Source organism: Streptomyces sp. NPDC048507 (genome assembly GCF_043199995.1).
Taxonomy (GTDB): Bacteria; Actinomycetota; Actinomycetes; order Streptomycetales; family Streptomycetaceae; genus Streptomyces.
Window position 1 is genome coordinate 57,253 of the sequence record NZ_JBICWZ010000020.1, and the last position, 52,776, is coordinate 110,028.

Sequence of the window (52,776 nt, forward strand, 5' to 3'; positions counted from 1 at the left end):
CCAACCGCAGCTGCCAGCGACGCGCTCGCCTGCGCGGCCGCGAACCCGAACCCTCGGGAGAAGGCACCTTCCCGCTGTCCCCACCGCGTTCCCCGCGCCCCGGTGCCCGACCAGTCCCGATCATGTGAACCCGCCCCGGGTTCAGGCACAGGGTCCCGTCCGCGACCAACGGGGCGGATGCCGGACTGCTGCGCTTGGGCCCGCGGATGCGGGGCAGGCTCGGCAGGATCCGATGGGTACGGAGCGGCGGGCGTGTGCGGGAGGACTTGATGAGGCAGTGGGAGGTCGTCTTCACCGATGGCGGGGACGAGCCGGTGTCGGTGTGGATGAGGGCGGATGAGAAGCCAAGTGAGGAAGAGGCCGCGGGCGCGATCCGGGCCCAGCTCTTTCCCATCGTGGACGATCTCCACCTCGATGATCCGCAGGCCGCCGATTGCGCGTCTACGGCACGGTGGCTCCGGGAGCAGGCCGGTGTGACGATCACATGGATCGGCGAGGCGGCGTAGCGACCCGTACCAGGGAAGCCGTCGCCGTCCACCGGGCTCCGCGCGCACGCGCCCCGGCAGGACCGGGAGCCGGGCCGGGACGCGGCCTGACCGTCCGTGCGGGCTTCACCCCGCCCGCGCACTCGTATCGTGTGTCCTCCGGTGCGGGGAGCGTGGATGGCGGACGAGGCCAAGCGCGAGATGACCAGAACCTGTGGCGGGCGGTCCACACGACTGCCGGCGGCTGGAGCGAGGGAGTCATGTTCGAGGAGCATCACCGTGCCGCCGCCCCGCCCCTGGCCGCGTCCGGCGGGACCTGTTCTGTGTGCACCGCGGCGCGCGGCAGCAGTACCGCAAGGTGCTGCCGATCCGGTGGACCCTGCCCTGACGGACGCCGGGGCGAGGGCTACCCGGCGGCCGTCCGCACATCAGCGGATCAACGGGTACAGGGCGACCTGCCCCGGGCGAGGACGCCCGCGGTCGGTGTACGGAGCGACGGCGGCGAGCACCAGGCGCGGGAACCGGCCGGGCCGGAGGGCTTCGGGTTCAGGGGGCGCCGTATCGGGTGGCGTCCACGACGCTGCCGGCTCCCCCTCCCGATACGGCGGGGCTCAGCAGCGGGAGCACCAGCCACGGCATGCCGATTGCCGCGAAGGTGGCGGTGACGGCCAGTACCCCGCGGCGGCCGCGGGCCCAGCGGGCCCGGAAGCGGACCGGATCCTCCACCAGTAGCTTCGACAGGACGACGGCCGTCACGGATGCGGCGGTCAGCCACAGGACGCGCATCCAGCCCCCGAGGTGGGGGCCGGTGTGAGGAGAGGCCGGCGGCCGTCGTACGGCGTGGCCGGCGCGTGTCAGGGGCGGCGGGCGAGCCAGGTGGTACGGGTGGTGCGCACGCTCAGGTCGCCTCGGTGCGCGGTGCTCTGCGGCCCCGTCTCATCCAGCAGGGCGTCCAGCGCCGCCAGGTCGTCCGCTGCCAGGACGTCGGTGGCATGGGAGCGCAACTTGACCAGGCAAAGGCGGGCGTAGGCGTTCAGAGCCGGACCCGCCTGGGCGCCGTCGAGACGGATCTCGAAGGGGCGGCGCTCCTCGACGACGAACCCGGCGTCGGTCAGGGCGCCGGTCCACTCGTGCTGGGGCCTGGTGTTGGTGGCCTGGTGCAGGCGGGCTTCCAGGCCCGGCCGGCCCACGCCGGTGTCCTCGGGCAGGAAGCGGGGGAAGAAGTCCATCTCGGTGACGGCGATGAGCCCGCCCGGCCGCAGCTGTCCGAAGGCGCGGGTGAAGGTACGGGCCGGGTCGCTCACGTGGTGGATGAAGGACGCGGCCCAGATCAGGTCGTAGGGGCCGTTCTCGGCGATCTTCGTCCAGGGTTCGTCGACGTTCGCCTGCACCGTGCTGACGCGGTCGGCGACGCCGCGGGCGGCCGCCTGCTCGCGCAGTCGGTGCAGCAGTGGCGGGGAGATGTCCACCGCCGTCACCTGCGCGGCGGGGAACTGCCGGGCAAGGGCCAGGCTGCCGGTGCCCGGGCCGCTGCCGAGATCCAGGATCCGGGCCGCATCAAGACCGACGCGCTGGGCGAGCAACCCGGTCAGGTGGGCGAGGTGGGGAGCCAGAACCTCGGCATCCAGTTCCAGCAACCGGGTCATCGCCCCGTCTGCTTCCCCGGTCCGCTCGTGCCCTGTGTGCCCATGGGTGTCGTGGTGTGTGCTCATGCCTCCGACGGTAGGACGGTCTCCGCCGCCGGGGCATGGGGTCTTGCCGGTGGAGCAAGAATCGACATCGGACACGACCGTCCGGATGCGCATCCGCTCCCTGCGCAAGGCGCGCGGCTGGTCACTGGACCGCCCCGCCGAACGCGCGGGCATCAGCCCCTCCCGGCTCAGCCGCATCGGGACGGGTCACCGGCGCCTGAGCCTGGACCAGCTCACCGCCATCGCCACCGCCCTGGGCAAAACCCTCGACGACGTCGTCATCCGCCCGGAGCGGGACGAGCGGCGCGGCCTGACCACCTGACTGCTCACCAAGGACGACGGACCGCAGGGCCTCACCGTCGGCGGCGATCGCCTGGACCGTGTCCCGGGTGGGCACGTGCCGGCCCGCCCCGGCCCGCAGGCCGCGCAGCGCTTCGGCGCGCGACCGCTCCGCGGACGGCGGGGTCCGAGATGAGCCCCGGTCGTGCGGAACCGGGCGCCCGAGTCCGTACGTCCCCCGTACATGCTGATAGTCCTGGGGATACTCTTCGCCGTCGCGCCCGTCCTCGTCTGGGCTGCGATCGCCCGCACCCGCCCCGTCGGCTTCGCGATCGGCGGGATGCTGCTCGCCGGAGCCGGTCTGCTGATCAGCGTCCAGCAGGGCCGGATCGACGCCCCCGGGCCCGACGCCCACCTCGCGTTCACGGTCCTGGCGCCCGTGCTCATCGCCTGCGGTGCGGGGCTGGAAGGCCGGCACGAGAACTCCCCTCCCCCGCAATGGATTCCCCGCCGCAACAGCGCGATCGGCTTCCTGGGGATGCAGTTCGCCCTCACCCTCGTGGCCGGCGTCCTGTACGCGCTGATGATCAGCGAAGGCTCGGAGGCCCCGCCGTCCAAGGCCCTCCCCTCATGGCCCGCAGGCATCAGCGTGGTCGACGAAGGCACCAGCTGTGGTTCCGGGGGCTGCTGGCGCGTGGCGACGGTCACCAGCGGCGACGGCTCGTCCCGGCCGGACATCATCCGCGCACTGGGACTCCAGAAGGAGAGCTGCCGCTCCAGTGGCTGGCTGCTCGACTGGCGTGATGTGTGCGTCGGGGCCCGGGACAACGGCGAGAACGTCACCGTCTACGCCGGCTGGGGATACTGAAAGGCTGCCTCCGGTAGCGCAGGACGTGGCCTGCGTGCGGGTGCGGGAGCGTCGACGGCACCGAGACGCAGGTGCCCTCGGGGTGGAGCCGGGCTTCACTGAGGCGCGACCGTCGAATCCATCAGTGCGGACGCTGCCGGTTCTGGCGGTGCCGTTGGCTCCCGCCTCGGCCTTGCTGACGGCGGCTGCCGTCGGCGCAGGACCTGGCCGGCCTGGGTCGACGAGACCACCCCGAAGCGCTGCGCGGACCGCGTACGAGTGCGCAGTCCGCGCTACCGGCCCACGCTTTTGCGGAGGATGAGCGCGCGCCGCGGAGTCAGCATCCGGGGCCGATCGGCGGAGACGACGTCAGGGCGAGGGCGGCGTTCCGCAACTGGGCGGCCCACGTCCGCCGGTCAAGCCCCAAGGTGTACTCGATACAGCAGTCGCACGGCGGGATCAGCGCCACGAAGGCTCGCTCCGCCGCGGTCTCGGTCTGCGTCTCCCACCAGTCGTCCCTCTCCAGGTCAGCGGGAGTCGTCTCGCCGTCGATGAGCCTCGCCGCCATCCGGCGCAGGGCGTGCCGCCGTGCCAGGGCCCGGTCCGGCAGCCCGATCCCGGACTCGGCGAGTGCTTGCTCGAACGCGTCGCGAATGTCGCGGGCATCCGCGTTGCGAGGCCAACCGGCGAGCTCGCACAGTGTCGGGGTGTCCAGTCCGGCTGCGAGCGCTTCAGCAGCGATCATCGGCAGGTCCTCCGGGCGGATCTCATCCGCTTGGTACCGGCACGCCACCTCGCCCAGAGATCTGAGCTCCCGCCGCACGGAGGTCCCCCGGTTCTCGTGTCGTTCCTTCTGCTCTCATAAATCCTACGGTGGCAGGACCGTTGCCCGCGACGGCGCCCGGGAGCGGGTCCGCTCGGCCCCCGTCCCGCGTGTTCGCCGGCAGCTCGTACGGGCTTCGAGCTGCCGGAACGGGCCGACCGGTCCACGGAAGCGACACCTCGGACGACGGCGGGACACGGCGCGGACGGGGCCTGCCGACCCGTCAACGGGGTCCTGTACCGGAACCGGACTGGGGCGCGCGCCCCGGCAGCACCGCCCCGACGAGGGACTCGGACGCTTCCGGGGCGGCCTCACCTGCAAGATTCAGCTCGTCGGAGAAGGCGGGCGTCGCCCTTTGGCCTTGCTGATCACCCCGGGCCAGTGGGGCGACGCTCCTCAGCTCATCCCCGTCATGGAACGCCTCCGTGTCGGCCGACTGGGCGGCGGACGTCCCCGCACCCGACCGGACCACCTCGGCGGCGACAAGGCCTATTCCTCCCGGCGCATCACTGCCCAGGCTCATCTGCCGCCTGCCGCCTGCCGCCTGCCGCGGGCAGTGGTCCGCCGGACAGGCCCCAGGACGTGTATCGGAGGTGGTTTGAGAGGCTGTTGGTTCGTCAGTCCCGCGCCGGGGCAGCGAGCCAGCGGGCGTCCTGGAACTCGGCTGGCACTTCGTCCTCTCCCGGATCGATCCCACGGCGTTCCAGTTCGTCGAACCATCGATCCCGCTGTGAATCGGGGAGGCGTCGTCCGCACCAGGGGCAGAAGTCGATGGTGATACTCGATGTGCCGCCGTCGTGGATGATCAGCCCGTACTCCTGGAACTTGGCGCTGAACTTGATCAGCACGTCGGGACAGGCGAACGGGTCGTTGTGCTGGTCGCAGGGTACGTTCACGCGGCGGCTCATCGCCTCGCAGCAGTGGTTGGTCATGACCTTGGTTTCTCGTTCATCGGTACTGTGCCCAGAAGTAGATCACGGTCTGTGATGATCACCCGGTGGCGCGTGGAGATCTGACGGACATGCAGTGGACCCGACTGGAGCTGTTGTTGCCCAGGGGCAAGAAGCCGGGACGTCCGCCGCTATGGACCAGGCGGCAGCTGGTCGACGGCATACGGTTTCGTATCCGCACCGGTGTCCCATGGCGGGACGGCACGTGGCAGCGGATCTTCGCCGCTTTGCAGGCCCAGGCCGACGCCAAGGGGCTCATCACTTGGGACCTCAACATCGACTCCACCGTATGCCGGGCCCACCGGCACGCCGCCGGGGCGCGGGAAAAGGGGATCTGCAGGTCGAGCCGCCCGGCGGGGGCACCATCGAGCCGGACGACCCACGGCCTCAGACGCTCGCGCGGCGGCCTGACCACCAAGCTGCACCTGGCCGTCGAGCAGGGGCAGAAACCCATGTCGATCGTGATCACCGCCGGGCAGCGCGACAACTCCCCGCAGTTCGAGCCGGTGCTGAAGGAGGAGGCGGGCCGACCCGTCCGGTCCCCAGTGGAGGGTGTAGCGTCCCCGGGCGCGGGCCCGGTAGGAGGCGGGGAACTGTCCGGTCAGCGGGTTGCGGGTCCCGGGTGACGACCGGCGGGTCGTTCTCGACGTGCACCCCGCCGGGCTCCGGGCGGTACGCCGAGACGTGCGGCCGCAGGATTCCCGCCAGGCGTCCGCAGGCGTACCGGACCCGCCCCGGCCTGTCGTACCCGGCTTCGTCCCGGCGGCTGCTGCTCATCGGACCGGCTCCCGTACCCCGAATCCATGAACCGACGCTCATGAGCACAACGGCAAGCGGCCGGGCCGGGGGCTTCCTCAGGCGGCAAGGAGGCCTTCGCGGAGCTGCTTCAGGGTGCGGGTGAGGAGCCGGGAGACCTGCATCTGGGAGATGCCGAGGCGCTCGCCGATCTGAGCCTGGGTCATCTCCTGGCCGAAGCGCATCTGCAGGATGAGCCTGTCGCGTCCCGCGAGGGCGTCCAGGAGCGGGGCGAGGGCGTGGAGGTCCTCGAAGAGCTCCATGGCCGGGTCCTCGGATCCGAGGACCTCCGCGAGCGGCCGGGGAGCGGATTCGGCGGTGTCGTCCTGGCCGGCGTCGAGCGAATGGCTGTTGTAGCCGTTGGAGGCGACCAGCCCCTCGATCACCTGCTCCTCGCTGATGTCGAGGTGCTCGGCCAGTTCGCGCACGGTCGGGGAGCGGTCCAGGAGCACGGAGAGGGATTCCTTGGCCCTGGCCAGTTCGACGCGCAGCTCCTGCAGGCGCCGCGGGACGTGGACGGCCCAGCTGGTGTCGCGGAAGTGCCGCTTGATCTCGCCGGTGATGTAGGGGAGGGCGAGGGTGGAGAACTCGTTGCCCTGGGCGGGGTCGAAGCGGTCGATGGCCTTGATCAGGCCGATCGTGCCGACCTGGATCAGGTCGTCCAGGTCGGTGCCGTCCGCACGGTTGCGGAAGCGGCGTACGGCGAACTGGACCAGGGACAGGTTCATCTCGATCAGGGTGTTGCGGACGTACTGGTGCTCGCGCGTGCCCTCTTCGGTGTGCTGCAGGCGCTCGAAGAAGACCTTCGACAGGGCGCGGGCGTCCGCGGGCGTCACCTCGCGGGCATCGTCGATGTGCGGCAGGGGCGAGGGGGTCCGGGCCGTACTCGTGAGGTCACTTCCGGCCGGAGCGGTGCTGGGCTGCGTGGCAAGGGCGTTCATTCCCGGCTCCTCCAGGGTGTGACCGGCGGCGTGGGTGCCGCACACGGCTTCGGAGTGAGCATCGGCCTTGACCGGCACACCTGTCAAGAAATGCGTGAAATCTATTTCACGTATCTGCCGTCTGGAGTGCGATATGTCCGTCTCGTGGAGAAAAGTGAAGGAGTCGTGGGGGACGGACGGACCTGCGCGCGTCGAGGCCGGGCCGCCGGGGCGCGGTGCGGCCGGTCAGCAGGAGCCGCTGCCCTTCAGCAGGCACTTCTCCGCCCACTGACCCAGCTCCGTGAGGGCGGGCTTGAGCGCGGCGCCCGATTCCGTCAGCCGGTACGCCACCCGCAACGGCGGGCCCTCGTCCACCTCGCGCAGGACGAGGCCGGCCGCTCCGAGCTCGACCAGCCGGTCCGAGAGCATGCGCTCGCTGATGCCGTTGATGGACCTGCGCAGGTCGGCGAAGTGGACCGGGCCTTCCATCAGCGAGGCCACGATCACGCCCGTCCAGCGCTTTCCGAGCAGCCCGAAGACCTGGGTGATGCCGTCGCTCACCCGGCTGCACGCCTCCGTGTCCCGGTGCTTCGACCTGTCCGCCTTCTCCGCCATGGCCCCAGAGTACTACCCTCGACTTAGGGGGTGAAAAAAAGTAAGTGACTGTGTTAAAAATAGTGACGTATGAAAAAGTTCTCCTTGGAGGTTCCCGTGGCCACCCTTCTGCACCTCGACTCGTCCCTCAGCCCCGCCGCCGCTTCCGCCTCGCGTGCGGCGACGGCCGCGTTCCGCACGGCCTGGGAGGAGCAGCACCCCGAGGGCACCGTCATCTACCGCGACCTGTCCGCGGAGCCCGTTGCGCACCTGGACGCCCTCGCCGCCCACGCGGCCTTCACCGACCCCTCCACCCACAGCCCCGAGCAGGCCGCGGCCTTCGCGGAGCGGCTCGCGCTGGTGGCGGAGCTGGAAGCGGCGGACGCCGTGCTGATCGGCGCCCCGATGTACAACTTCTCGATCCCCTCGACCCTGAAGGCCTGGCTGGACCAGGTCATCGTGATGGGGCGCACCGCGGGGCCCGAGTCCCCCCTCAAGGGCCTGCCGGTCACCGTCGTCGCCAGCCGTGGCGGCTCCTACGCGCCCGGCACCCCGCGCGAGGGTCTGGAGTACGTGACGAACTACCTGGACGGGCTCCTGACCGCCATGTTCGGCGCCGAGGTCGACTTCATCGTCCCCGAGCTGACCCTGGCCGCGTCCAACCCCTCGATGGCCGACCTCGTCCCGCTCGCGGAGGCCAGCCGCGAGAACGCGCTCGCGGACGCGACGTCCAGGGGCAAGGCGCTGGCAGCGCGGATCACCGCGGCCGCCTGAGCCGGAGCGCCCGTGCCCGTCCGTCAGACGCCGGGGGCCGCGGCCTCGGCGACGAGCTCCTCCAGTACGTCCTCCGTGGTGACGAACCCGACGACCTCCCCATCGGTCCCGGTGACGGCGGCCAGGTGCGTGCCGGCCGTGCGCACGGCGGTCATGGTGTCGTCGAGGGGCGTGTCCCGGGTCACCTCGGTGACGGTGTGGAGGGCGTCGTGCGGGAACGGGGCGGTGCGGTCGGTGGCGGCGAGGGCGTCCTTGATGTGGAGGAAGCCGAGGATCCCGCCGCCGGCGCCGGTCACGACCAGGCGCGAGAAGCCGTGCTCGGCCGCGGTCCGCTCCAGTTCCCGCGGGGTGATCCCTTCGGTGACGCCGACGAACCGCTCGCGCGGGATCATGATCTCGCCGACCGTGCGGGTGCCGAGTTCGAGGGCGTCCTGGAGGCGTTCGCCGTCCGCGGGGCCGATCAGGCCCGCGTCCCGGGAGTCCTTGATCAGCCGGGCGAGTTCGTCGTCGGTGAAGACGGAGGAGACCTCGTCCTTCGGTTCGACCTTCATCAGCCGCAGCAAGGTGCTGGCGAAGGCGTTGATGCCGAAGACCAGCGGGCGCAGGGCGCCGGCGAGGGCGACGAGCGGCGGGCCGAGGAGCAGTGCGGTCGGTGCGGGCGCGGCGAGCGCGATGTTCTTGGGGACCATCTCGCCGATCAGCATGTGGAGGTAGGTGACCAGGGTCAGCGCGCCGATCAGCAGCTGGATCGCGGTCATCGCTCCTCCGCCTCCTCGGTCACGTCGGTCGGCGCCGGTGCGGTCAGGGCCACGCGGTCGGCCCGGTGGTGGTCCGTGTCGAGCACGGTCACTTCCCAGCCGGAGACGGTGACGGTGTCGCCCGCGGCCGGGATCCGCTCCAGGCGGGTGGCCAGCAGGCCAGCGAGGGTTTCGTACGGGCCCTCGGGCGCCGTCAGGCCGATCTCCGCGAGCTGGTCCAGGCGGACGAAGCCGTCGGCTTCGAAGGCACGGCGGCCACTCTCCTCGGGGGCTTCGATGAGGTCGGGGACCTCCACGGGGTCGTGCTCGTCGCGGACCGCGCCGACGACCTCCTCGACGATGTCCTCCACCGTGGCGACGCCGGCGGTGCCACCGTACTCGTCGATGACCACCGCCATGGTGCGTGCCGTGCGCAGGCGGCCCAGCAGGGTGTCCACGGGCAGGGGGGTGGGGGACGAGCAGGGGTGCGGTCATCAGGGAGGTGACGGGGGTGTGGGCGCGGCGGTCCTCCTCCAGTGCCAGTACGTCGCGCACGTGCAGGGTGCCGATCACCTCGTCCAGGGTGTCGCGGTAGACGGGGAAGCGGGACAGGCCGGTGGCCAGCGTCAGGCGGGCCGCGTCCAGGGCCGTGGCGTGCGCTTCGAGGGCGCTTACGTCCATGCGCGGGGTCATCACGTTCTCCGCGGTCAGCTCGCCCAGGTGCAGGGTGCGGACGAACAGCTCGGCCGAGTCCGCCTCGATGGCGCCCTCGCGGGCCGAGTGCCGTGCCAGGGCGACCAGTTCCTCCGGGGGTGCGGGCGGAGGCGAGTTCCTCGGCCGGCTCCAGGCCGAAGCGGCGCACCAGCCGGTTGGCGGTGTTGTTCAGGTGCCGGATCAGCGGCGCGAACGCGGCGGTGAAGGTGCGCTGGGGCCCGGCCACGACCTTGACGACGCCCAGGGGGTGGGAGATCGCCCAGTTCTTCGGGACGAGTTCGCCGACCACCATCAGCACGATCGTGGACAGCGCCACTCCCAGCAGGGTCGCGGTGGTCGCCACCGCGCCGGCGGGCGGGCCGAGGGCTTCCAGAGGGCCGCGCAGCAGGGCCGACACCGAGGGCTGGGCGAGCATGCCGATGACCAGCGAGGTCACGGTGATCCCCAGCTGGGCGCCCGAAAGCTGGAACGTGAGCCGTCTGGCGGCCTTCAGGGCGCTCGCGGCGCCGCGTTCCCCGGCGGCGGCCGCCCGTTCCAGCTCGCTGCGCTCGACGGTCGTCAGGGAGAATTCGGCGGCGACGAACACCGCGCACGCCAGGGTGAGGGCGAGCGCGAGGAGCAGCAGCAGGATCTCGGTCACCGTGCCACCCCCGCTCCCGACTTGAGGTACTTCGAACGGGGCGTGGCGGCACGGCAGGGACGGGGAGGTTCACCCATCGCGGGTCTGCTGCTCCGTTTCCTTCTCGGCGGGCCTCGTGGGCCCGGACAGGTGTGTGGTGACGGACGGCATCTGGCGGGGCGGCGGGGGCGGTTCGAGGGAATCGGACCCCCGGCGCGGCCGGTTCTGGCGACGGCGCCGTGCGGCGGCTCGATCGGCGTCGGCGGACCGGCCGTGGACACGGTCCTCGACCTCGCCGGCGTCACCCCCGGCGCCACCCTGTCCGGCGAGGTCCGCCTGACGGGCGGACGCGCGGACTTCGACATCGAGCACGTCACGCTGGAGCTGGTCGCCCGTGTCGAGGCCGAGACCGAGGACGGCGAGCACGACGGCGCCGTCGTCTTCGAACGGTTCACCGTCGGGGGCGGATTCCGCCTCCGCGAGGGCGAGCACCGCACCGTGCCCTTCGCGGTCACCCTGCCATGGGAGACCCCGGTCATCGAGCTGTACGGGCAGCCGCTGGGCATCGCGCTCGGCGTGCGGACCGAGCTCGGCGTGGCCGGCGCCAAGGACACGGGCGACCTCGACGCGCTGACCGTCCGCCCGCTCCCCGGTACGCGGACCGCGCGAGCGAGATCGAGATCACCTTCCTCGCGCACCCCACGGGGGTGGACGTCGCCGTCGAGGCGGACAAGCGCGGGGGCCCCTTCTCCGGCGGCCACGACGCCATCGCCCGTCACACCGTCGAGCACGGTCAGGCCGCCGGCACCGACTGGAACGCCAAAGTCGGCTCCTGGGTCGACCGCCTGCTCTCCTCTCGCGCCGCGGCCGGTGCCCACGGCCACGACGCGTACGGGCACGCCCACAAGGACGGCCACGGTCACGACGGCGGTCACCACGCGGGCCACCGCGCCGGACCGGGGGCGGGCGCCGTCGCCGCCGCCGGCGCGGCTCCGGGCGGAGGCACGGTCGGCCAGTCGGTCAGTCGGTCAGTCGGCCTGGTAACTTCTACAGAGTTGTAGAAATTCGGGTGGGCAGGGCCGGATGACCCGTCAGGCCTGCGCCCGCCCCTGACGATCACGGAGTTCTCATGGCCCTGTGGGACCGCATCAAGGAGTCCGCATCGACGATGCAGACCCAGCTGACCGCCAAGAAGAACGACTTGAAGTCCGGCGCGTTCCGCGACGCCTCCATGGCCATGTGCGCCCTCGTCGCCGCGGCCGACGGCTCGATCGACCCCGCCGAGCGGCGCCGGGTCGCCCAGCTGATCGCCACCAACGAGGTCCTGCAGAACTTCGACGCCACCGACCTGCAGCGGCGCTTCGACGACAACCTGAACAAGCTCACGGCCGACTTCGACTTCGGCAAGGTCAGCGTCCTGCAGGAGATCGCCAAGGCGAAGAAGAAGCCCGCCGAGGCCCGCGCCGTCATCCAGATCGGCATCGTCATCGGAGGCGCCGACGGCGACTTCGACAAGACCGAACAGGCCATCGTCCGCGAAGCCTGCTACTCCCTCGACCTGCCGCCCCACGAGTTCGACCTGTAGGGCTGGGCGGGGCGGGTGCGGTCCGCGCCAGCGGCCCTCACCCGCCCCGCGACCAGGCTCCGCGGTCAGGCGGCTACGCGGCTACGCGTCGAGGGCGGCGTGCAGGATGAAGAACAGCGTCACCGCCGAGTTGGCCGAGGACAGGGCCGACACGGTCACCCCGGCGGCGGCGGTCCACATCGCCGGGCCCAGCGTCGTGAACACCGACGGCCAGTTCCTGGCGACGGGAGGGGGGCCCAGCAGGGCCGCCACCCGGCGGGGCACCGGTCCGGCCGCGAAATGCGCCAGGGCGGCGCCGTGGGGTCCCCGGGAGACCAGGGCGGACTTTCCCACCGCCAGGGCGACGGTGCGGCGGCTGCCGGTCCGGGCCGCCGCCTCTTCGTCCGCCCACCGCTCCGCCGTGAACGCCACCGACGTCCGCAGCGGCCGCAGGAACGGGTTCGCCCGCGCCGCGAGCTGCACGGCCAGCAGGAACCGGTGATGGCGCCCCGTCAGATGGGCCCGCTCATGGGCGAACAGCGCCCGCCTCTCCCCCGGCGTGAGTCCGGACAGCATGCCGGTGCTCACCACGACCTGCCCGCCGCCGGCTCGCCGACCGGGCAACGCGTACGCGTACGGAACCCGGTCGCGCAGCACCGCCACCGACCGGCCGGCCAGCCCCGCGACGGCGCGCGCGGCCCGCTTGCGCACCCGGCGGTGCCGCCACTCCGCCGCCAGGCAGGACACCAGTACGGACAGCAGGGCGGGGATCGCCGCCCGTCCGGCGACCTCGTCGTAGGGGACGGCCTCGCGGACCTCCGGATCCGACCAACCGTCCGGCAGGGGGTTGCCCGGCAGCTGCGCCGTACCCACGACCATCAGCAAAGCCAGGCACAGCGTGCTGCACACCGCCAGGAGCAGGGCCGTCCACGTCAGCAGCCGGGTGGCCGTCCGGGGGTGGAGCCGGTGCTCGGCCAGCCGGGCGATCGGCCAGGCGGTCAACGGCAGCACCAGCGGCAGGAAGACGAAGACCCCCATGCCGTCAGTCTTCGCCTTCCGACGCCTGGGCCAGCAGCTCCCGCAGCAGCTGCTCGTCCCCCGGAGACAGGGCCGTCACGAAGCTCGCCAGCACCGCCTGCCGATCCGACTCCCCGTCCAGCACCTTGCGCATTCGCAGCGCGGCCAGCCCCGACTCGTCGGCGAGCGCCGTCCACTCGAACGAGCGCCCCACCCGCTCCCGTACCACCGCGCCCTTGACGTGCAGCCGCGTCAGGATCGTCATCACCGTCGTGTAGGCGATCCCGCCACCGATGCGCTCCTGCACCCAGCCGGCGGTGACCGGTCCGGACCCCTGCACCAGGGCGGCCAGCACCTGAGCCTCCAGCTCACCCTGGCCCCGGCGGCGGGACGCCTGCGCGGCGCCGTTCGCGTCGTCTCTCACCGTCGTCTGCCTCCCGTCCGCGGCGAGCTCATCGTACTGACGTCGAGCACCACCGGCGCGCGCCGACGAGAGGCACCGCGACGCCTACGCCCACGCCCAGGCCTACGCCCACGCGTACGTCCACGAGACCGGCGCCTCGGCCCGTCATCGGGAAACGGAGCCCGGGCCGACGGTCTCGTCGCCGTTCCGGGGTGGGGACGGACTGGCCCTGGCCGTCATCCGGTTGGGAGCCGTCTCACGACCAGACGAGTCGGCCGTCGGTGATCCGGCAGACCGGTGAGCTTCCATCGGCGATCTTCGTCAGCGTCTCCGCCATGGAGTCGAAATACTGGGCCATCGATTCATACTGGCCCGTGACCGTGGGTTCACCCACGAACCACCTGCCGACGCGCCCGTCCCGCACGTCGATGAACTTTCCCGTCCAGCCGTCCTGGTCCGACAGGAACGGGATCCACTCGTTGCGCCAGAACGGGTGGTCCGGCTGGTCCGGAGGGTCGAATCCGCAGGACGTGGAGCGGTTCGCGTGGAGCCTCTCCATCGCCCGGATGCCCAGAAAGAAGCTTCCCTCGTCGGGAAACCCGTCGAAGCCGCAGCACATCACGTCGTCGTCGAAATCTTCCGCCGGCAGATCCAGATTGTTCTGCAACAGCCACGTCCGCAGGTCCCCGTGCAGGGAGATCCCCATCCGTTCCTCGGCTGCCGCGAGCATCTGCTCCGTGGCGGGCCCGGGCAGATCTGCGTGATCGGCCGGCGCGTGCTCCCGAAGAAGACTCATCACGCGCGACCAACTCTCCGTCACACTCATCGCCCTCTGCCCTCCGCCCTCTCCACAGGACCTTGCAGGGATGGTACTTCGAGCGTGTGTTCCATCCCTCCCCACGATCATCTTCCCGCCCCGAAGCCGCACTGGAGACGCCGCTCGGGTCCACGGCGAAGACAGAACCTGCCTGAGCAGTGCGCACCCCGCCCCGCCCGTGGGCTCCGTGGGGTTCGTGCGTTGCCATCCGGCCAGACCGGAGTCCGTACCGGTCAGCTGTGCCTCACCGCCCGAAGCGGTACGGCTCCTCACATGCCCGAGGGCCCGCTGGGAGTGGATGACCGTTCGGGCCACGCATCATGCTCCGTCACACCCGCTGCGGCTGAACACCGCGGGTGGCCCCCGGACAACTTCGCTGGGTAGGGATTCCGCGTCCTCCGGCGCCGGTACGCCCGCTGCCGGCAGGCAGCCGCGGCCGTCAGGATCACCCTGGCCCTCGGTCGGTAGGCGACCACGCCCACCCTCCCCGTCCGCTGGACCGGCCGCCAGTAACCCTCACGTCGAGCCGTCCCGCCAAAGCCGGCCCGGCCCCGAGCCCGCCGTTGAGGGGTGGTCCCGGCGGCCGGGGCGGTGCAGTGGGGCCGGCAGAGGCCTCATTCACGGGCGGCGGCCACGTCCAGGGCGCGGGCGCGCAGCGCGATCCGGGCGGGCACCAGGCTGGAGGCCAGTGCGAGCGCGAGCGCGACGGTCGCGGCGGCGCCGATCGCGGTCCAGGGCAGGGTCAGGGGAAGCCCGGGACCGGACTCCAGGATCCGGTTCCCGATCAGCATCAGGGTGGCTGCCTGGGTGCCGGTGGTGACCAGCAGTGCCAGGGCGGCGGCGGTCGCGGCCGTCAACAGCGCCTCGACGCCCACCATGGAGAGCACCTGGCGGTCGTTGGCGCCGGTGAGCCGCAGGACGGCGAAGTCCCGCAGCCGGTCGCCGGTGGACATCAGCATCGTGTTGACGATCGCGATCAGGGCGTACAGCAGGGCCGGCCCCAGGACGGCGGTCATCGCGATCGTGTCGGAACGGGACCGGGCGTCGTCGCGCCCGCCCCACGCGGTCGCTGCGGTGATCACGGCCCCCGGCACCGCGGTCGGCGCCGGGTTTCCGGCCGTGGTGGTGAGGAAGGCGGCAGTGGGATCCGGGCCGGCACCGAGGTGGCCGGACACCGCCTCGTACGGCAGGAGCACCTCGGCCAGGCTCAGCGGCGTCCTGACCAGGGCGACCACCTCGACCGTGAAGGGGGAGCCGTCGTCCAGGGCGGCGTGCAACCGGTCGCCGACCTGCCAGCCGTTGGCCCGGGCCAGCGAACCCGACACGGCGACGGAGGAACCCCGCAGAGCTTCCAGCGAGCCTGCTTCGACGGGGAGTTCCCAGGTGGCGCGGGCGTTCCCGTCGACCACCGTCGCCGCGATCGCGCCCGGGGCCCCCGCCCCGGAATCCGAACCGGCGGTGAGTGCGTTCAGCCAGGTCGTACGGGTCGTGGTCGTGCTCACCCCCGGCAGGGCGCGCAGCCGCTCCACGGTGTCCGGGGTCAGGACGGGGCCGCCATCGGGTGCGACGACGTACCCGGCCCGCAGCGCCTCTCGCGACTGGACGGTCCGTGCGTCCCCGAAGGTCAGCGTGGAGCCGACCACCGTGCCGGTCAGGCCGATCACCAGGAACATCGGGGTAGCGGTGGAGATCGTGCGCCGCAGGGCTGTCAGGGCGTTCTGCCGGGCCAGCAGGCCCACCGCGCCCGGGGCGGGGAGCAGCGGAAGCGTCAGCACCCGTGCCAGCGCGGGGACCAGCACCGGCGCGAACAGGGCCACCGCCATGACGGCCATGACGTCGATCAGCAAGGCCCAGACGGGCAGGTTCTGCGGATCGCGGAGCTGCGGGTCCCGGTCCGTGCCGGTCGGCACCGTCGTGAGCAGCACCAGTACGGTCGAGAGCACCAGCAGGTGGCCGACGGCCCACAGCCAGCGGCCGGTCGTCATCACCCGCCGGTCGACCGCCGCGTCGCCGAGCGCCTCCATCGGCCGCACCCGGCCGGCCCGACGGGCCGCAGCGTAGGAGCCGACCACGGCCACCGCCACCTCGACGGCGACGGCGACGAGCACCGGGCCCGCGCTGATCCGGACCGAGAAGTCCTCGGGCACCACGCCCAGCGCAACCAGCGAGCGGGCGAACCGCGGGGCCACGGCCAGGCCCAGCGGCGCCCCGCAGAGCGACGCGGCCAGGGCGACGACGACCGCCTCGCCGAGCACGAGCATCCGGATCTGGCGCGGGGTCGCACCGACCGTCCGCAGCAGGGCCGTCTCCCGGCGTCGCCCCGCGGCCGCGAACGCGAACGTCGAGGCGACGACGAACACCGACACGAACCCGGACATGCCGGCCATGAGGGTGAGCAGCTTCTTCAGCGACGGCGCCGACGGGTCGTCGTTCTGCAGCCCCGCCGAGGTGCTGACGAGCAGCCCCGTAGCGGCGATCAGGGCGACGCCGAGGGTGAGCGGGACGAAGGAACCCGCGAAGGCGGGCCACCGCTTGCGCAAGGTTGCCGCAGCCACGGGCAGCAGGAGGGTGATGCCCATCAGTGGCCGCCCTGGGTCCGGGCGGGCCCCGCGGCTGGCCACTGACCGGGTTCCGTAGCGTCGTACGGACCGGCTTCCCGGCCGGTGTCCGGACCGGCCGCCAGACGGGCCGTGTGTTCGGCCACCCGACGGGCCGTCGGGCGGTGCGCCTCGTCGGTGACGCGGCCGTCGACGAGGAAGACGGCGCGGTCCGTGATCAGGGCGCGTGCAATGGCGACGCGTTGCTGCCGGCCGCCCGACAGCCGGGAGGGCTGTGCCGCCGATCCGGCCGCGTAGCAGCGGCTGGCCTGTTCGAGCCTGATCAGCTGACGGTCGGGCATCCTTCACAAACCTCTCGACTGATCTTGAACGGGACCGGCGGACCGGCCGCTCGGGGGTTATTCGTGGTGGATCAGGCGGCGGGCGTCTTGTCGAGGAAGCCGTAGACGCCCGTGATCCGGCCGGCGCCGTCGGTGACGAGGACGTCGAATCCGATGGCGATGGGCTCGGTGCCGGGGGCGGTCACCAGGGCCCACTGGAAGCGGGCGATGTGGTGGTGGGTGTCGACCGTCCCGTGGAGCTCGAAGGTGAGGCCCTGGAACTGCTCGCGGGCGCCGGTGAGGAGGGCCGCGATGCCCTCGTGGCCCTCGACCGAGGCGAAGGGGTCGGTGTAGGGGGCCCCGGGGGCGAACAGGCCGGCTATGCCGGCGGCGCGGCGGTCGGCGTCGGCCTCGTTCCAGAGGGCGAGGTACTGGGTGACGGTGTTGGTCAGGTCGCTCATGAGTCGGTTCCTCGTTTCGGCAGTGGGTGAAAACGCCGCCGGGAGCGGCGCGGGACCGGAGGGGCGAGAGCCCTCGCTCGATGTCTTCGCGGGCACCCGCCGGACTCGTCTCGCGCCGGTGCCGGCGGGGACGGGCTCAGGCGCGGGTGAAGGCGCGCAGGTCGTCGTTGAACCGGTCGGCGTGGGTGGCGAACAGCCCGTGGCCCGCGTACTCGTACACGTGCAGCTCCGCTCCCGGGATCAGCTCGGCCGCGCGGCGGCCGGTGAGGGCCAGCGGGGCGGAGGCGTCGTCCGATCCGTGGATGACGAGGACCGGGCAGTCGATCTTCGGCAGCTCCGGAGCGAGGTTCAGGGTGGGCAGGAGGTCCCCCAGGGCGTTGGCGGCGCGCGCCGTCGCCCCGTGGCAGCGGTGCACCATGTGCGCCACGTAGGCGTCCGACACCTGCGGGCCGGGCAGGTGGCGGGCGAAGAACGCGTCGGCGCCCTCGGCGAAGAACCTCGCCCGGTCCTGCCTGAAGGTGTCGTTGAGTCCGCGGATCACCTCCGGGTCCAGCCCCTCCGGGTGGTCCGCGGAGCGGGCCGGCCCCGGAGCCATCGCGCCGACGAGGGCGACGCGCGCCACCCGGCCGGTGCCGCGGAGGGTCAGGTACCGGACCACCTCGACCGTGCCCATCGAATGGCCGACCAGGGTGACGTCGCGCAGGTCCAGGTGGTCGAGCAGCGAGCCCAGGTCCCCGGCGAGGGTGTCGAGGTCGAAGCCGCCCCAGACGTCCTCGGACCGGCCGTGGCCCCGGCGGTCGAAGCCGACGCATCGGAAGCCCTCGGCCGCCAGCGGCAGCATCTGGTACTCCCACATCTCGGCGCCGAAGTACGAGCTGTTGACGAAGACGATGACGGGCCCGTCCGAGGGGCCGTAGTCGACGAAGTGGATGCGGGTGCGGTCGGTGGCGGACTCGAAGTACGGCATGGCGTGCGGCCTTTCCGAGGGGTCGTCAGGGGGTTGCCGGTGCGAGAGCCATCCTGGTGTCGGAGTGCGGGGGCGGTCGATTACCCCCGGGGTCATGCGGTGCGGACCGATCGGCGAGGAAGGGCCGAAGCCTCCCCCGGCGCGGACCCGGCCGCGCTCCACCTGTCGGTCGCCGCAGGGGGCGGGGGCTTCGCGTTCCCCGTGCGGGCACGCGGGCCGCGCGCCGCGGCGTGGTGCCCGGAGCGCTGGGTCCCGTACGGCTCTCCCGCCCGCGGGACACCGGGGCCGCGAACGAACGGCGGGTGCCGGAGGCCCTCCACACCGCACTGGGGCTCTCGCTTCCCTGCCCCGGACCAGCGGCGCGAAGCACCGGCCCCCGCCCCACCACGAGCCGTCAGTCGGCGACTTCCATGACGTGGGAGGACCGGGCCTGGCAGGACCGGGACCGGGACCGGGACCGGACCACGACGGAATCGTCTTCTTCAAGAGCCTGGTCATGCGTGGCCTGCCCGTGCTCGCGCGCTCCGCGTCCTGCCCGGCTCGCCCCTGCCCTGCTGCGCAGGGCGGCGGCCCGGGGGGTACGCGGGGAGCGGCCGTCGTGGGCCGACCACTGCGACACCGCCCGGGCCGCCGAGCCCGGGCCGGTGTCGGTACACCGGGCCCGGGACGCTCCCGTCCTCCAGCAGACACCGTTCCGGTCCTCGTGCGAGGCCTCGGACCGCTCCGCCGTTCACGACTCCCGACCCTCCACGACACCCTCCCGACCACACGAGCGCCGGGGCGGGGCGGGGGCGGTCGGGGGGTCAGCGGCGGCGGCCCCAGGTCTCGGTGTCGACGACGCGGTTGCGGTCGTCGCGCAGGGTGGCGGTGTCGGCGCGGTTGCCCCAGATGTACTCGCGGCTGCCCTGGTAGAGGTCGGTGCGGGTGTCGCGGCCGGCTCCGGTGTGGATGCGGATGGTGGCGTGGCTGTGGATGCGGATGTTGCCGAAGCGGTAGCGGTTGCCGTCCGCGTCCTTGAGCGTCCAGCCGCGCAGGTTGATGCCGTCGCGGGTGGTGTTGGTGACCTCCACCCATTCGGCGTTCAGGGAGCGGTTGGAGTGGTCGTCCCGTCCGGGGCTGTCGGCCTGGACGGTGGCGGCGATACGGCGGACGGAGGAAGAAACAGACGACATGGGTGACGCTCCCTCAAGAACCGTGCCCCAGCGCCCGAGACGAAGGGCGGGGAACCGGTGTGGATGTACGGCCCGGTGTGAGCCGAGGGCCACACTCTCGACCCGCCACGCACCCCGGGGCAGCCCCCGACGAGAGCAGTTACCGGACGGGGACATGTCCGTCACGCTCGCCTGTACGGTGCACGCGTCTCGCGACGCCGCGGTCCTGACAACCGGTGCCCTCTGCACCTACCGGCCCACCCCACCGGCACCCGGTTTCACGCGGACCGGCGCACCACCCGGCGCACCCGGCAGGACCGCCGTACCGGGATTTGCCGTACGTCGCCTACTCGCCCGGAGTCTCCCACTGCCCCCTGGCCACTCCGTCCGCATCCGGTACGACGGCGCACCAGTCGCCCAGCACCGCATCGGCCAGTAGGAGGGAGAAACCGTCGTCCGTGACCTCGGACAGTGCGTCGGCTCCACCGGGGTAGTCCCGGTGGGCCAGTTCGCCGTGCGGCAGCGGGGCCACGAAAGCGGTGAAGCCGTCGTGCAGCAGCTCCGCCCTGGGGTGCAGCTCCGGATCGGTGACCACGCAGACCAGCGAGCGCGGCCTCAGCGCGCGGGCCACTTCGGCCGTGTTCTCCGGTGTCACACGGAACCATCTGCATCCGTGCGCGCCGTGCGCCCAGCGCTCCCCCACCAGGGTCGGGCGCTCGGACACGTCCGCCACCTTCGCCCAGAAGGCCGCGTCCGCGACGGCATCGACGGGATCCGAGACCTCCTCGGGTTCGGGGGCGGCGGCTCGCCACAGCAAGGTCGCGCTCCCACCACGGAATGCCGCCAGATCGGCGGCCACCGCCGGTGTGGTGTAGAGGTGTACCGCTCCGTCCCATCCCGGCTCGATGCGCAGTCTCCCGGATGCGGTGAGCTGACCGTACGGCCCGTGTCCGGCCGCCATGCCCAGGGCGAGGGCCGTCGCTTGCGGCGGCCGGACCTGCGCGCCGTTGCGCAGCGCGCGGTGTTCCTCGGGGAGGGGCTCGCTCACCAACAGCCCGCCCACCTCCAGGAGGTCCGCGCCGCTCTTCGCCATCGCGGCTTCGAGCACTTCGCGAAGCTCCGCCGCGTACGCGCTCCACGCGGCGGCTTCGTCCAGCTGCGTCCGCACGCGTTCGCTGCGGGGGCTGATGATCAGCTCCTTGCTCACTTCGCCAGCCAGTCGCGTCATCGCAGCTTTCCGTTCGGACCGAAAGCCGATCCTACGGTGCGTCCCGGGCCGCCGTGAGGTTCCGCAGCCACCGAGCCCCGCTCGACGTCCGCGCCCGGGCGATCGACGCTGTCCGGAAGATCAGACGTGCTTCTTGAGCTGCTCCACCAGGCTGGAGAAGCTGTCCGACCCGTGCCCGGCGTTCATTCCACGGCGGAAGAGCTCGGCCACGGCGGCCGGCAGCGTGGTGTCGACGCCCGCGTCGGCGTTGGTGTGCAGAACGTGTTCGACGCTGGCCATGCCCATGGCCAGCCGGTCCACGTCCCCGTCGTGGTCACCCGCGTCGATGCGCTTCGTGTAGAAGGCGAGGAACTCCGGCAGCGAGGCCATCGTCGCGGTGGCGTGCGGGAGGATGTCCTGCGCGCTGAGGCCGTGGGCGTCGGCGAGGGCGATGGCCTGCCAGTGGCCGAGCATGGACGTCCAGAACATGACCATGCCGATCTGGTACATCAGCGCCGCGATCCCGGGCTCCTCGCCCCGGTAGTCCGTGGTGGTGAGGGCTTCAAGGGTGGAGCGGTGCCGCTCGAAGGCCTCGCGCGGCCCGCTGTAGAAGGTGTACGAGTCGCGGCTGCCGATGCCCGACGGCGGCACGGTGACGCCGCCGGTGATGTGGGTACCGCCGTGGGCGGTGATCCAGCGCGCACCCGCACGGGTCTTCTCCGGGGTGTCGGAGCTGAGGTTGACGATCACCCGTCCGGACAGCTCACTGGTCGCGGGCTCCAGCACCGCGTACATCGCCTCGTAGTCGGTGAGGCTCAGGATCACCAGGTCATTGGGCCTGAGGGCGTCCTCGATGCTGCTCGCGAGCACGGCCCCACCGGCGACCAGGGCGTCGGCGCGGGAAGCGGTGCGGTTCCAGACGGTGACGCCATGGCCCGCGTCGAGGAAGGCGCGGGCCATGGCCCGCCCCATGGGGCCGAGTCCGACAACGGTCACGGGCTGCTGGGTACTCACTGGTGAATCCTCCGCGTTTCGACTGACGGCGCTTTTCTGAACGGTTGAACGGTCCCGGCGGCTCGCCACACAGAGACTAAAACGAACGCTCTATCTAGCGGCCGGGCACAACGTAACACGTCACTAGAACGAGCGCTCTATCCAGTAGACTGGAGACATGGAGAACCAGACGGGCACCCGGGACCGGATCGTCATCGCGGCGGCGAGCCTCCTGCAGCGCCAGGGCTACGTGGGCACGGCCATCAAGCAGATCGCCACCGAGGCGGGGGCCACGCTCGGGTCCGTGTACCACTTCTTCCCCGGCGGCAAGGAAGCCGTCGCGGTCGCGGCGATCAAACACGGCGAGGGGGAATTCGCGGACATCCTCCGCACCGCGCTGGACAGCGAGGAGCAGCCCGGTGCGGCCGTCGACGCCTGTGCCCGCCAACTGGCCGAAAGCCTGCGGAAGTCAGGCTGGACCGACGGCTGCCCCGTCACCGCGGCAGCCCTGGAGACCCTGGGCACCGACTCCGATATCCAGCGGGCGTGCGCGGCCGCCCTGCGCAACTGGGAGCACCTGGTCTCGGAGCGGCTGCTCCGCTCGGGCTTCTCCGCCACGGACGCGCGCCACCTGGCGACGACGGTCATCAGCGCCCTCGAAGGCGCCGAAGTCTCCTCCCAGGTCCACCGCAGCGAGGAACCCCTGCGGACGACGGGACGCCACCTCGCCCGCCTGGTGGACTCCTACCGGGGATGACCCGAGTACCGGGCGACCCCGAGGGGGTCAGCCGCGCGGCTCCGTCCGGTGGTCGAAGTACGCCCACGCGAAGATCCCGATCAGCGCCACGACGCCCATGACCGGGTACTGCACCGCCGCGGGTGTGTTCCGGGTGAGGAATCCAGCCAGTCCCGCCGCCAGGGCGCCGGCCAGCATCACCATGCGGCTGGTGAACCGCTGGCCTGGGTCCGTGCCCTCACGCTCCGAGAACAGCCCGTCCACCGCCGCCTTCGCCGGCCGCGCGGCGCCCCTGCGCTTCTTCGAGCGGTATTCCAACCCGTAACCGATGAGCAGGTAGAGCGCGAAGACCACCGCGACCAGGACCCAGCCGGACGGATCATCCGAGCCGCGGGCCAGTGACACCTTCAGCTCCGAGTTCATCCACAACTCCTTTCCTCAGCACCGCAGATGCCCTGGTTGTGGGATCGCATGAGTGATCTTTCGGCCCGGGTGCCGCGCGTGCGAGCGCCCACGGGTGCGGCCCGCCCACGCTCTTGGCGTGGTCGTGGACGGATACGAACTCCTGCTCCCGTGGTGCTCCTTGGGAGCCTGCCTACAGGGGCTCTTCGCCCGGACCGCGCGGCCGCTACGAGGCTCGTGGCGCGTGGGGCTGGGCCGTGTCAGTGATTCTCCGCATCGCCTGGGCCCGGGGCGGTTCTGTGGGAGGGCGGGCTCGTTAGGGCCTGAGCTGGAAGCGAGTCGTTGGAGGAGCCGACGTGGGCAAGCGCGAGAAGGGCCGCAGGCATCGGCGCGTGAACCGGACGCCCCGGCCGGTGGGCCGGTCCCGTACGGAACGGGGTGCCCGGAGCCCGGCCGTGGGCGCTCCGGCCGCCGAGGCCGTCGCCGAGGAGCGGGGCAGCGCGGCGCTGCCCGTACAGGCGAGGGCTTCCGTCGGTGAACGGGTGCCCGGGCCGGAGCCGTCGGTGTTCGCGAGCAAGGCGGACGGCGGCCTGGGCCGGCCCGCGCGGCGCACGTGGAGCGCGCTGCGGGCGGCCGGTGCGCGGGAGAGCGGGGTGGAAGAGCTCTGCGCGGCGGTCGGGTTCGCGCAGCGCACGGTGGCCAAGCACCTGGAGGGCCTGGCCGGGCACGGGCTGGCCGTTCAGGGGACGGGTGGCGGATGGGTGGCCATCGGCGGCGTTCAGGGGCTGCCGGAGCCGCGTCCCGCGGATCCGCCTCCGGCAGGGTCCGCGCCCTGAGCCGGTGCCGTCGGCGTGCGCGGTGCGGCGCGGCGCGGCGCGGCGGGCCGGAAGTGCCGACAGGGTGGTTGCCAACGTCCATTGCGGCCTCTGCCCTGGCGGTTTGCCGGTTCCAACGGCTGGGGGCGGGGATTCCCGAGACCGCAGCAAAGCGGTTCGAACCGTCCTCAATCCGTTTCGGACTCGTATGGCCCGCCAAGTCCTGGATGGCGGCCACACTGTTCGCCCTCGCCGGGTTCCGCACCACGGCGCCGGGAAACCCCCCGATTCGTTGGTGATTAGAGGTTCTGGATCTCTGAGGGCCTGGCGGGCGGTGTCAGCCGGGGCAGGACGTGTGTGGTCCGGTCGGCGCCGTGGTGATCCCTACGACACCTCCGGCCGTGCGAGGTCTTTGAAAAGACCGGTGGCGCTGGGCGCCGGCCGGTCCTCGCACGCTCTGCCCCATGGGGCTCTCGGGTTCGGGATCCTCGATGGATGAGCTGCCGCACGGTGACGCGTCATTCCTCACGAGCTTCGAGCTCTGGACACGGCGTGCGCCCGTGCGGTCCGGCGGTATCGACCGGGCGGAGGGGCACCACGACATACGCGGGCGCGGCCCCCATCACCCGGGCCTCAGGCAAACGCCACTGCGTTGGGCGCCGGTTCGTCAAGAACAACCGGCTCAACCACGTCGGCCACCTCTGGGCCTTCTCTTCTCTCAGCGGCTCGGCCGGCGCCGACGCCCACTACCGGATGCTCGGCCAGCTCCACCACTGCCTACTGGCACGGGCCCCGTTCGGTGAAGCGATCGCTCTCCCCGCCAACGCCGCTACGGGGTCACTGACGGGAGCTCCTCCTGCGGCGTAGCCATGACCAAGGCGGAGCTCACTGCATTGGTCCCAATGCGCCGGACGTATGCCCAACGATCGAGATGCTCGCAGGCCCAGGCTGGGTCGTACGCCGCCGTGGGCAACTGCGGTATGCGCTTGCGGCCGGTCTCATCGAGGCGATACGGAACTTCGAAGGCCGTGTCCCAGCCTTCCAGCATCGCGGCAAACCGTTCTTCCGCTTCTCCTGGCCCGATGCCCAGGTACTGGGCGATCTCCGTCCAGGAGGCGCCTCGCTCGCGTTCGTAGATGACGGCCGAGGCCAGAGCGCGCTCCGCGAGTTCGACGAGCTGGAATGCCTGGCTGACCCGGCCTCCGGGACCGGTGTCAGGGTCGTTCTCAGTGGCGACCAGACCGGCGGCGGCATCGGCGACATCCACGGCGTGGTCACACAGGACCAGGCGGGCCAGCGCCTGACGGGTGAATCGGGCACGGTCGGCGTCATACGGAGTCGTCTCAGTCACCCCCACAGCCTCGCAGGCCGGAGCTGCGGAGAGTATCCGATTTCCGTCGGGGACCGGACCCGCTTGACGGCTTAACTGCATGAGGTGTCTTTTCCTGTGGTCCGAAGCGATCATCTCCGCCTGCCTCATCGCGGTCGCCCCGACCGGCATCCGCCGGGAGAGGTGGCACGCCCGTGCGCACGACGCGGCTGACACACCGAGGGACCGGCGGCCTTCGTCGGCATCTGCGGGCAGCGCTCGAACCGGCACGGACCTCGTCCTGGGAACGGGCGACGGCCGCGGCCCGCCGGAGCGGGCGGGAGAGGGTCGCCGCGGGCCGCAGCTCGTGGACAGCGGCACCGGTGCCTGCGGCCCCGGAGTACGGTCGGGGGTACGGGGTGCGGCCCTGGCCATCAGGGCCGCGACGGGGGCCGCACCCCGACGGCCCGCGCCGGAGCGGGGCGGCCCGTCGCCACGGGCCCGGGTACCGTCGGGCCGTCCGTCGCGGTGACCGCGCGTACACCTCCCCCGACGGTGCGGCGGAGTGTCGTCAGATGAAGCCCTGCACGAGGCGGGCGATGCGTTCCGGTTCCGACCGGAGCGGGGGGCCGGGCCGGGCCGGGGCTCGGGGCCGCGGCCCTCGAAGGTGGCCGGGACCGGCACGATGCCGTCCAGGCCCCGGGTGCGCCACGCCACCTCGCCGGCGCCGTCGTCCGCGGGTTCGCCGGTCGCGCGCAGCGAGAGGGTCACTGTGCGGCCGTCGTGCTCGAAGGAGAGCCGCTTCACCGGGAGCTGCCGGTGATCGTGATGTCGCCGCTGAAGCCGTCCATGATCGTCCGCGCCGTCACCTGCACCCGGTAGGTGCCCGCCGGTACGACGGGCACCTCGACCGTGGCCGTGGTCCGGGCGGCGGGCACGGCCCGGGCGAGGGCGGCGACGAACACGGCCCGGCCGCTTTCCACCCGGACCGGTTCCACGGTCACTTCCTCGCCGGCACCCGCGGTGAAGTACCAGACGACCGTCCGGAGGCTGCCCGCTTCCCAGGCGGCGCCCTCCGCGGGCTGTCACGCGCGGGCGGTGACCGTGCCGTTGTGGGCGTCGAGGCGGTAGCTCCAGCCGTCGGCCCAGGCGGTCGGGTGGGTGGCGTCGAGGGAGGCGAGGCGCGCTCCCCCGAGCGTGATCCAGGCCTGCCACCGGGTGGGGGAGAACCGGGTGACGTGGGCGACGGCGCCGCTGGGCAGCGCGCGGTCGCGGGTGGTGCCGACGGGCTGGGGCTTGGCCGGGCCCCTGCGGCTGTCGGTGCGGGGGCGGGGCGTGTCGGACTCGCTGTGCCAGCCGGAGGACTCGATGGCGCCGACGAAGCCGTTCGCCTGGTTCAGGACGTAGGTGGTGCCGCCCACCCGGGCCGTGCCGTGTGCCGCGTCGAGGGAGGCGGTGCGCGTGCCCCGGTAGGTCACCCACGCCTGGAACGTGCCGTCGGCCAGGGGCGTGACGTGCGCGACGCTGCCGTCACTCAGTGCGATGTCCTGCGTAGCCGGGGCCGCGGCGGACGGCATTGCGGCTACGGGCGCGGCGTCATCGGCCGGTGCGGCGGCGACGGCCGTGGAGGCCAGTGCCGTCACCGTGGCCAGAGCCAGGACGGCAGAGGTGAGCGACAGGCGGATACGGCGGGAGTTCGACATGTGCACGACCTTCCAAAAGGCGAACGCGATCAGGTGCGTACCGGAAACTAGGAGCCCTGTCGGTACGTCTCCGCTCGGGTGTGTAACAACAGCGACTCAATCCACCCAAAGCAGCACAGATCGTCCTTTCGGCCGGAGAGGAACAGACGGCAACAGGGCCGAATTGCCCCGGCGGGCAAGGCCGAACGCCCCTGCCCCGGCTCCACCGTGGACACCCCTTCGTCCGGACTCGCGCCGGGCGCCATCGGCGAGCCGGAGTCCGGCCGTCAGGGGTTGCGGCGGGCGATGGAGGCGTTGAGCGCCGTGGCGAATCCGCACCAGGCCGCGTACGGGACGAGAGCGCGCGCCGCCGCCGGATCCGCGCGGTGCACGCAACGCAGGAGAGCGGCGTTCGAGGCGTCCAGGAGGAGCGTCCCGGCCAGTCCGGCCCGGGGACTCTCACGGGCGAAGAAGAGCCAGTTCCAGGCCGCGTTCAGCACCAGGTTCCCGCCGAGGGCCGCTGCCAGCACCCGTCGCCGGGAGCCCTCGGTGCGGCCCAGTGCGCGACCGGTCGCCCAGGCCAGGGAGGCGTACAAGGGGGTCCACACCACCCCGAACGCCCAGGACGGCGGCTGCCACGGGGGCTTTCGGAGCGAGCGGTACCACCGGCTGTCGGGTTCGACGGCCACGCCGCCGACGATCGCGGCCGCGGCGACGGCCGTCGCGCACGCCGCGTAGGTCCTCCAGCCGCTCGTGCCCGGCTCCGCCCCGTGCTCCTGGCTGATCCTCATGCACGTCGTCTTCCCCCGGCCGCCGCCCGTACGCGCGACTTCCGGCCGGATGGCGGTGTGCGGCGCCCCGTGCGGGGACGCCGGACGGCTGCGGCGCACGACGGGGCCCCGCTCAGGGACGGTGACGCCATGGGCAAGCGGCTCCGGCCGGCGCCTCGGAGCGTGCCGGCCGGGGAATTCGGCAGGCTGCGCCTCAGCAGGCGCGGGCCGGCCCGTTACTCGTACCGATACCTCAGCGAGTCCGCCTCCGCCCGCTCGATGTCGGCGATCGTCAGCTCCGGCATCCGCAGCTGGGCCAGCGTCACCGCGGCCGAGGCCGGCTGGGCGTCCGCCGGCAGCCACTGCTCCGGCTTCCAGGCCGCGCTGCGCAGCAGCGACTTGGGACAGTGCGGGTAGACCTCCTCGATCCCCAGGACCAGCGCACTGGCCGGGGGCTTGCCCACGGAGGTCAGCTGCGTCAGCAGCTCCGGGCGAGTGGAGACGACAGCCCGGCCGTTCACCCGCAGGGTGGTGGTCCGCCCGGGGATGACGAACAGCAGCCCGGCCCGCCCGGTGGCGATGACGTTCTGCAGGGTGTCCAGCCGCTTGTTGCCGGTCGCGTCCGGTATCGCGACCGTCCGTGCGTCCAGGACGGTGACGAACCCGGCGGGGCCGCCGCGCGGGGAGACGTCGCAATTGCCCTCGGCGTCCGCGCTGGCGACCAGGACCAGCGACGAGCAGCCGATCAGCTGCCTCGTCTGCTCGGTGAGTTCGGTCATCTGCTTGCGCACGGCCGCCGCGCCAGGCAGTTCGTACGCCCGCCGCAGCGCCTCCCGGTCCGGTACGGCGTCGAGGCGGAGCGAGTCGAAGGCACTGCCGGCCAGGGGTGTCGTCATGCCTGCGACCCTAACGGGCCGACCTGCGATCGATCCTGGCCGGTGGGTGCGGGGACGCGCAGAAGGCCGCTCACGTCGTCTGGTGCGTGCCGCGGACCTCGCCCCGCGCCGGGTAGGGGTCCGGCCGCAGCACTGGACCTCAAGTGCGGTTGAGTTCCTAGGCTTCACACGTCGGACCGGAAGCGAACGAGAGGAGCTGCTCCACCATGGACTACTCGCACGATGACACGGAGCTGATCAAGCAGCCCGTCGGCTACTGGACCTGGGCCGCCGCCGAGGCGGTGGTCACCCGCACCCGGGCCGCGCTGGGGCAGATCGGCCTCACGCAGCCGCAGTGGTGGATCCTGAACCGGCTGGCCGGGGGCGAGGGCGACGGGACCCGCGGCGAGCTGACGCGCGTCCTGAGCGGCTACCTCGCCGTGGGCGACGCGGGCATCGGCGCCGAGATCGATATGGCCGTCGCCCGGGGCTGGGTCACGGAAACCGCAGGCGACGAGGTGGCCTTGACGGAGGAGGGCCGCACGCTCCAGGCCCGCGCCGCAGCCCTCCAGGATGACCTGTGGAAGGAACGTCACGCGGGCATCAGCGACGACGAATACCTGGTCACCGTGAAGGTGCTCCAACGCCTGATCCACAACACGGGCGGGCGCGCCTGGCACCACTGACCTCGCACCCCCGATACGACGGTTGCGAGAGTGGCCGTGTCCGGTCCGGACACGGAGGGTTCACGTCCTCTGTGCCGAACGCGTCCGGTGTCCGACTCTCTGCGTGCACTGTGGCTGCGTGGCATCGCTTTCAATCCGGCGGCGCCCTGCGACGTGCGCGCCCTGGCCGCCGCCGATCCCACCCTGGCCCGGCCCCCGGTGGACGACCCCGACGAGTCGGTGCGGCACGCGGCCGCCGCCAATCCGGTCCTGACACCCGAGGTCATGGAGGGCCTCCTCGCCGACCCCCGCACCGCACGGGGCGCGGCGGCCGACCCGTCCCTTCCGGTCCCCCGCATGCATGCGCCCCTCGACCGCTGCCTGGGCGCCACCGTCCCACCACCCGCGACGGCGGGCTGGGAGACGACGGCCGCGCAGCGATCACAGGCAGGTCGGCCCCCGCCCCCTTCCGGCCCGGCCGGCCCGCTCGCTGCCCGGAGTGCCTTGACAGGGGCAGTAGTTAGGTCCCATATTATTTTCATGGACGCACAGAGGGAGTCGACCGAAGAGGCCCCGACACTGGATCAGGCCCGGCGCCAGATCCGGCACTACGGACTCGACTCCGACCCCCAGGCCGTGCTGGTCGCCGTACGCCTGATGGCGGCCGGCGCCCGGCTCGGCCAGGCCAGCGAGGTGCACTTCTCGCGGTTCGGGCTGTCCACCGGCCGCTACCGGCTGCTCGCGGACCTGGAGGACAGCGAGGGCGAGAAGTCGCCCTCGCTCCTGGCCGCCAGCCTCGGCGTCTCCCGCGCGACGGTCAGCGGGCTCGTCGACTCCCTGGAGAAGGAGGGGCTCGTCCTGCGGCGCCCGTCCACGGAGGACGGGCGCGGTGCGGTGGTCGTCCTGACCGCCCGCGGCGCACAGAAGCTGCGGGACCTGGCTCCCGATCACTTCCGCCGCCTCCAGGGGATGGTGGCGGACCTGAGCGTCGAGGAACGGACCGTCTTCCTCGACCTGCTCTCCCGGATCACCCGCGGCATCGGCGCGCTCACCGCCGAGTAGCCGCCCCCGCCGCGCAGTCGAACCCTTCTCACCAGTTTCCAGGCGGGCCCGTGGCTCGCCCGCGACCCCCCGCACGGCCCGGCCATGGGCCCGCGCGCCGACCGGCATGCGTGGGCCCATGGGTTCGCACATCCATATAGTTAGGCACCTAATTATGAGGACTGGAAGAACCACCCGTCCGCAGCACCCGAGCCATCCGATCGCTCCGGTCGCCCCGGGCCCCGCGCTCCGCCGCGAGGTCCTGGTCGCCTACGCCGCCCCCGCGCTGACCGCCGGCGCCGGCGGGCTGCTCTCCGGCCGGCCGGAACTGGCCGTCGCCGCCCTCACCTCCATCGCGGGCACCTCGGCGCTCGTCACCGCCCTCGCCGGGATCCGGCTCCGGCGTCGCGGCAACCGCGGCCGCCTCCCCCGGCCCGCCGTCCCGGCGAGGGCCGTACGGGCCGTCGGGGCCGGGCTGGCGGCGGCCGCCGTCGCGGCGGTCGTCGCGCACCTCGCCGTGGCGGGCCTGACGACGTGGCCCGGACCGCCGGGGCCGCTCCCGTGGGGCGACCGGGGTGACGGCGGCGCCTCGCTCGCGACGTGGCCCGGACGCCTGCGGCTGGACCTGCCGCTGTCCGCGGCACTCGCCGCCGCCCTCACCACCTGGCGTTGGCACGGCGCCGCCCGCCCCGCCCTCACGAACCCAAAGAACCCCAGCAACCTCAGCGACCTCAGCAACCCCAGGAAGGACACCGCATGATCGTCGTCATGGGAGCCACCGGAGCCACCGGGAGCGCCCTCCTGCACCGCCTCACCGCGCTCGGCGAACCCACGCGCGCGCTGAGCCGCGACCCCGGACGGCTCCGCGCCGGGCTCGACGCCGCCACCCTCGCCCGGACAGAGGTCGTCGCCGCCGACGCCGCCGATCCCGACTCCCTGCGGGCCGCGTTCAGCGGCGCGGACCGGCTGTTCCTGACCATGGCCAACGGGCCCGCCCAGGTCGCCCTGGAGATCCGCGCCGTCGAGGCGGCCGCCGCCGCCGGCATCGGGCACCTCGTCAAGCTCTCGGCGCCCGGCGCCGGCCCCGATTCGCCCGTGGCCATCGCCCGCGGACACCACACCGTGGAGGTGGCCGTGCGGGAATCGGGGGTGCCGTACACCGTGCTGCGCCCGTACGCGTTCATGCAGAAGCTGCTGCTGCTCGCCCCCGGCGTCGCCGCGGGCGGAGTCATCACCGGCGCCATGGCCGACGGCGCCTGCACCTACATCGACTGCCGCGACATCGCCGACGTGGCGGCGGCCGCGCTGACCCGCCCCGGGTTCGCCGGGCACACGTACACCCTCACGGGCAGCCGGCCCTACAGCCAGACCGAGCTCGCCGGCCTGCTCGGCGGGCTGCTGGACCGGCCCGTGCGGTACGTCGACCTGCCCGGCCCGGAACTGCACCGGCACCTCACCACAACCGCCCGCATGCCGGACTGGCTCGCGACGCACGTCGTCGAGATCCAGCGGCTGGCCCGCACCCGTCCCGAGACGCCGGACGACACGGTCGTCCGCCTCCTCGGCCGGCCGCCCCGCACGCTCGAAGCCTTCCTGCGGGAGCACCTCGACCTCTTCCGTCCGCGGGCCGCGCTCCGGTGACACCGTACGAACGCCGTGTTCCACGGCCCGGCCGGACGGGGCCGGGGTCGCGGAACGGTCCGCTCAGAGCAGCGAGACGGTACCGGCGGCCGACGAGGCGGTGTAGATCCCGCCGATGCCCTGGAAGGTGGCCCGGTACCCGCGCAGGATCTCGTCCAGCGGGATGGTGAGCCGGGCCGGCGCGTCACAGCCGGCGGCGCCGAACTGATCGGTGACGGCGGTGCACAGCAGCTTCCCGCCGACGGTGGTGAAGACGACCGGGACGCCGTCCAGCCCGGCGGGGGCGCCGTTCATGCGGAGGGTGGAATGCAGCCCCTTCACCCCGAGCAGCAGCCCGTTCAGGCGGGCCGGGCCGGCGGTGATCTCGGTGGCCACCGCCGGACGGACCCGCTCGGGGAGGTCGCAGACCTGTGGCACCGCGGCGAAGACCTGGCCCGCGGGGCAGGGGAGCACGATGGCGACCCCGTTGACGCACTGGACGTAGAACCGGTCGTCCTGCGGGCGGGGAAGGCGCCCGTCGGCCCCGCACCGCGGCTCGGTGGGCGCGGCGGCGGCGGGGGTGACCGCGATCCCGAGCGCGAGGAACGCGAGCGAGGCCGTCGCGGCGAGTGCCTTGCGGATGCTGCCCATGGGTAACACAACTGCCTCCAGCCAAAAGGTGACCCTGTGTGACGCTCCGATTGCAGGGCGACTATAGGCAGGTCCGATCGGCGGGCACAATGGCGCCCTCAAGGCCGGAGACGGCCGGGCGCAGGAGCCGGGGAACGCCGTGTGCGCGGCCTCCTGGCCTCCCGGTCGCCTCCGGTCGGCGTGAGTCCGCGATGTGGCACCGCGCGCGGACCGGTCGCCCTTCGCGGACGGCCGTGCCGGGTCCCGCTACTCGCGGGCCCGGGCGGCTGAGACGAGCCCGGCCAGCGAGGCGCGGGTTTCCGACAGTGCTGCGATCCGGTCGTCGAGACCGCCGAGGTGCTCCCGGAGCGTCTCCAACTGGCACGCGGCGACCGTGCCGTCCCGGCGGATGCACGGCTGCAGATCGCGGATGACACGGGTCGGCAGGCCGGCGCCCAGCAGCGAGCGGACGCGCCGCACCACGACGGGGGCGTCGTCCTCGTAGCGGCGGTGACCGCTGTCGAGGCGGCGGGACCAGCCCCTTGAACCTCCTCCCTCGTGGAACCCACCCGACGGGAGCCCGGCAGCCGCTTCTTCCCGTACGAGGTCTGGCGCTCCCGGGAAGATCTGGACCGGCACAACGCGACGCCTCCGCTGCGCGCGTTCCTGGAGAACCTGTCGGCTTTCCTGGAGGAAGCCCCCGAGGGCCACTTCGACACCATGCCCAGTCCGTACCCCGGGGCGGAACCGGTTCCCGCCTGAGCCGGGGTCACCGGCCCGCGCGGGGCGGCCGAACCGGCCCCGGGGCCGTTGTGGTTCACTGCCGAGATGTTGTACGAGTCGGTGTTCCATACCGCGGACCTCCCTCAAGAGGACCGCTTCGAGGCGTGGATACAGCGCATGGGCCGGACGCACGCTCCGATGGACCTGGCGAGCGAGCGCGCCGGGGACTACTACGCGCACCAGCGGCTGATCGCGCTCGGGGACGTGGTGGTGTGGCCGGCCACCTTCGATTCCCTGGTGTTCCGTCGGACGCGGAAGCTCATCCGCCAGTCCGATCCGGAGGTCTACCACCTCTCCCTGCTCCTGCAGGGGCAGGCGGGGGCCACGTGGGACAGGCAGGAGGCCAATTACCAGAGCCACGACATCCACATCAACACGTCGTCGCGGCCGTACGAGATATACACCGGTTCCGAGCCCGTCACCATCGTCGGGGTGGAGGTGCCCAGGACGCTGGTGACCCTCCCGAAGGGCCGGGCCGACCGGGTCGTGGGGCAGCCGGTGCCGGGACGGGACGGGGTCGGCGCGCTCCTGTCGCAGTTCCTCTCCCTGCTCGTCTCGGACACCGCCGGGTACCTGCCGCAGGACGCCGCCCGGCTCGGACTGGTCGTCACCGACCTGGTGACCGCGGTCTTCGCGCACGTCCTCGACGCCGATCGGCTGGTCACTCCCGAGACCCGTGACAGGAACCTGGTCCTGGCCGTCAAGGCCTTCATCCGCCGCCATCTGGAAGACCCGGAGCTGACGCCCGGGCGGATCGCCGCCGCGCATCACATCTCGCGCAGCCACCTGTACCGCCTCTTCGGCGCCGAGGAGCTCACGATCGGCGCGTACATCCGCGACCAGCGGCTCGAAAGCGCCCGGCACGATCTGACCGACCCGGCGCTGTGCGGCGTTCCGATCCACGCCGTCGCCGCCCGCTGGGGATTTCCCCGGCCGGCCGACTTCACGAGGGCGTTCCGCACCCGTTACGGCATCGCGCCGAGCGAGTTCCGCCGGACGCAGGGCGCGGGCGGCGGGGCGGCCGGGGCCGCCGGGACGCTCCGCTAAGGAGTCGTGGACCGTCCGCGAACGACAGGGCCCCCGGTGACCCCGCATTCTGGTGACCGGCGCAGCGCTGCGAGGGCGACGGGTCGTACATCCGCCGTCCGGCGCGGACGTCCTTCCGGACGGCCGGGAGCGTCACCCAGGCTTCGTCACTTCCGTACCCTCGCGCCTTCGTGCCGAGTCGTCGATGAGCCGCCTCCACAGGGGAGAGGCGGCTCATCGGCGTTTGCGCGGCGGTACGGGGCCGTGCGGCCCTCGTTTCGGTCACGGACCCGGTCGCCGGGTCCGAGCGGTGCCCGCGCCGCGGGACGGCGGTCAGTCGAGATGCCCGGGACCGTCAGGAGCGCCTGCTGATCGGCACTGGTACAGGCCCGGCGGCCGGACGGCGCGTTTCAGGGGCGGGCGGCCGCGGCGGCGACGATCCAGTTGCGGAACTCGACGGCGTAGTGGCGCAGGTGGTGCTCCAGGACCTCGTCGGGGCAGGCGACGGGGAAGTAGACCGTCAGGTGCGCGGTGAAGCCGTCGGCGGTGTCGCCGAACTGGATCAGTGCCCGCCCGACGACGGTGCCGTCGGCCAGGAAGAGGTTCGAGGACATCTTGCGCGGAAACTCCGCCTCCGGGAGGAGCTCGGCTGCGTCCTTGGCCCAGTCCAGCGCGTCGGTGCCCCAGCCGCCCATGTAGAAGTCGGCGACGTGCGGGCCGATGTTCTCCACCACGCGCGCGCCGGTCTCATCGGTGCCCATCACGTAGTGCTCGGGGTGCGCCGCGAGGAGCGGCCCGTCGTCGCCGGCGAAGGCCCCGTCCATCCAGGCCAGGAACTCGCCCGAGGTCATCCCCTTCGCCGCGAGCACGGTGGTGCCCCCCTTGAAGGCGCCGTCGGAGGCGCGGGCGCTCTCGCGCAGGAAGGCGTTGCCCTCCTCGATGTCCGCGGCGAGGAGGTCGAGGAGCCCTTGGCGGCCCAGCAGCGTGCGGAAGCGGTCGACCGCGCGGCGGGCGTAGAAGAGCTCGAAGTCGTCGATGCCACCACCGCCGGCGGGTCCGGCCGCCAGGGTCACGGTGACGGGGCGGGCGGCCTGGTTTTCGGTCATGATCGAACCTCCGATAGGATGCGAATGTGAATTCACATTCGCATCACGAGGATACGCCGAGGAGTGCAGCCGTTGTCAAAAGGTCCTGTCGGGAGCCCCACGGCTACCATGCGCAGCATGAGCGAGGAGGAGACGGAGCGCCCGGCCGCCTACCGGGAGCCCCGGCAGGCCCGCAGCGCCGCGACGCTGGCCCGGGTGCTGCGCGCGGCCGAGGAGATCGCCTCCACCTCCGGCCTGGAGGAGATGACGATCGCCGGCGTCGCCCGGCGCGCTGGCGTCGCCGTCGGCACGATCTACCGCCGCTTCGAGGACAAGGAGCAGCTGATCACCGCGCTGTCCGAGCGGATGCTGGAACGCCGCGAGGAGTACGTCGCCGAGCGGCTCCGTGACGCCGAGCCGTCACTGGCCGGCGTCATGGACGCCTACGCGCACGCCTTGCTCCAGTCCTTCGCCGACAGCAGCGGCCTCTTCCCCGAGCTGCTGCGCACCCGCGGGACCAGGTCGCTGGACCGCGGGGCCCGCACCATCACCGAACTCCACCGGCAGCTCCTCGCCGCGGCCGAGCCCCATGTGCGGGAGATCCGGCGCTCCGATCCGCGGGCGGCGCTGGACACCGCGGCCCGCGCCGTCCTCGGCGCCTGCTTCCACAACTCCGTACGCCCCGACGCGGTCACCGGCGAAGCGGCCAGACGCCGGTACGCCGACGAGCTCGCGGACATGGCGACCGCCTACCTCCTGACCCCCGACCGGCGCCGGGGCGGGGGGGCCTGACGGGCGGACGGGGGTCACGTCGCAGGCCTCGACCTCGTGGGCCCCGCCCGCCGGCGGCCCTCCCGCTCCCGGACTTCCGCGCCGGGGCGGGGCGGGGCGGGGCGATGGTGGCGTCGGGGTCCGATCCCGCCACACGGACGGCGCGCGCGAGTTGCCGGACGTTCCGCGTCCGCGAACGCGTCCCACCGTGTCGCGCGCGTCGCCGGTTTGTCCAAGACGGGCCGGCCCGTGACCCTCCACCCTGGCCGTCCGGGTACCGCCCGGACGACGACGGGGGGACAGAGTGAGACACGTACCGACGGCGAGGACCGCCGCGCTCGCCGCAGCACTCGCCGGGACGCTGATCGCGGGGACGGTCACCGCCGGCGCCCCGCCGGCCCTCGCGGCCACGGGCGCCGTTGCCCGCGCAGCGGCGACATCACCGGGGGCCCCGGCCGTCACGCTGGTCACCGGCGACCGCGTCGTCCTCGCCGGGGACGGAGGCGTCGCCCAGCTCGTGCGCGCACCGGGCCGGGCGGGGATCGTCTTCTCCGTGCGCCGCGAAGCCGGCCACACCCAGGTCATCCCCCAGGACGCGCTGCGGATGATCGGCGACGGGGTCCTCGACCGCAGACTGTTCGACGTCACCCAGCTGATCGCGGACGGCTACGACGACGCCCACCGGTCGTCCGTGCCCCTCATCATCAGCTACCGCCGGGACGCCGCGGGCGCGGGGGCGCTCGCCGCCACCCGGGACGCGCTCGCCGGCGTCGCGCGCGAGCGGCGTCCGCTGGCGGCCGTGGACGGGGAGGCGTTCGCGGTGGCCAAGTCCGAGGCGGGGTCCCTGTGGTCCGCGGTGTCCGGGGCCTCGCGGGATCAGCAGCGCGTCGCGGGAGCGGCCCCCTCGGCCCCCGCGGGCCCCGTCGCGCACCTCTGGCTGGACGGCAGGGTGCGCGGCGCCCTGGACGTCAGCGTTCCGCAGATCGGCGCACCCGCCATGTGGCGGGCGGGCTGGACCGGCAAGGGCGTGACGGTGGCGGTCCTCGATACGGGCGTCGACGAGACCCACCCCGACCTGCGGGGTGCCGAAGTGGCCGAGCGGAACTTCACCTCGGCTCCCACGACGCAGGACCGCAACGGCCACGGTACGCACGTGGCTTCCACCATCGCCGGCACGGGCGCCCTGTCGGGCGGCCGCTACCGCGGTGTGGCTCCGGACGCGCGGATCCTGGACGGCAAGGTCCTGGACGACGACGCCTTCGGCGCCGAGTCGAACATCCTCAGCGGCATGGAGTGGGCCGTCGACCAGGGCGCGCAGATCGTCAACATGAGCCTCTCCACCCAGGACTTCCCGGAGACCGACCCGTTGGAGGACGGGATCGCCCGGCTCTCCGACCGGGCCCTGTTCGTGGTGGCCGCGGGCAACCACGGACCCGGGCCGGGGACGATCACCTCGCCCGGAAGCGCGCCCGAGGCGCTCACGGTGGGCGCGGTCGACAAGCAGGACCGGATCGCTGACTTCTCCAGCCAGGGCCCGGCGCGCGACGGGACGAGCAAGCCGGACCTCACCGCACCGGGCGTCGACATCACCGCCGCGGCCACGACGCAGGGCGACTTCCCCTCGGACACCGGCTACGCCACCATGTCGGGGACCTCGATGGCCACTCCGCACGCCGCCGGAGCCGCCGCCCTGCTGCTCCAGCAGCACCCCACCTGGAGCGGCGCCCAGCTCAAGGGGCTGCTGACCGGATCCGCCAAGCCGGACCCCGCGCTGGGCGCCTCCCGTCAGGGCGCGGGCCGCGTCGACCTGACGCGGGCCGTGACGGCCGCCGTCGTGTCCGAGCCCGGATCGCTCGACTTCGGGACCCAGCTGTGGCCCCACACGGACGACGAGCCCACCGCGAAGACCCTCACCTATCGCAACTACGGCGCCCGGGCCGTCACGCTGCACCTGAGCGTGGCCGGGTCCGACGCGGCCGGCGGCCCCGCCCCCGAGGGGATGTTCACGGTGCGGGACGGCGAGGTCACCGTCCCGGCGGGGGGCAGCGCGAGCACCACCGTCACCGTCGACACCCGCAAGGGCACCACGGACGGCGCCTTCGGCGGCAGCGTGCTGGCCACGGGAGGCGACCAGTCGGTGCGCACCGGGCTCGCGGCCGTCCGGGAGGCCGAGTCGTACGACGTCACGTTGCGGCACACCGACGTCAACGGGGGGAGCCCGCTGAGCTTCTACAGCACCGTCACGACGCTCGGAACGGCCGTTCCGGAGCCCGTCGACTTCCCGAACGATCCGAGCGGCACCGTCACCCGGCGCCTGCCCAAGGGCGACTACCAGCTGGAGAGCTTCGACTTCGGCCCGGACGGCACGATGGCCGTCTTCGTCCAGCCGGTGCTCAAGGTGACGGGGAAGACCACCGTCGTCCTCGACGCCCGCAAGGCGAAACCGTTCGCCATCACCACCCCCGACCGGCGGGCCCGGCTGGTCAGCGCCACCGTCGGCTACGAGGACGAGCACGCCTTCGTGCACGACTCCTGGGTGACCGACGGCTCCACGCGGATCCTCACCGCCGCGCTCGGCCCGTCGCAGACCGGGATGCGAGCCCAGTACAACGGCCTCTGGAAGAAGCCCGGCGCCGCGGGCGCCGGCGTCGACTACCGGCTCGCGTTCGACCGCACGGGCAGCTGGTTCACCGGCCTGACGCACACCGTCACGCGGGCCGAGCTCGCCGAGGTGAAGCTCGGCTTCGGCGCCTCCGTCACCGGGGCCAAGGCCCTGATCAGCGCGGTCCCGACGGATGCGGACGGGTTCACCGTCGGCGCGCCCGAATCCGCCGCGCAGGACCTGCCGCTGGCGTCGGCCCAGTTCGTCAGCGCCGGGGACGTGCGGTGGTCCTGGACCGCTTCACAGCTCAACGCCCAGGGCGAGCCGCGCATCGGCTACACGGCCGGTCCGCTCTCCTACCGGCCGGGCGCCCGCTACGCCGCGGACTTCAACACCCCGGTGGTCGGACCCGACCTGGCGGCCGGCGACCAGCAGGGCGCGCTCCGCACCGGCGACTCCCTCGACGCCCGGATCCAGCTGTTCAACGACGGGGCCGGGCACTCGGGCTCGTCGGTCGTCACCGACGGCTTCAGCAGGCTGGAGTCCGGCGGCCGGGTCCTCGCGGAGGGGGCGGCCACCGACTGGCTTAGCGCCGAGGTCCCGCCCGCACCGGCGCGCTACCGGCTCAGCGTGGAGGCGAGCCGCTCGCCCGAGGACACCTCGACGAGCACGAGGGTGGCCGCGTCGTGGACCTTCACGTCGGCCCACGCGGACGGGGACCGGTCGGCCGTCCTGCCGCTGTCGACGGTGAGCTTCTCGCCCCGGCTGAGGCCGGACGGCACCGCGCCGAAGGGCACCACCCTGAGGGTGCCCCTGCGCCTGGGCGGGAGCGCCGCCTCCGGCGGGCGCGTCGCGGCGCTGACCGTCCAGGTGTCCTACGACGGGGGCGCGAGCTGGAAGCCGGTCTCCGTGACCACCGACTCCGGGGGGAACCGCTCGGTGACGCTCACGCACCCGCCGGCCGCCACGTCCGTGTCCCTCCGGGCGGACCTGACGGACCGGGGCGGCAACACCGTCCGGGAAACGATCGTCAACGCCTACCGGCTCGCTCCCTGAACGACGACGGCGGCCGCCCCCGGACCGGATGGCCCCGGGGGCGGCCGCCGTCGCGGCACCCGCCGAACCGGACCGTGCGTCTTCGCGCCGGTGCTGTTGACAGCCGGGGCAACTCCGTCGATCCTTTCACTACTTCCCTAGTGAAATGGAGGTGAAGCGGCGTGATCGAATTCCGGATCGACCGGCGCAGCGGTGTGGCCACCTACCTCCAGATCGTGCAGCAGACGCGGCAGGCGCTCCGTCTGGGCCTGCTGCGGGAAGGGGACCGGCTGCCCACGGCCCGTCAGGTGGTCGAGGCCCTCGCCATCAACCCGAACACCGTGCTCAAGGCCTACCGCGAGCTCGAACGTGAAGGCCTTGTCGAGGGGCGCCGGGGGCTCGGCACCTTCGTGCTGCGCACGCTCGGCGAAGGAAGGGCCGCGGACGGCGCACTGCGTACGGAGCTGGCCCAGTGGCTGGCCCGGGCCCGGTCGGCCGGTCTGGAGCCGGACGACATCACCGCACTGTTCACCTCCGTGCTGGGCGGATCCGACGGTGCACCGAACCAGGGGGACGAAGGGTGACATCAGCCATCGAAGCACGCGGCCTGGGGCGGAGGTTCCGCCGCGGGGGCTGGGCCCTGAGGGACTGTTCCTTCCGGCTGCCCGCCGGCCGGATATGTGCCCTGACGGGCCCCAACGGGGCGGGCAAGTCCACCCTGTTGGCCTTGGCCGCAGGTGTGCTGAAGCCCACCGAGGGTGCCCTGACGACGCCGGCCCGCGAGGCCGTCGCGTACGTCACCCAGGACAAGTCGCTCTATCCGCAGTTCACGGTCGCCGAGACCCTGCGGATGGGCGCCCGGCTCAATCCCGGCCGCTGGGACCAGGGCACCGCGAGCCGGGTGCTGGAGGCCGGCGGCCTGGACCCCGGCCGGCGGGTGCGCGCCTTGTCCGGGGGGCAGCGTTCCCGGCTCGCCCTGGCCGTCGCCCTCGGCAAGCGGCCGGAGCTGCTCCTGCTGGACGAGGCCCTGTCCGACGTGGATCCGCTCACCCGCCGCACCCTGATGGGGCTCCTGCTGGCGACGTCCACCGAGCACGGCACCACCGTCCTGATGTCCTCGCACGTCCTTTCCGAGCTCGAGGACGCCTGCGACCACTTGCTCCTGATCGACGGCGGACGCGTCCGGCTCGGCGGTGCCGTGGACGATCTCCGGCGGGCCCACACCCTGGTGAGCGGCCCGATCCGCGACCTGTCCCCGCACACCGTCGTCACCGCGCGCTCCACCGGGCGCCAGCTCACCGCGCTGATCCGCCCGAACGGCCCCCTGACCACGAGCAGCGACGGCTGGCAGGCGCTCGAACCGACCCTGGAGGAACTGGTGCTGGCCCATCTCGGCACGTCCGACGTCCCGGCCCTGCTCACCCCGTCCGTGAAGGTGGCGGCATGAGCCTCGCCGCACTGCGCGGGCCCTGCCGGGTCACCATCAGACTGCACCGCCACGCCCTGTGGGCCGGGCTCGCCCTGATACTGCTGCTCCTGCTCGCACTGGCCTGCGGCCGCTGGTACGTCCAGTCCCTGACGGAGGACCTCGCCGCGACGGGCTGCAAGGTGGAGAACACGGTGCCCGGGTGCGGGATCCAGGTCCGCGGCTTCCTCTCCCGCAGCCTGTACGTACACCGGATGTTCGAGTACGTCGCGCTCGCCATGGCGGCGCTGCCCCTGTTCCTCGCCGCGTTCGCCGCGGGCCCGCTGATCGCGCGCGAGCTGGAGTCCGGCACGTACCGGCTCCAGTGGACCCAGGCGTCCAGCCCGGCGCGCTGGCTCGCTTCCAGGCTGGCGGTGCCGGTCGTCGCCGTGCTCCTCGTCCTCCCCTCGTTCGCGCTGTCGGCGGCCTGGATCCGGCGGGGCTCGCTGGACACCTGGTACCCGGTCCAGTGGTACGACACCTTCGTCTACGCGGCGATCGGCCCGGCGGGGGTGGGCTACGCCCTCCTCGGCATCGCCTTCGGCGTCCTGGCCGGCCTGCTCGTCGGACGCACGGTGCCCGCCATGGCCGTGGCCCTCGCCGCGGTCGGGGTCGTCGGGACGGCCCTGGTGCTGCTGCGCCCCCGGCTCTGGCCCGCCGCCGAGGGACGCCCCGGCGGCGCGGGCGTGTGGCAGACCCCGGCCGCCGCCGACGGTGCCGGGCGCTACCACCCGGAGTCCCATTTCTGGCCGCTCCACCTGGTCGAGAGCGCGATCCTGCTCGCCCTCGCCGGCGCCGCCGTCTTCGCCGCCTTCGCGCTCCTGCGCCGCCGGCACCCCTGATCCGCCCCGTCAGGGGTCAGCGCCCGTCCCACATCCCGGTCTCATTCCTGGCGAGCGAATCGGTCGAGTGCCTCGAGCACACGGGCGCGGGTCGTGTCGCCGCCCAGATGGCCCGCGTCGCCGACGATGGTCAGTTCGGCATCGGGCCAGGCGCGGGCGAGTTCCCATGCAGTGTCGAGCGGGGCGGCCAGGTCGAGCCTGCCGTGGATCAGTACGCCCGGGATGCCGGCCAGCCGGTGTGCGTCGCGCAGGAGTGCGCCTTCTTCCAGCCAGGCGCCGTGGGAGAAGTAGTGGGAGCAGATGCGGACCAGGGCCACTCGCGCGGCCGGCGGGCGGTCGCCGTACGGGTTGGAGGCGCCGTTCGTTTCCCCGGACAGGACCGCGTCCTCCCAGGCGCACCAGTCGGCCGTGGCCCTCTCCCGCACTGCGGGGTCGGGATGTTCCGTCAGTTGTGCGTAGGCCCCGACGACGTCACCGTCACGCGGTGTGCCGCCGGCTCCCGCCAGGAAGCGTTCCCACTGCTCGGGGAAGAACCGGCCCGCGCCTCGGTAGAGCCAGTCGATCTCGGAGCGCCGGGTGGTGGTGACGGCGGCGATGACGATCTCCGACACCCGCTCCGGGTACGTCTCTGCGTAGGCCAGGATCAGGGTGGAGCCCCACGAACCCCCGTACAGCAGCCAGCGGTCGATCCCCAGGTGATCCCGCAGCCGCTCCATGTCGGCGATCAGGTGCCAGGTGGTGTTGTGGCGCATGTCGGTCGTGGGTTCGCCCGCGTGCGGGGTGCTGCGGCCACAGCCGCGCTGGTCGAACAGGACGATCCGGTAGCGGTCCGGGTCGAAGTACTGCCGTGCCCCGGTCCCGCATCCGGATCCTGGACCGCCGTGCACGACGAGGGCGGGCTTGCCCTCCGGGTTGCCGCAGACCTCCCAGTACACGAAGTTGCCGTCGCCGACGTCGAGCATCCCCTTCTCGTACGGCTCGACCGGTGGGTACAGCTCGCGCATTTCTCGACTCCTGGCAGCGGCGCCGGACGCAGACGGCTCCTTGCCGCCTGGCCGGCGGCCGGCCTTCACCCCTCGGACGCGCGTTCGCTCCATGCGGCCAGTCTGCCGCGGGCATAGGCGGTGAAGGGGTGGTCTGCACCGAGGAGGCGTTCTCGGTCCGTCACGACCTCCCTCATGAGACTGACGGCTTCCCGCGTTTCGCCGAGGCCGTGGAGGACCCGGGCCAGGTTCACGAGGGCTGAGATGGTCAGTGCGTCATCGCGACCCTGCAGCCGGGTTCGGTCGGCCAGGGTCCTTCGTGCCGGCTCGAGCGCCTCCGCGTAGCGTCCTGTGGTCTGCAGGCCGTAGCTGTACAGATGGCGGGCGTTGATCGTGGTGAGGTGGTCGACGGGTAGCGAGCGCTCGCAGTCGGCGATCACGGCGTGCGCCTCCGCCTCGAACTCGTCCTGCTTGCCCAACTGGGGCAGGAGTTCCAGCAGGAAGGTGCGGGTCATGAGCGTTTCGGGGTCGGTGGGGCCCAGGACACGTTGCTGCCCTTGCACCGCACGACGCAGATAGTGTTCCGCCTCCTCGTCGCGATCGAGCAGGTCCAGGGGCTGGTGCAGCCCGAAACAGCTGCGCAGGGTGTCGGGATCGTCCGGTCCCAGGATTCGCTCCCTGGTGGTCAGCACCTTGCGGTGCAGGTCCCGGGATTCGGTGAACCTGCCGGCCCGGTGCAAGGCCAGCGCCCGTACGTACGAGACGGTGAGCACGGCCGGTGCGTCCACACCGAGATGACGTTCCACCACGTCGAGGACCGAGCCGGTGAAATGCAGCGCCCCCGTCCAGTCTCCCGCTTCGTAGAGCTGATGGGCGAGGGAGGCGACCAGATGGGCCGTGTCCCGCGTGGCAGAGGCGCGCAGGAGCGCGGAGGCGTGCGGAGCGAGGAGCACGAGGGCTTCCCGGGCCTGCGCCGGCGCGGCATCCGCGCCGGGCAGGGCCGCTCGGAGCAGGGAGGTGGCCGTCTCGGACAGCGGTACGCGGACCGATTCCGGCATCCCGGCGGCCACGCTTCCCAAGAGGACGCCGTGTGTGCGCAGGCAGCGTGCACCGGGTGCCTGCACGATTTCGCTGAGGGAATGGTCCAGCAGTCCGCGCAGCGCCGTCTCCAGCCGGTCCGCCGGCATGTCCGCGCCGAACGGGGCCAGGTCGCCGCGGGCGATCGGCAGGAGCGTGGACAAGGGCAGGGGATCCGCCGACCAGAAGGACAGCAGGTTCAGCAGGGTCGCGGACTGCGGGTTTCCCTGAGCCGCGAGCGCTTCCAGGGAGATCTGCCAGGTGCGCCCGACGAGCTGCCTGGAGTTGCCGGGTGTGGTGTCCATGGCTCCTCTGTCGACCAAGGTGACGGGTTCGTCGGCGAGCTTGCCCGCGTAGTCCTCCATCGACCAGGACTCCAGGATCTGGTGGGCCATGTGGGAGCCGGCCAGTGTCAGGGCCAACGGGAGGCATCCGAGCCGCTGTGCCACTTCCCGCGCGGCCTCCTGGGAACCCGCTTCGGGCGCCAGATCGCACAGGACTTGAGCGGCATCGGCCAGGGGCAGCACGTCGAGGCGGTGACGGGTCACATGTGGACCGCGCCAGAGTGGTGAGGTCGCATGGCGCGAGGTGACCAGCACGACGCCGCGGCCACTCGAACGCAGCCAACCGCCACGGGCGAGGACGGAGGGGTCGTCGGCATTGTCCAGGACGAGCAGCCAGGACTCGGCCGATCGTTCCAGGCAGTGCCAGACGAGGTCGGCGGCCGCGCGCTGCCCACTCGCGGCCGCGGCCACTTCGCTGGATCCGGCGCCGCGGTCCCCCGCCACGGCGAGCATCCCGGCGCGCAGGGACAGGTGGTCCGAAGCGTTCACCCAGAAGCCGATGCGTGCGCCGGTGGAGAGGGTGTCCATGAACAGCGTGTACGCCAAAGCGGTCTTGCCAGTGCCTCCCATGCCGTGCACGACATGGATGTCGCGGCCGGGTCCGTCGACCGCCCGCCGCAGCCGAACTCGCAGGTCCTGCCTGCCTCTGAGCACGTTCGGCGCCCGCCCGACGAGCGGCACCCGTACGGAGTCCGGGGCGAGGGTCCGCCCCGCGGAGACGGTCGGTGCCGGAGCGGGCTCCGGCGGGAGCAGCAGTCCCGCGAAGGCGACGGGACCGGAGTGGTGGTGGTGGTGGTGCTCCTCGATGTACTGATCGCCGCCTGCCTGATAGACGCGTCCGTCCCCGGATGCACGGCCGTGCAGGCCGACCCCCTCGCTCATCTTTCGGAGATGTGCTGATCACGGCCGGCTTGGTAGACACGGCCACGGCCGGACGCACGAGCGTTCAGGGTGGTGGTGCCGGACTCGGCGGAGGAGGGCTGCGGGTGCAGTTCGTCGAGGATGCGGCGCAGCTCGCCGGCGACGTCTGGGTGCGAGAGGAGCAGCCGCCGCACCCTGGCCTGCCATTCCGCCACCAGCTCCGTCTCGCTGTCCGGCCCTGAGCCGAGCAGTTCTTCGCGGGTGGCGGCAAGGTCTTCGGCCACTGCTTCGGACCGGGAGGGCTGGAACCGCTGCCACAGGGCGACCATTCCGTCCCGCGCCGTCTCCCACCCCTGGGACGCCATGAGCGTCACCATGGTGGTGGCAGCGCTCCGGGCCAATTCACCTATGTACGCGTCCACATGGCCTCCCCGCCTACCGAATGCACGAAGCACCAGTATGCCGAATGACCGGCCGCGGCGGCCGGTCCGGGTGACGCTGTCCACGCTCTGCCCGCTGACCCGGAGACCGCGCGTGGGCCCGGTGGCAGGGGTGCGGCGGCGGGCTGCTCACCGTACGGCGCGTTCGCTGATCACCGCGACGAGGAGAGGTGTTCGCGCACCCATTTCGGATCGGGGTTGGTGTGGGACCGGGCCGCGATGACGACAGTGGGCACGGTCTCGTTGCCGTCGTTCACCGCTCGCACCGCTGCGGCTCCGTCGGGATCGCGCCAGATGTTGACCCAATGCGCCCGGCGGGCGCTGCGGCCCAGCCGGATGCGCAGCCGTATGCAGTACCTGCAGCCCGGCCGCCAGAAGACGACCGGCAGGCCGTCGGCCGCGCTGCGGTGCTGGGCCTGCTGCGCACCGATCGACCTCGGGAAGATGAGGGGCGAGTTCATGCCCGCGAGTGCCACGAACACCAGGAGGAGGGCTACGGCGATGCCGGGACTCCCGGTGACGAGCTCACCGGCCGCGACGGCCGAGCCACAGGACATCAGGACGATCGGCAGGATCCAGGCACGCATCATGGGGTGGAGGTTACGGAATGCGGGCTGTCGGAGGCGACTGCCCGTCGGACCGGCCTCCGTCGCCGTGGGGAGACGGCGGCCGGTCCGCGACGGTTGGGGTGGTGGTCGCGCGGGGGGCCCGGTCGGGTGAGCCGCGTCAGCGGGCGGCGGCGGTGGTGCCGCCCGTCGGGGCGGCGGCGGGGGTCGTCAGTCGCCAGGGGCCCCAGCCCCCGCCGGGCGCCGACTGCCGGATCTCCCAGGTGCGGTCCCTGTTCCACTCGCGCGCCGCCACGTGCAGCCTGCCGTCGGGCAGTTGTTCCACGGTGCTGGGCTGGCTCAGGCCGACGCCCGCTTCCGGCACCAGGCCCATGGACTGTTTCGGGCCCCAGCCGGTGCCCGCGTCCTGCTGGTGACGCAGTTCCATCGAGCCGCCGCCGTACGCCCCGGAGGCGAAGGCGTCGATGCTGCCGTCCTGCTCTTTGAACAGCACGACTCCACCGTGGTACGGCGTCGGCGCGAGGCCGAAATCGGCCGGTGTGCTCCAGCCGCCCGCAGCGGCGGCGTCCCGTACCGAGTGGCAGAAGGAACCGTAGGTGGAGAACAGCAGTTCCAGCCCGCCCGCCGAGTTCTCGATCGCCGTCATGGCGTAGCTCTTCGGGCCCACGGTCGCCGCGCTCACCCGTTGCCAGGCCCCGTACGCGCCGCCGGGTCCGTTCTGTTCCCGATGCCAGACGAAGGGCAGGCCTCCGGTCGCCGTGGGGTCGTAGAAGAGCTGGAGCTGCGCGATCCGGCCGTCCGCTCGCGCCACGGACACCAGGCTGCCCGCGACCGGCGAGCCGGCCACGCCCGTGGCCCTGGTGTCGGTCGAGCACGCCGCCGTCGTCCGTGCCACCGCCACGGGTGCCATCGCGACCCCGGTGCACGTCAGCGCCAACGCGGCCGCGCCGCCCGCGCATGCCCGGACCCACCTGTCCCGTAAGCCTCTGCGGATCGTTCCCATCGGTCCCCCCCGTTCCAGGGACCGGCCCGAGCGGCCGGCCGCAGAGAATCTTCCTGAGGCGTGGCGGTTCGCGCCAGGGCACGAATTCGGCCAGGGACGGCGGAGCGACCGCGCCCGTGGGGTGGCGAGCGGCTCCCGTCCGGCGGTGCGTGACCCGGCCTACGGGAGCCGTTCGGACCCCTCGCCGTCCCTCACTGGATCAGGTGGGTGTGCGCATGGCCGCCGCTCGCCGGGCAGGCGTACAGCTGGAAGTGGTTGGCGTCCAGCACCGTGACCCCGGGCGGATTGGACCAACTGCCGTCGGAGGCGCCGGCGGCCCGGTCCTCGTACGGGATCCAGCTCGCACTGTGGCGGTGCCATTCGGACGAGGCGATGGTCAGCAGCGGCGTCATCGCGGTGCCGCAGTCCACGCAGAACCGCGGTACGGGGTCGGTCAGGCCCCAGGGGGCCCAGCCGCCGATCTTCCAGCCGGGGGCGTGGGACAGGGCGTTGTCGTAGAGCTCCTGCGGGGCGGCGTCGTCGACCGCGATGCCCGCCGCCCGCCAGGGCGCGGGGTCCTCGACCTGCCGCTGTAGGTCCTCGGGGAGTTCCAGGTGGTCGGGGTATTCGGTGATCTGCTCCGGCGCGAGCACGCACGGCTCGGGTACGTAGGAGTCCTCGTCGGCGTCGAACGGCTCGGGCGGCGCGGCGAGCACGTCGGTGACGTCCGCGGCGGTCCGCCAGGACAACTCGACCGGGATGCCCGAGTCCGGTGCGTGCTCCGAGGGGCACCACAGGATCTGCAGCAGGTCGGTCCGCCCGGGCGGCCGCAGCAGGGGTATGTCCCGCGCGTACAACTGGGCCACCGGCACCAGGGGGTGGAGGCCTCCGTGCTCGATGCGGCAGGACGGCCAGGGTTGCCGTGCGGGCCACAGGAGGGGCCCGCCGATCGAGCTGTCGTGCACGGTGGGCGAACCGGGACGCGGGTGCAGCCGGATCGCGGGGCGCGCGAGGGGGGCCAGCGCGGGGAAGACCGCGGCGACGTCGACCGGACGCGGCGGGGTGCTTCGTGTGCCGTTCATGCCGACGATCTTCTCAGCACGCTCTGACAGCGCCCTCGCCGTCCCGGGCGGGGGTCAGTCGAGGCAGAACTCGTTGCCCTCGATGTCCTGCATCGTGATGCAGGACTCGTTGACGCCGTCGGCGCGCTGCGTCAGCACGTGCTTGCCACCGAGCGCCGTCAGCCGTGCGCATTCGGCCTCAAGCGTGGCCAGGCGCTCCTCGCCCACGAGGCCGGCGCCGGCCCGCACATCGAGGTGCACCCGGTTCTTGACGGCCTTGCCTTCGGGAACCCGCTGGAAGAGCAGGCGCGGGGCCACGCCCGAGGGGTCGGTGCACGCGAAGTAGACCTCGTCCTCGGGCGGCAGCGAGCGGTGGTGCTCCTCCCACGTGGCGAAGCCCTCCGGGACCGGCGGCAGGACGTACCCCAGCACCTCGCACCAGAAGGCGGCCAGGCGCGCGGGCTCCGCGCAGTCGAAGGTCACCTGGAACTGCTTGATCGTTGACATCGGCGCACCATAACAGGGCCCCGCCCGGCTCCCCGGGCCGGGGCGGCGCACGTGCTCGGGAGGAGGTGGACGGTCCTCAGCGGACCGCGCCGGCGCGGTCGCCCCGTGTGCCGGCGCGGGCCGTGCGCGGCGTGGCGAGCCGCCGGGCCGCGCGGGCCAGGGCGTACGCGGCCAGGGCCGCCGCCGGGACGGCCGTGACGGCGACGGTGGCCCACTCGCGCGCGTAGTGCGCGGCCTGCGTGGGGGTGCGCTCGAAGGTGATCATCGGGCCCCACGTGTAGTAGCCCCAGACCATGAGCAGCTGGGAGAGCACGGCGCGCAGGACGGCGTGCACGGCCGTCGGTGCCGTGACCGACACCAGCAGGACGACGGCCGCGTACGGCACGTACCCGGAGGCGAAGCGGCTCGCCGCGCTCACGTTCAGCCCGTCCCCGTCGCCCGCGATCGCGATCCAGGCGGACAGGGCCCCGGCCGCCAGGCCGACGGCCGCGGTGACGGCCGCCCGCTGCGCACCCTTGTTCATCTCGTTCTCCTCACCTGCCGCGTGCGTACCGGTCTCCCTCACCCTCCGTGGCCGGTGTGCGCGGAGAATGACGGGAATGTGATCGTTTCGTCACGGCGGGGACGAGCAGCCGGTGCCGGGGGCCCCGACTTGCCCGCGCCGCCATCCCTTGCCATCGTTTTTCGTGAAGGGCAGGTCATGGATTCGCTGTACGGGAGCCGGTCCGATGAGCAGCAGCCGCCGGGACGAAGCCGGGTACGACAGGCCGTGGAGGCGGCCGGGGCGGGTCCGGTACGCCTGCGGACGCCTGGTGGGAATCCTGCGGCCGGACGTCTCGGTGTACCGCCCGGAGCCGGGCCGGGTGCACGTCGAGAACGACCTGCCGGTCGTCACCCGGGACGGTACGGTCCTGCGCGTCAACGTGTACCGGCCGCCGGGTGACGCCCGCGTGCCGGTGATCCTCTGCGCACACCCGTACGGCAAGGACGATCTCCCCCGGTTCAGCGCCTCCGGCCGTCCCAGGCTGTCGTTCCGCTACCGGATCTTGCGCCAGACCGGGCCCTTGGTCTTCTCGTCGCTCACGACCTGGGAGGGGCCCGATCCGGTGTGGTGGGTCGGTCAGGGCTACGCGGTGGTGAACTGCGACCTGCGGGGCGCGGGCACCTCCGACGGCACCGGGTCGCTGCTGTCGGCCCAGGAGGGCGAGGACGTCCACGACCTCGTCGAGTGGGCCGGGGCCCAGCCCTGGAGCAGTGGGGCCGTCGGGATGCTCGGGGTGTCGTACCTGGCGCTGACGCAGTGGCGGGCGGCGTCCACCCGGCCGCCGTCGCTGAGGGCGATCGTGCCGTGGGAGGGGTTCACGGACGCCTACCGGGGGCTGGTGCGCCCCGGCGGGGTGGAGGAGAACGGATTCCTCCGGCTCTGGGACCGCGGCCTGAGGAAGGTCCGGCAGGCCTACTCGTTCCGCCGCGAGAGCGCCCGCAGGCCGGTGATCGACGCCTGGTACCGGTCCCTCGACCCGGACCTGTCCGCGATCGAGGTGCCCGCGCTGGTCTGCGGCAGCTTCTCCGACAACAACCTCCACAGCCGCGGCTCGTTCGCCGGTTTCGAGGGGATCGCTTCCGCGGAGCGTCACCTCTACACCCATCGCAGCGGCAAGTGGGCCGTCTTCTACGACCAGGAGGCCCGTGCGGCCCAACTGAGCTTCTTCGAACGCCACTTGAAGGGGCACGACGTGCCGGGGCCGGCCCGGGTCCGGCTGGAGGTCCGGGACCGCGGCGACCACGTGGTGGAGGTGCGGCACGAGGAGTCCTGGCCGCTGGAGCGCACCCGGTGGACCCCCCGGTACCTCACGGCCGGGGGCTTGGCGGCCGGTCCGCCGACCGAGCCGGGATCGCTCTCCTTCGACGTCCGCCGGACGGGCCTGCGGTTCGGCTGGACGGTCGCGCGGGACACGGAGCTCACCGGGCCGATGGCGCTGCGGCTGTACGTCGAGCTGCGCGACGCCGACGATCTGGATCTCGTCGTGGGCGTGGAGAAGTGGAGCGGGGGCCGGTTCGTCCCGTTCGAGGGCTCTTACGGGTACGGCCGGGACCGCGTCGCCACCGGGTGGCAGAACCTCGCGCTGCGGGCGCTCGACGCCGACCGGTCGCGGCCCTTCGCACCCGTGCCGGCCTGCCTGGTCCGCGAGCCGGTCACGGCGGGGGAGGTCGTCCCCGTCGACATCGCGCTCGGTGCCTCCTCGACCCTGTTCCGCGCGGGGGACCAGCTCCGGCTCGTGGTCGCCGGGCGCTGGCTGTCCCCGCGCAATCCGCTGACGGGGCAGTTCCCCGCCTCCTACCGGACCCGTAACCGGGGACGCTGCACGCTGCACTGGGGGCCGGACCGGGCCGCCCGGCTCCTGCTGCCCGTCATCCCGGGAGGGGCGTAGCGAGCCTGCCGCAGGGGTGTCCGGCGGAACGCATCACCGCCGCCGCTGAAGCGGCCCGGAGGAACCGCGGCCCTCCTCTGACTCGCCGATCGAGTCACCGGCGGGGGGGTCTACGTCGTCGAAGCCCTCTGCCGGCTCGACGATCCCACGGCAGCCAGCACCGCCTTGGCGAGGACGGTGACGCGGGCTCGATCGGACCCCGGGACCCTCCGGCTCGCCGGGACGTCTTCGGGCCGTCGGTTGCGCGCGTTCGCCGACCGGCCCCCGGGGGGGGGCCGACACGGCACGCGCCGAGACGCACCGCGTTCCGGGGCGCCGGCCGGACTCGCCGTAGAGCGTGGCGCGGATGTGGCCGGCGGGACCGGGGCTTCGCGGACGGCGGCGGTCGGGCCGGGATGCGCGGGTCCCGGCGGCCGCGCTCCGGTGCGCGGCCGGCCGTCGGCCGATGTCCGGTGCGTCGTACCGGAGTTGGAGCGGGTCGCCCTCAAGTCTGATGGCGGGGGGAACCGCGGCGGGATGTGTGGCGTGGGCTCGAAGCCGAGCATGGAGGCAACGCACGCCGCTCCGGAGGTCGTCATGAATGCCGCGAACACATTGCCCACCCGGCCCAAGGCCCCGGCGAAGGCCACAGCCACCGTCTCGGCCGTGCCGCGCTGGGCGAACCTGGCGGCGCATGCCGTGCCGCTGGCCGTCCTGCCCTCGGGGCTGTGGAGAACGGCCATGGCCGTGGGCATCCCCGTGGGCTTCAGCGGCCAACTGGCCGAAGACTGGCGGCCCGGGCTGGAGACCTCCTCCTACATCACCCTGCTGACACTCGTCACCGAAGGGCTCGCGCTCATGACCCTCGGCCTGGTCAGGCCCTGGGGCGAGAGGGTGCCGCGCTGGATCCCGCTCCTGGGTGGCCGACGTGTGAGGACCTGGGCCGCGGTGGTTCCCGCGCTGCTGGGGGCCACCGTGGTCACCGCGCTGACGACGCAGATGTTCTGGGGCGGCTGGCCGGCCGAAGCAGGCGGCACCGAGGCTCCGCAGGGCTTCGCCGCATTGGTCATGAACGCCTGCTACGTGCCGATGTTGCTGTGGGGACCGCTGGTCGCCGTCACCGCGATGTCCTACGCCCTGCGGCGCCGAACGCAGCCGGATCCCTCGCAAGGCCGCGGCACCGGCAGCGGCGGTACCGGGGCGGGCCGGATGCCGTGACCGTCCCGGACGGGCCGGGACGGGACGGTGGGCGGGAGGGTCAGCCGTGGTACTCCACGACGAACACGTCGCGGCGCTCGTGGGCGATCGTCTCGATCCGCGGCGGCGGCGCGGTGCCGACGCGCAGCGCCGCCGGGACGCGTTGCCGGCAGTCGGGCGGCAACTCGGGCGCCGGACACCGGCGGCCGGCCGGCAGGCTCCGCCCTGGATGCTCCGGGCGCCCCGGCGGCGACGGTGCCATCCCCCGCGCCGCCGTTGCGGATGTCAGGTGTACGGGCTCCAGCGGCCGAGGCGGGCCAGCAGGCTGAGCGCGGCGCGCTCGTTCACGCCGAGCGCGGCCGCCGCCTGAGCCGTGGTCACATCCGCGCGGGTGCCTCGGGCGGCCCAGTATCCGACCCGTTCCGCGGTGACCTCCAGCCGGCGGGCCGCGCGCACCGCGGCCACCGGGGACGTCTTCGTCAGCCGGTCGATCTCCGCCTCCAGCCG

General features: G+C 72.8%; 56 protein-coding genes and 7 pseudogenes (1 of these 63 only partly in view). 25 read left to right on the forward strand and 38 right to left on the reverse strand.

Annotation, left to right across the window (positions count from 1 at the left end; translation table 11 throughout):
- Positions 1–67: the beginning of a hypothetical protein gene (locus tag ACGFXC_RS33180; RefSeq protein WP_393718604.1), read on the reverse strand. 920 nt of this gene lie to the left of the window's left edge; only the first 67 of its 987 coding nucleotides appear in the window; it begins with the start codon at positions 65–67; its stop codon lies off the left edge, out of view.
- A gap of 202 nt (positions 68–269) precedes the next feature.
- Between ACGFXC_RS33180 and ACGFXC_RS33185 the strand changes: the two genes are divergently transcribed.
- Positions 270–506, forward strand: coding sequence for a hypothetical protein (locus ACGFXC_RS33185; RefSeq protein WP_393718605.1), 237 nt, complete (start codon positions 270–272; stop codon positions 504–506).
- A 525-nt stretch (positions 507–1,031) separates the two neighbouring features.
- Here ACGFXC_RS33185 and ACGFXC_RS33190 read toward each other — a convergent pair.
- Both ACGFXC_RS33190 and ACGFXC_RS33195 read right to left on the reverse strand, forming a co-directional pair.
- The gene (locus ACGFXC_RS33190) at positions 1,032–1,271 is read right to left on the reverse strand and encodes a hypothetical protein (RefSeq protein ID WP_393718606.1); all 240 of its coding nucleotides are present in this window, start codon (positions 1,269–1,271) and stop codon (positions 1,032–1,034) included.
- Positions 1,272–1,339: 68 nt separating this feature from the next.
- Positions 1,340–2,197, reverse strand: a complete 858-nt coding sequence (locus tag ACGFXC_RS33195; protein WP_393718607.1) for a class I SAM-dependent methyltransferase — start codon at positions 2,195–2,197, stop codon at positions 1,340–1,342.
- An 85-nt stretch (positions 2,198–2,282) separates the two neighbouring features.
- Between ACGFXC_RS33195 and ACGFXC_RS33200 the strand changes: the two genes are divergently transcribed.
- Entirely contained in the window at positions 2,283–2,498 is a 216-nt protein-coding gene (locus ACGFXC_RS33200) for a helix-turn-helix domain-containing protein (RefSeq protein WP_393718608.1), read from the forward strand.
- 201 nt (positions 2,499–2,699) lie between these two features.
- A complete protein-coding gene (locus ACGFXC_RS33205) occupies positions 2,700–3,323 on the forward strand; it encodes a hypothetical protein (RefSeq protein ID WP_393718609.1) in 624 nt (207 codons plus the stop codon).
- A 316-nt stretch (positions 3,324–3,639) separates the two neighbouring features.
- On the opposite strand, the gene ACGFXC_RS33210 is transcribed toward ACGFXC_RS33205, so the two are convergent.
- On the reverse strand, positions 3,640–4,047 hold the full coding sequence (locus ACGFXC_RS33210) for a hypothetical protein (protein ID WP_393718610.1): 408 nt from the start codon (positions 4,045–4,047) through the stop codon (positions 3,640–3,642).
- 340 nt (positions 4,048–4,387) lie between these two features.
- On the opposite strand from ACGFXC_RS33210, the pseudogene ACGFXC_RS33215 reads away from it, so the two are divergent.
- Positions 4,388–4,630: pseudogene (locus ACGFXC_RS33215) on the forward strand (IS5/IS1182 family transposase); the annotation flags it as partial.
- Between the two features lie 112 nt (positions 4,631–4,742).
- Here ACGFXC_RS33215 and ACGFXC_RS33220 read toward each other — a convergent pair.
- The gene (locus tag ACGFXC_RS33220; protein ID WP_393718611.1) at positions 4,743–5,057 is read right to left on the reverse strand and encodes a DUF6980 family protein; all 315 of its coding nucleotides are present in this window, start codon (positions 5,055–5,057) and stop codon (positions 4,743–4,745) included.
- 89 nt (positions 5,058–5,146) lie between these two features.
- Between ACGFXC_RS33220 and ACGFXC_RS33225 the strand changes: the two genes are divergently transcribed.
- Positions 5,147–5,701, forward strand: a complete 555-nt coding sequence (locus ACGFXC_RS33225) for a transposase (RefSeq protein WP_393718612.1) — start codon at positions 5,147–5,149, stop codon at positions 5,699–5,701.
- Positions 5,702–5,929: 228 nt separating this feature from the next.
- Here ACGFXC_RS33225 and ACGFXC_RS33230 read toward each other — a convergent pair whose 3' ends face one another.
- On the reverse strand, positions 5,930–6,811 hold the full coding sequence (locus tag ACGFXC_RS33230) for a SigB/SigF/SigG family RNA polymerase sigma factor (RefSeq protein ID WP_393718613.1): 882 nt from the start codon (positions 6,809–6,811) through the stop codon (positions 5,930–5,932).
- 225 nt (positions 6,812–7,036) lie between these two features.
- A complete protein-coding gene (locus ACGFXC_RS33235) occupies positions 7,037–7,405 on the reverse strand; it encodes a winged helix-turn-helix transcriptional regulator (RefSeq protein ID WP_393718614.1) in 369 nt (122 codons plus the stop codon).
- Between the two features lie 96 nt (positions 7,406–7,501).
- Between ACGFXC_RS33235 and ACGFXC_RS33240 the strand changes: the two genes are divergently transcribed.
- Positions 7,502–8,158, forward strand: coding sequence for an FMN-dependent NADH-azoreductase (locus tag ACGFXC_RS33240; protein WP_393718615.1), 657 nt, complete (start codon positions 7,502–7,504; stop codon positions 8,156–8,158).
- Between the two features lie 23 nt (positions 8,159–8,181).
- On the opposite strand, the pseudogene ACGFXC_RS33245 reads toward ACGFXC_RS33240, so the two are convergent.
- Positions 8,182–8,889: pseudogene (locus tag ACGFXC_RS33245) on the reverse strand (CNNM domain-containing protein); the annotation flags it as partial.
- A gap of 23 nt (positions 8,890–8,912) precedes the next feature.
- A pseudogene (locus ACGFXC_RS33250) lies at positions 8,913–10,249 on the reverse strand (hemolysin family protein).
- A 204-nt stretch (positions 10,250–10,453) separates the two neighbouring features.
- On the opposite strand from ACGFXC_RS33250, the pseudogene ACGFXC_RS33255 reads away from it, so the two are divergent.
- Positions 10,454–11,289 (forward strand): annotated as a pseudogene (locus ACGFXC_RS33255) (sporulation protein).
- Positions 11,290–11,357: 68 nt separating this feature from the next.
- On the forward strand, positions 11,358–11,813 hold the full coding sequence (locus ACGFXC_RS33260) for a tellurite resistance TerB family protein (protein ID WP_393718616.1): 456 nt from the start codon (positions 11,358–11,360) through the stop codon (positions 11,811–11,813).
- A gap of 81 nt (positions 11,814–11,894) precedes the next feature.
- Here ACGFXC_RS33260 and ACGFXC_RS33265 read toward each other — a convergent pair whose 3' ends face one another.
- The 10 genes from ACGFXC_RS33265 to ACGFXC_RS33310 all read right to left on the reverse strand — a co-directional run bounded on the left by ACGFXC_RS33265 (position 11,895) and on the right by ACGFXC_RS33310 (position 21,689).
- On the reverse strand, positions 11,895–12,830 hold the full coding sequence (locus ACGFXC_RS33265; RefSeq protein ID WP_393718617.1) for a M56 family metallopeptidase: 936 nt from the start codon (positions 12,828–12,830) through the stop codon (positions 11,895–11,897).
- A gap of 4 nt (positions 12,831–12,834) precedes the next feature.
- Positions 12,835–13,233, reverse strand: a complete 399-nt coding sequence (locus ACGFXC_RS33270) for a BlaI/MecI/CopY family transcriptional regulator (protein ID WP_393718618.1) — start codon at positions 13,231–13,233, stop codon at positions 12,835–12,837.
- Positions 13,234–13,468: 235 nt separating this feature from the next.
- Positions 13,469–14,038 (reverse strand): SMI1/KNR4 family protein, encoded by a 570-nt coding sequence (locus tag ACGFXC_RS33275; RefSeq protein WP_393718619.1) that lies wholly within the window; start codon positions 14,036–14,038, stop codon positions 13,469–13,471.
- Positions 14,039–14,643: 605 nt separating this feature from the next.
- Positions 14,644–16,608 (reverse strand): ABC transporter permease, encoded by a 1,965-nt coding sequence (locus ACGFXC_RS33280; protein ID WP_393718620.1) that lies wholly within the window; start codon positions 16,606–16,608, stop codon positions 14,644–14,646.
- Positions 16,608–16,928: an ATP-binding cassette domain-containing protein gene (locus tag ACGFXC_RS33285; protein ID WP_393718621.1), complete on the reverse strand. Its 321-nt coding sequence runs from the start codon at positions 16,926–16,928 to the stop codon at positions 16,608–16,610. The genes ACGFXC_RS33280 and ACGFXC_RS33285 overlap by 1 nt, the downstream gene beginning before the upstream one ends.
- Positions 16,929–16,999: 71 nt before the next feature.
- A complete protein-coding gene (locus ACGFXC_RS33290) occupies positions 17,000–17,368 on the reverse strand; it encodes a nuclear transport factor 2 family protein (RefSeq protein WP_393718622.1) in 369 nt (122 codons plus the stop codon).
- A 136-nt stretch (positions 17,369–17,504) separates the two neighbouring features.
- Positions 17,505–18,335, reverse strand: coding sequence for an alpha/beta fold hydrolase (locus ACGFXC_RS33295; RefSeq protein WP_393718623.1), 831 nt, complete (start codon positions 18,333–18,335; stop codon positions 17,505–17,507).
- 803 nt (positions 18,336–19,138) lie between these two features.
- Complete coding sequence (locus ACGFXC_RS33300; protein WP_393718624.1) at positions 19,139–19,507, reverse strand: lamin tail domain-containing protein; 369 nt, start codon at positions 19,505–19,507, stop codon at positions 19,139–19,141.
- Positions 19,508–19,832: 325 nt separating this feature from the next.
- Positions 19,833–20,714: a hypothetical protein gene (locus ACGFXC_RS33305; RefSeq protein ID WP_393718625.1), complete on the reverse strand. Its 882-nt coding sequence runs from the start codon at positions 20,712–20,714 to the stop codon at positions 19,833–19,835.
- 120 nt (positions 20,715–20,834) lie between these two features.
- Positions 20,835–21,689 (reverse strand): NAD(P)-dependent oxidoreductase, encoded by an 855-nt coding sequence (locus ACGFXC_RS33310; RefSeq protein WP_393718626.1) that lies wholly within the window; start codon positions 21,687–21,689, stop codon positions 20,835–20,837.
- 175 nt (positions 21,690–21,864) lie between these two features.
- On the opposite strand from ACGFXC_RS33310, the gene ACGFXC_RS33315 reads away from it, so the two are divergent.
- Entirely contained in the window at positions 21,865–22,443 is a 579-nt protein-coding gene (locus ACGFXC_RS33315; RefSeq protein WP_393718627.1) for a TetR/AcrR family transcriptional regulator, read from the forward strand.
- Between the two features lie 27 nt (positions 22,444–22,470).
- On the opposite strand, the gene ACGFXC_RS33320 is transcribed toward ACGFXC_RS33315, so the two are convergent.
- Positions 22,471–22,845: a hypothetical protein gene (locus tag ACGFXC_RS33320; RefSeq protein ID WP_393718628.1), complete on the reverse strand. Its 375-nt coding sequence runs from the start codon at positions 22,843–22,845 to the stop codon at positions 22,471–22,473.
- A 335-nt stretch (positions 22,846–23,180) separates the two neighbouring features.
- On the opposite strand from ACGFXC_RS33320, the gene ACGFXC_RS33325 reads away from it, so the two are divergent.
- The 3 genes and pseudogenes from ACGFXC_RS33325 to ACGFXC_RS33335 form a co-directional block, all read left to right on the forward strand.
- On the forward strand, positions 23,181–23,660 hold the full coding sequence (locus ACGFXC_RS33325; RefSeq protein WP_393718629.1) for a hypothetical protein: 480 nt from the start codon (positions 23,181–23,183) through the stop codon (positions 23,658–23,660).
- 179 nt (positions 23,661–23,839) lie between these two features.
- Positions 23,840–23,929, forward strand: a pseudogene (locus ACGFXC_RS33330) (DUF4436 family protein); the annotation flags it as partial.
- A gap of 289 nt (positions 23,930–24,218) precedes the next feature.
- Positions 24,219–24,506, forward strand: a pseudogene (locus tag ACGFXC_RS33335) (IS110 family transposase); the annotation flags it as partial.
- On the opposite strand, the gene ACGFXC_RS33340 reads toward ACGFXC_RS33335, so the two are convergent.
- From ACGFXC_RS33340 to ACGFXC_RS33360, 5 genes are all read right to left on the reverse strand, one after another.
- On the reverse strand, positions 24,469–24,990 hold the full coding sequence (locus ACGFXC_RS33340) for a hypothetical protein (protein ID WP_393718630.1): 522 nt from the start codon (positions 24,988–24,990) through the stop codon (positions 24,469–24,471). The pseudogene ACGFXC_RS33335 and the gene ACGFXC_RS33340 sit on opposite strands and share 38 nt — an antisense overlap.
- Positions 24,991–25,751: 761 nt before the next feature.
- Complete coding sequence (locus ACGFXC_RS33345) at positions 25,752–25,946, reverse strand: hypothetical protein (RefSeq protein ID WP_393718631.1); 195 nt, start codon at positions 25,944–25,946, stop codon at positions 25,752–25,754.
- An 87-nt stretch (positions 25,947–26,033) separates the two neighbouring features.
- The gene (locus ACGFXC_RS33350) at positions 26,034–26,651 is read right to left on the reverse strand and encodes a hypothetical protein (RefSeq protein ID WP_393718632.1); all 618 of its coding nucleotides are present in this window, start codon (positions 26,649–26,651) and stop codon (positions 26,034–26,036) included.
- 266 nt (positions 26,652–26,917) lie between these two features.
- Complete coding sequence (locus ACGFXC_RS33355) at positions 26,918–27,421, reverse strand: TspO/MBR family protein (RefSeq protein WP_393718633.1); 504 nt, start codon at positions 27,419–27,421, stop codon at positions 26,918–26,920.
- A 215-nt stretch (positions 27,422–27,636) separates the two neighbouring features.
- Entirely contained in the window at positions 27,637–28,296 is a 660-nt protein-coding gene (locus ACGFXC_RS33360; RefSeq protein ID WP_393718634.1) for an MSMEG_1061 family FMN-dependent PPOX-type flavoprotein, read from the reverse strand.
- Positions 28,297–28,502: 206 nt separating this feature from the next.
- Here ACGFXC_RS33360 and ACGFXC_RS33365 point away from each other — a divergent pair, with 206 nt between their 5' ends.
- From ACGFXC_RS33365 to ACGFXC_RS33380, 4 genes are all read left to right on the forward strand, one after another.
- Positions 28,503–28,961, forward strand: a complete 459-nt coding sequence (locus ACGFXC_RS33365) for a MarR family winged helix-turn-helix transcriptional regulator (RefSeq protein WP_393718635.1) — start codon at positions 28,503–28,505, stop codon at positions 28,959–28,961.
- Positions 28,962–29,480: 519 nt separating this feature from the next.
- Positions 29,481–30,002 carry a MarR family winged helix-turn-helix transcriptional regulator gene (locus ACGFXC_RS33370; RefSeq protein WP_393718663.1) on the forward strand — a complete coding sequence of 174 codons (522 nt, stop codon included), beginning with the start codon at positions 29,481–29,483 and terminating at the stop codon, positions 30,000–30,002.
- 154 nt (positions 30,003–30,156) lie between these two features.
- Positions 30,157–30,741, forward strand: coding sequence for a hypothetical protein (locus tag ACGFXC_RS33375; protein WP_393718636.1), 585 nt, complete (start codon positions 30,157–30,159; stop codon positions 30,739–30,741).
- Positions 30,738–31,622 (forward strand): NAD(P)H-binding protein, encoded by an 885-nt coding sequence (locus tag ACGFXC_RS33380; RefSeq protein WP_393718637.1) that lies wholly within the window; start codon positions 30,738–30,740, stop codon positions 31,620–31,622. The genes ACGFXC_RS33375 and ACGFXC_RS33380 overlap by 4 nt, the downstream gene beginning before the upstream one ends.
- 63 nt (positions 31,623–31,685) lie before the next feature.
- Here ACGFXC_RS33380 and ACGFXC_RS33385 read toward each other — a convergent pair whose 3' ends face one another.
- Positions 31,686–32,252, reverse strand: a complete 567-nt coding sequence (locus ACGFXC_RS33385; RefSeq protein ID WP_393718638.1) for a chitin binding peritrophin-A domain-containing protein — start codon at positions 32,250–32,252, stop codon at positions 31,686–31,688.
- Between the two features lie 246 nt (positions 32,253–32,498).
- The gene (locus ACGFXC_RS33390; protein ID WP_393718639.1) at positions 32,499–32,714 is read right to left on the reverse strand and encodes a MerR family transcriptional regulator; all 216 of its coding nucleotides are present in this window, start codon (positions 32,712–32,714) and stop codon (positions 32,499–32,501) included.
- Between the two features lie 75 nt (positions 32,715–32,789).
- On the opposite strand from ACGFXC_RS33390, the gene ACGFXC_RS33395 reads away from it, so the two are divergent.
- Together ACGFXC_RS33395 and ACGFXC_RS33400 are read left to right on the forward strand one after the other, a co-directional pair.
- Positions 32,790–32,993, forward strand: a complete 204-nt coding sequence (locus ACGFXC_RS33395) for a putative quinol monooxygenase (RefSeq protein ID WP_393718640.1) — start codon at positions 32,790–32,792, stop codon at positions 32,991–32,993.
- A gap of 138 nt (positions 32,994–33,131) precedes the next feature.
- On the forward strand, positions 33,132–34,061 hold the full coding sequence (locus ACGFXC_RS33400) for a helix-turn-helix domain-containing protein (protein WP_393718641.1): 930 nt from the start codon (positions 33,132–33,134) through the stop codon (positions 34,059–34,061).
- Positions 34,062–34,450: 389 nt separating this feature from the next.
- On the opposite strand, the gene ACGFXC_RS33405 is transcribed toward ACGFXC_RS33400, so the two are convergent.
- Positions 34,451–35,146 (reverse strand): hypothetical protein, encoded by a 696-nt coding sequence (locus ACGFXC_RS33405; protein WP_393718642.1) that lies wholly within the window; start codon positions 35,144–35,146, stop codon positions 34,451–34,453.
- A 117-nt stretch (positions 35,147–35,263) separates the two neighbouring features.
- Between ACGFXC_RS33405 and ACGFXC_RS33410 the strand changes: the two genes are divergently transcribed.
- The 5 genes from ACGFXC_RS33410 to ACGFXC_RS33430 all read left to right on the forward strand — a co-directional run bounded on the left by ACGFXC_RS33410 (position 35,264) and on the right by ACGFXC_RS33430 (position 41,840).
- Entirely contained in the window at positions 35,264–35,917 is a 654-nt protein-coding gene (locus ACGFXC_RS33410) for a TetR/AcrR family transcriptional regulator (protein ID WP_393718643.1), read from the forward strand.
- A gap of 283 nt (positions 35,918–36,200) precedes the next feature.
- On the forward strand, positions 36,201–39,554 hold the full coding sequence (locus tag ACGFXC_RS33415) for a S8 family serine peptidase (RefSeq protein ID WP_393718644.1): 3,354 nt from the start codon (positions 36,201–36,203) through the stop codon (positions 39,552–39,554).
- 161 nt (positions 39,555–39,715) lie between these two features.
- Positions 39,716–40,117 carry a GntR family transcriptional regulator gene (locus ACGFXC_RS33420; protein ID WP_393718645.1) on the forward strand — a complete coding sequence of 134 codons (402 nt, stop codon included), beginning with the start codon at positions 39,716–39,718 and terminating at the stop codon, positions 40,115–40,117.
- Positions 40,114–40,980, forward strand: coding sequence for an ABC transporter ATP-binding protein (locus ACGFXC_RS33425; RefSeq protein WP_393718646.1), 867 nt, complete (start codon positions 40,114–40,116; stop codon positions 40,978–40,980). The genes ACGFXC_RS33420 and ACGFXC_RS33425 overlap by 4 nt, the downstream gene beginning before the upstream one ends.
- Positions 40,977–41,840, forward strand: a complete 864-nt coding sequence (locus ACGFXC_RS33430; RefSeq protein ID WP_393718647.1) for a hypothetical protein — start codon at positions 40,977–40,979, stop codon at positions 41,838–41,840. Before ACGFXC_RS33425 ends, ACGFXC_RS33430 begins: the two co-directional genes overlap by 4 nt.
- Before the next feature lie 41 nt (positions 41,841–41,881).
- Here ACGFXC_RS33430 and pip read toward each other — a convergent pair whose 3' ends face one another.
- The 8 genes from pip to ACGFXC_RS33470 all read right to left on the reverse strand — a co-directional run bounded on the left by pip (position 41,882) and on the right by ACGFXC_RS33470 (position 49,184).
- Positions 41,882–42,844 carry a prolyl aminopeptidase gene (gene pip, locus ACGFXC_RS33435; protein ID WP_393718648.1) on the reverse strand — a complete coding sequence of 321 codons (963 nt, stop codon included), beginning with the start codon at positions 42,842–42,844 and terminating at the stop codon, positions 41,882–41,884.
- Positions 42,845–42,909: 65 nt separating this feature from the next.
- Entirely contained in the window at positions 42,910–45,126 is a 2,217-nt protein-coding gene (locus tag ACGFXC_RS33440; protein ID WP_393718649.1) for a tetratricopeptide repeat protein, read from the reverse strand.
- A complete protein-coding gene (locus ACGFXC_RS33445) occupies positions 45,123–45,470 on the reverse strand; it encodes a hypothetical protein (protein ID WP_393718650.1) in 348 nt (115 codons plus the stop codon). Before ACGFXC_RS33445 ends, ACGFXC_RS33440 begins: the two co-directional genes overlap by 4 nt.
- A gap of 227 nt (positions 45,471–45,697) precedes the next feature.
- Complete coding sequence (locus tag ACGFXC_RS33450; protein ID WP_393718651.1) at positions 45,698–46,135, reverse strand: glutaredoxin domain-containing protein; 438 nt, start codon at positions 46,133–46,135, stop codon at positions 45,698–45,700.
- 136 nt (positions 46,136–46,271) lie between these two features.
- The gene (locus tag ACGFXC_RS33455; RefSeq protein ID WP_393718652.1) at positions 46,272–47,012 is read right to left on the reverse strand and encodes a hypothetical protein; all 741 of its coding nucleotides are present in this window, start codon (positions 47,010–47,012) and stop codon (positions 46,272–46,274) included.
- Positions 47,013–47,305: 293 nt separating this feature from the next.
- Entirely contained in the window at positions 47,306–48,175 is an 870-nt protein-coding gene (locus tag ACGFXC_RS33460) for a hypothetical protein (RefSeq protein ID WP_393718653.1), read from the reverse strand.
- 54 nt (positions 48,176–48,229) lie between these two features.
- On the reverse strand, positions 48,230–48,661 hold the full coding sequence (locus ACGFXC_RS33465) for a VOC family protein (protein ID WP_393718654.1): 432 nt from the start codon (positions 48,659–48,661) through the stop codon (positions 48,230–48,232).
- 76 nt (positions 48,662–48,737) lie between these two features.
- The gene (locus ACGFXC_RS33470) at positions 48,738–49,184 is read right to left on the reverse strand and encodes a hypothetical protein (protein WP_393718655.1); all 447 of its coding nucleotides are present in this window, start codon (positions 49,182–49,184) and stop codon (positions 48,738–48,740) included.
- 205 nt (positions 49,185–49,389) lie between these two features.
- Between ACGFXC_RS33470 and ACGFXC_RS33475 the strand changes: the two genes are divergently transcribed.
- Both ACGFXC_RS33475 and ACGFXC_RS33480 read left to right on the forward strand, forming a co-directional pair.
- Positions 49,390–51,093 (forward strand): CocE/NonD family hydrolase, encoded by a 1,704-nt coding sequence (locus ACGFXC_RS33475; protein WP_393718656.1) that lies wholly within the window; start codon positions 49,390–49,392, stop codon positions 51,091–51,093.
- Positions 51,094–51,669: 576 nt separating this feature from the next.
- The gene (locus tag ACGFXC_RS33480) at positions 51,670–52,290 is read left to right on the forward strand and encodes a hypothetical protein (protein WP_393718657.1); all 621 of its coding nucleotides are present in this window, start codon (positions 51,670–51,672) and stop codon (positions 52,288–52,290) included.
- 40 nt (positions 52,291–52,330) lie between these two features.
- On the opposite strand, the gene ACGFXC_RS33485 is transcribed toward ACGFXC_RS33480, so the two are convergent.
- Both ACGFXC_RS33485 and ACGFXC_RS33490 read right to left on the reverse strand, forming a co-directional pair.
- The gene (locus tag ACGFXC_RS33485; protein ID WP_393718658.1) at positions 52,331–52,453 is read right to left on the reverse strand and encodes a hypothetical protein; all 123 of its coding nucleotides are present in this window, start codon (positions 52,451–52,453) and stop codon (positions 52,331–52,333) included.
- 101 nt (positions 52,454–52,554) lie between these two features.
- Positions 52,555–52,776 (reverse strand): annotated as a pseudogene (locus ACGFXC_RS33490) (hypothetical protein); the annotation flags it as partial.

What these genes read in the sequence shown, in the direction of transcription:
- ACGFXC_RS33185 (WP_393718605.1), top strand. Translation starts at nt 270, where the DNA reads ATGAGGCAGTGGGAGGTCGTCTTCACCGATGGCGGGGACGAGCCGGTG.
- ACGFXC_RS33190 (WP_393718606.1), bottom strand. Translation starts at nt 1,271, where the DNA reads ATGCGCGTCCTGTGGCTGACCGCCGCATCCGTGACGGCCGTCGTCCTG.
- ACGFXC_RS33195 (WP_393718607.1), bottom strand. Translation starts at nt 2,197, where the DNA reads ATGAGCACACACCACGACACCCATGGGCACACAGGGCACGAGCGGACC.
- ACGFXC_RS33200 (WP_393718608.1), top strand. Translation starts at nt 2,283, where the DNA reads ATGCGCATCCGCTCCCTGCGCAAGGCGCGCGGCTGGTCACTGGACCGC.
- ACGFXC_RS33205 (WP_393718609.1), top strand. Translation starts at nt 2,700, where the DNA reads ATGCTGATAGTCCTGGGGATACTCTTCGCCGTCGCGCCCGTCCTCGTC.
- ACGFXC_RS33210 (WP_393718610.1), bottom strand. Translation starts at nt 4,047, where the DNA reads ATGATCGCTGCTGAAGCGCTCGCAGCCGGACTGGACACCCCGACACTG.
- ACGFXC_RS33220 (WP_393718611.1), bottom strand. Translation starts at nt 5,057, where the DNA reads ATGACCAACCACTGCTGCGAGGCGATGAGCCGCCGCGTGAACGTACCC.
- ACGFXC_RS33225 (WP_393718612.1), top strand. Translation starts at nt 5,147, where the DNA reads ATGCAGTGGACCCGACTGGAGCTGTTGTTGCCCAGGGGCAAGAAGCCG.
- ACGFXC_RS33230 (WP_393718613.1), bottom strand. Translation starts at nt 6,811, where the DNA reads ATGAACGCCCTTGCCACGCAGCCCAGCACCGCTCCGGCCGGAAGTGAC.
- ACGFXC_RS33235 (WP_393718614.1), bottom strand. Translation starts at nt 7,405, where the DNA reads ATGGCGGAGAAGGCGGACAGGTCGAAGCACCGGGACACGGAGGCGTGC.
- ACGFXC_RS33260 (WP_393718616.1), top strand. Translation starts at nt 11,358, where the DNA reads ATGGCCCTGTGGGACCGCATCAAGGAGTCCGCATCGACGATGCAGACC.
- ACGFXC_RS33265 (WP_393718617.1), bottom strand. Translation starts at nt 12,830, where the DNA reads ATGGGGGTCTTCGTCTTCCTGCCGCTGGTGCTGCCGTTGACCGCCTGG.
- ACGFXC_RS33275 (WP_393718619.1), bottom strand. Translation starts at nt 14,038, where the DNA reads ATGAGTGTGACGGAGAGTTGGTCGCGCGTGATGAGTCTTCTTCGGGAG.
- ACGFXC_RS33280 (WP_393718620.1), bottom strand. Translation starts at nt 16,608, where the DNA reads ATGGGCATCACCCTCCTGCTGCCCGTGGCTGCGGCAACCTTGCGCAAG.
- ACGFXC_RS33285 (WP_393718621.1), bottom strand. Translation starts at nt 16,928, where the DNA reads ATGCCCGACCGTCAGCTGATCAGGCTCGAACAGGCCAGCCGCTGCTAC.
- ACGFXC_RS33290 (WP_393718622.1), bottom strand. Translation starts at nt 17,368, where the DNA reads ATGAGCGACCTGACCAACACCGTCACCCAGTACCTCGCCCTCTGGAAC.
- ACGFXC_RS33295 (WP_393718623.1), bottom strand. Translation starts at nt 18,335, where the DNA reads ATGCCGTACTTCGAGTCCGCCACCGACCGCACCCGCATCCACTTCGTC.
- ACGFXC_RS33300 (WP_393718624.1), bottom strand. Translation starts at nt 19,507, where the DNA reads ATGTCGTCTGTTTCTTCCTCCGTCCGCCGTATCGCCGCCACCGTCCAG.
- ACGFXC_RS33305 (WP_393718625.1), bottom strand. Translation starts at nt 20,714, where the DNA reads ATGACGCGACTGGCTGGCGAAGTGAGCAAGGAGCTGATCATCAGCCCC.
- ACGFXC_RS33315 (WP_393718627.1), top strand. Translation starts at nt 21,865, where the DNA reads ATGGAGAACCAGACGGGCACCCGGGACCGGATCGTCATCGCGGCGGCG.
- ACGFXC_RS33320 (WP_393718628.1), bottom strand. Translation starts at nt 22,845, where the DNA reads ATGAACTCGGAGCTGAAGGTGTCACTGGCCCGCGGCTCGGATGATCCG.
- ACGFXC_RS33350 (WP_393718632.1), bottom strand. Translation starts at nt 26,651, where the DNA reads ATGTCGAACTCCCGCCGTATCCGCCTGTCGCTCACCTCTGCCGTCCTG.
- ACGFXC_RS33355 (WP_393718633.1), bottom strand. Translation starts at nt 27,421, where the DNA reads ATGAGGATCAGCCAGGAGCACGGGGCGGAGCCGGGCACGAGCGGCTGG.
- ACGFXC_RS33360 (WP_393718634.1), bottom strand. Translation starts at nt 28,296, where the DNA reads ATGACGACACCCCTGGCCGGCAGTGCCTTCGACTCGCTCCGCCTCGAC.
- ACGFXC_RS33365 (WP_393718635.1), top strand. Translation starts at nt 28,503, where the DNA reads ATGGACTACTCGCACGATGACACGGAGCTGATCAAGCAGCCCGTCGGC.
- ACGFXC_RS33370 (WP_393718663.1), top strand. Translation starts at nt 29,481, where the DNA reads ATGGACGCACAGAGGGAGTCGACCGAAGAGGCCCCGACACTGGATCAG.
- ACGFXC_RS33375 (WP_393718636.1), top strand. Translation starts at nt 30,157, where the DNA reads ATGAGGACTGGAAGAACCACCCGTCCGCAGCACCCGAGCCATCCGATC.
- ACGFXC_RS33380 (WP_393718637.1), top strand. Translation starts at nt 30,738, where the DNA reads ATGATCGTCGTCATGGGAGCCACCGGAGCCACCGGGAGCGCCCTCCTG.
- ACGFXC_RS33385 (WP_393718638.1), bottom strand. Translation starts at nt 32,252, where the DNA reads ATGGGCAGCATCCGCAAGGCACTCGCCGCGACGGCCTCGCTCGCGTTC.
- ACGFXC_RS33400 (WP_393718641.1), top strand. Translation starts at nt 33,132, where the DNA reads ATGGGCCGGACGCACGCTCCGATGGACCTGGCGAGCGAGCGCGCCGGG.
- ACGFXC_RS33405 (WP_393718642.1), bottom strand. Translation starts at nt 35,146, where the DNA reads ATGACCGAAAACCAGGCCGCCCGCCCCGTCACCGTGACCCTGGCGGCC.
- ACGFXC_RS33410 (WP_393718643.1), top strand. Translation starts at nt 35,264, where the DNA reads ATGAGCGAGGAGGAGACGGAGCGCCCGGCCGCCTACCGGGAGCCCCGG.
- ACGFXC_RS33430 (WP_393718647.1), top strand. Translation starts at nt 40,977, where the DNA reads ATGAGCCTCGCCGCACTGCGCGGGCCCTGCCGGGTCACCATCAGACTG.
- pip (WP_393718648.1), bottom strand. Translation starts at nt 42,844, where the DNA reads ATGCGCGAGCTGTACCCACCGGTCGAGCCGTACGAGAAGGGGATGCTC.
- ACGFXC_RS33440 (WP_393718649.1), bottom strand. Translation starts at nt 45,126, where the DNA reads ATGAGCGAGGGGGTCGGCCTGCACGGCCGTGCATCCGGGGACGGACGC.
- ACGFXC_RS33445 (WP_393718650.1), bottom strand. Translation starts at nt 45,470, where the DNA reads ATGGCGTCCCAGGGGTGGGAGACGGCGCGGGACGGAATGGTCGCCCTG.
- ACGFXC_RS33450 (WP_393718651.1), bottom strand. Translation starts at nt 46,135, where the DNA reads ATGATGCGTGCCTGGATCCTGCCGATCGTCCTGATGTCCTGTGGCTCG.
- ACGFXC_RS33460 (WP_393718653.1), bottom strand. Translation starts at nt 48,175, where the DNA reads ATGAACGGCACACGAAGCACCCCGCCGCGTCCGGTCGACGTCGCCGCG.
- ACGFXC_RS33465 (WP_393718654.1), bottom strand. Translation starts at nt 48,661, where the DNA reads ATGTCAACGATCAAGCAGTTCCAGGTGACCTTCGACTGCGCGGAGCCC.
- ACGFXC_RS33470 (WP_393718655.1), bottom strand. Translation starts at nt 49,184, where the DNA reads ATGAACAAGGGTGCGCAGCGGGCGGCCGTCACCGCGGCCGTCGGCCTG.
- ACGFXC_RS33475 (WP_393718656.1), top strand. Translation starts at nt 49,390, where the DNA reads ATGAGCAGCAGCCGCCGGGACGAAGCCGGGTACGACAGGCCGTGGAGG.
- ACGFXC_RS33480 (WP_393718657.1), top strand. Translation starts at nt 51,670, where the DNA reads ATGAATGCCGCGAACACATTGCCCACCCGGCCCAAGGCCCCGGCGAAG.